The 56,126-nt window shown below is 48.1% G+C and carries 56 protein-coding genes and 3 pseudogenes; 29 read left to right on the top strand and 30 right to left on the bottom strand.

Features of this window, described 5'->3' with window-relative positions; translation table 11 throughout:
- Both Q0274_RS04265 and Q0274_RS04270 read left to right on the top strand, forming a co-directional pair.
- The coding region (locus Q0274_RS04265; protein WP_298027948.1) for a cytochrome ubiquinol oxidase subunit I at positions 1-1,308 on the top strand (1,308 nt) is incomplete at its 5' end.
- Position 1,309: 1 nt separating this feature from the next.
- Positions 1,310-2,416: a cytochrome d ubiquinol oxidase subunit II gene (locus Q0274_RS04270; protein ID WP_298027950.1), complete on the top strand. Its 1,107-nt coding sequence runs from the start codon at positions 1,310-1,312 to the stop codon at positions 2,414-2,416.
- A 344-nt stretch (positions 2,417-2,760) separates the two neighbouring features.
- Here Q0274_RS04270 and Q0274_RS04275 read toward each other — a convergent pair whose 3' ends face one another.
- Both Q0274_RS04275 and Q0274_RS04280 read right to left on the bottom strand, forming a co-directional pair.
- A complete protein-coding gene (locus Q0274_RS04275; protein WP_298027952.1) occupies positions 2,761-3,729 on the bottom strand; it encodes a putative transporter in 969 nt (322 codons plus the stop codon).
- Entirely contained in the window at positions 3,729-6,470 is a 2,742-nt protein-coding gene (locus tag Q0274_RS04280) for a pitrilysin family protein (RefSeq protein ID WP_298027953.1), read from the bottom strand. Before Q0274_RS04280 ends, Q0274_RS04275 begins: the two co-directional genes overlap by 1 nt.
- A 72-nt stretch (positions 6,471-6,542) precedes the next feature.
- Between Q0274_RS04280 and Q0274_RS04285 the strand changes: the two genes are divergently transcribed.
- Positions 6,543-6,857, top strand: a complete 315-nt coding sequence (locus Q0274_RS04285) for a hypothetical protein (protein WP_298027954.1) — start codon at positions 6,543-6,545, stop codon at positions 6,855-6,857.
- Here the strand turns inward: Q0274_RS04285 and Q0274_RS04290 are convergent.
- Positions 6,811-7,407, bottom strand: a complete 597-nt coding sequence (locus Q0274_RS04290; protein ID WP_005871241.1) for a peroxiredoxin — start codon at positions 7,405-7,407, stop codon at positions 6,811-6,813. The two genes, Q0274_RS04285 and Q0274_RS04290, sit on opposite strands and share 47 nt — an antisense overlap.
- A gap of 180 nt (positions 7,408-7,587) precedes the next feature.
- Between Q0274_RS04290 and Q0274_RS04295 the strand changes: the two are divergent.
- The 6 genes and pseudogenes from Q0274_RS04295 (at position 7,588) to Q0274_RS04320 (ending at position 10,925) form a co-directional block, all read left to right on the top strand.
- Positions 7,588-7,872: pseudogene (locus Q0274_RS04295) on the top strand (DUF362 domain-containing protein).
- A gap of 107 nt (positions 7,873-7,979) precedes the next feature.
- Positions 7,980-8,393 carry a nucleoside-diphosphate kinase gene (gene ndk / locus Q0274_RS04300; protein WP_177388469.1) on the top strand — a complete coding sequence of 138 codons (414 nt, stop codon included), beginning with the start codon at positions 7,980-7,982 and terminating at the stop codon, positions 8,391-8,393.
- A 9-nt stretch (positions 8,394-8,402) separates the two neighbouring features.
- Positions 8,403-8,756, top strand: a complete 354-nt coding sequence (locus Q0274_RS04305; protein WP_298027955.1) for a hypothetical protein — start codon at positions 8,403-8,405, stop codon at positions 8,754-8,756.
- An 18-nt stretch (positions 8,757-8,774) separates the two neighbouring features.
- Positions 8,775-8,921, top strand: coding sequence for a 50S ribosomal protein L32 (rpmF, locus tag Q0274_RS04310; protein WP_005871250.1), 147 nt, complete (start codon positions 8,775-8,777; stop codon positions 8,919-8,921).
- Between the two features lie 4 nt (positions 8,922-8,925).
- Positions 8,926-9,918, top strand: coding sequence for a phosphate acyltransferase PlsX (plsX, locus tag Q0274_RS04315; protein WP_298027956.1), 993 nt, complete (start codon positions 8,926-8,928; stop codon positions 9,916-9,918).
- 8 nt (positions 9,919-9,926) lie between these two features.
- The gene (locus Q0274_RS04320) at positions 9,927-10,925 is read left to right on the top strand and encodes a beta-ketoacyl-ACP synthase III (protein ID WP_298027957.1); all 999 of its coding nucleotides are present in this window, start codon (positions 9,927-9,929) and stop codon (positions 10,923-10,925) included.
- Between the two features lie 948 nt (positions 10,926-11,873).
- On the opposite strand, the gene Q0274_RS04325 is transcribed toward Q0274_RS04320, so the two are convergent.
- Complete coding sequence (locus Q0274_RS04325; RefSeq protein ID WP_298027959.1) at positions 11,874-12,797, bottom strand: methylenetetrahydrofolate reductase; 924 nt, start codon at positions 12,795-12,797, stop codon at positions 11,874-11,876.
- Between the two features lie 94 nt (positions 12,798-12,891).
- On the opposite strand from Q0274_RS04325, the gene Q0274_RS04330 reads away from it, so the two are divergent.
- The 7 genes from Q0274_RS04330 to Q0274_RS04360 all read left to right on the top strand — a co-directional run bounded on the left by Q0274_RS04330 (position 12,892) and on the right by Q0274_RS04360 (position 20,025).
- Positions 12,892-15,183, top strand: coding sequence for a DUF87 domain-containing protein (locus Q0274_RS04330; RefSeq protein WP_298027960.1), 2,292 nt, complete (start codon positions 12,892-12,894; stop codon positions 15,181-15,183).
- A 12-nt stretch (positions 15,184-15,195) separates the two neighbouring features.
- A complete protein-coding gene (plsY, locus tag Q0274_RS04335; protein ID WP_298027961.1) occupies positions 15,196-15,939 on the top strand; it encodes a glycerol-3-phosphate 1-O-acyltransferase PlsY in 744 nt (247 codons plus the stop codon).
- Positions 15,936-16,253 carry a dihydroneopterin aldolase gene (locus tag Q0274_RS04340; RefSeq protein WP_005871258.1) on the top strand — a complete coding sequence of 106 codons (318 nt, stop codon included), beginning with the start codon at positions 15,936-15,938 and terminating at the stop codon, positions 16,251-16,253. The genes plsY and Q0274_RS04340 overlap by 4 nt, the downstream gene beginning before the upstream one ends.
- Before the next feature lie 76 nt (positions 16,254-16,329).
- Positions 16,330-17,001, top strand: a complete 672-nt coding sequence (hsrA, locus tag Q0274_RS04345; protein ID WP_005871260.1) for a homeostatic response regulator transcription factor HsrA — start codon at positions 16,330-16,332, stop codon at positions 16,999-17,001.
- A 38-nt stretch (positions 17,002-17,039) separates the two neighbouring features.
- Positions 17,040-18,287 carry a HAMP domain-containing sensor histidine kinase gene (locus tag Q0274_RS04350; RefSeq protein ID WP_298027962.1) on the top strand — a complete coding sequence of 416 codons (1,248 nt, stop codon included), beginning with the start codon at positions 17,040-17,042 and terminating at the stop codon, positions 18,285-18,287.
- Between the two features lie 49 nt (positions 18,288-18,336).
- A complete protein-coding gene (locus Q0274_RS04355; RefSeq protein ID WP_005871264.1) occupies positions 18,337-18,582 on the top strand; it encodes a YfhL family 4Fe-4S dicluster ferredoxin in 246 nt (81 codons plus the stop codon).
- Entirely contained in the window at positions 18,583-20,025 is a 1,443-nt protein-coding gene (locus Q0274_RS04360) for a Ppx/GppA phosphatase family protein (protein ID WP_298027963.1), read from the top strand.
- 97 nt (positions 20,026-20,122) lie between these two features.
- On the opposite strand, the gene Q0274_RS04365 is transcribed toward Q0274_RS04360, so the two are convergent.
- From Q0274_RS04365 to Q0274_RS04380, 4 genes are all read right to left on the bottom strand, one after another.
- On the bottom strand, positions 20,123-21,211 hold the full coding sequence (locus tag Q0274_RS04365; protein ID WP_298027965.1) for a hypothetical protein: 1,089 nt from the start codon (positions 21,209-21,211) through the stop codon (positions 20,123-20,125).
- Positions 21,212-21,285: 74 nt separating this feature from the next.
- On the bottom strand, positions 21,286-21,591 hold the full coding sequence (locus tag Q0274_RS04370; RefSeq protein ID WP_298027966.1) for a metal-sulfur cluster assembly factor: 306 nt from the start codon (positions 21,589-21,591) through the stop codon (positions 21,286-21,288).
- Positions 21,588-22,763 carry a peptidase M50 gene (locus Q0274_RS04375; protein WP_298027967.1) on the bottom strand — a complete coding sequence of 392 codons (1,176 nt, stop codon included), beginning with the start codon at positions 22,761-22,763 and terminating at the stop codon, positions 21,588-21,590. Before Q0274_RS04375 ends, Q0274_RS04370 begins: the two co-directional genes overlap by 4 nt.
- 17 nt (positions 22,764-22,780) lie before the next feature.
- Positions 22,781-23,125, bottom strand: a complete 345-nt coding sequence (locus Q0274_RS04380; protein WP_298027969.1) for a hypothetical protein — start codon at positions 23,123-23,125, stop codon at positions 22,781-22,783.
- Between the two features lie 144 nt (positions 23,126-23,269).
- Between Q0274_RS04380 and polA the strand changes: the two genes are divergently transcribed.
- Entirely contained in the window at positions 23,270-26,086 is a 2,817-nt protein-coding gene (polA, locus tag Q0274_RS04385; RefSeq protein WP_298027970.1) for a DNA polymerase I, read from the top strand.
- A gap of 648 nt (positions 26,087-26,734) precedes the next feature.
- On the opposite strand, the gene Q0274_RS04390 is transcribed toward polA, so the two are convergent.
- From Q0274_RS04390 to Q0274_RS04475, 19 genes and pseudogenes are all read right to left on the bottom strand, one after another.
- On the bottom strand, positions 26,735-27,871 hold the full coding sequence (locus Q0274_RS04390) for a PLP-dependent aspartate aminotransferase family protein (RefSeq protein WP_298027971.1): 1,137 nt from the start codon (positions 27,869-27,871) through the stop codon (positions 26,735-26,737).
- Positions 27,872-28,176: 305 nt separating this feature from the next.
- The gene (locus tag Q0274_RS04395; RefSeq protein WP_298027972.1) at positions 28,177-28,536 is read right to left on the bottom strand and encodes an MmcQ/YjbR family DNA-binding protein; all 360 of its coding nucleotides are present in this window, start codon (positions 28,534-28,536) and stop codon (positions 28,177-28,179) included.
- Positions 28,533-29,141, bottom strand: a complete 609-nt coding sequence (locus tag Q0274_RS04400; protein WP_298027974.1) for a DNA-3-methyladenine glycosylase I — start codon at positions 29,139-29,141, stop codon at positions 28,533-28,535. Before Q0274_RS04400 ends, Q0274_RS04395 begins: the two co-directional genes overlap by 4 nt.
- Positions 29,142-29,189: 48 nt before the next feature.
- Positions 29,190-29,789 (bottom strand): hypothetical protein, encoded by a 600-nt coding sequence (locus Q0274_RS04405; protein WP_298027975.1) that lies wholly within the window; start codon positions 29,787-29,789, stop codon positions 29,190-29,192.
- Between the two features lie 370 nt (positions 29,790-30,159).
- Complete coding sequence (locus Q0274_RS04410) at positions 30,160-31,419, bottom strand: glutamate-5-semialdehyde dehydrogenase (protein WP_298027977.1); 1,260 nt, start codon at positions 31,417-31,419, stop codon at positions 30,160-30,162.
- A 140-nt stretch (positions 31,420-31,559) separates the two neighbouring features.
- The gene (locus Q0274_RS04415) at positions 31,560-31,925 is read right to left on the bottom strand and encodes a hypothetical protein (RefSeq protein ID WP_298027978.1); all 366 of its coding nucleotides are present in this window, start codon (positions 31,923-31,925) and stop codon (positions 31,560-31,562) included.
- Between the two features lie 46 nt (positions 31,926-31,971).
- Positions 31,972-33,093, bottom strand: a complete 1,122-nt coding sequence (gene proB, locus Q0274_RS04420; RefSeq protein ID WP_298027979.1) for a glutamate 5-kinase — start codon at positions 33,091-33,093, stop codon at positions 31,972-31,974.
- Positions 33,094-33,374: 281 nt separating this feature from the next.
- A complete protein-coding gene (locus tag Q0274_RS04425) occupies positions 33,375-34,037 on the bottom strand; it encodes a NapC/NirT family cytochrome c (RefSeq protein WP_298028065.1) in 663 nt (220 codons plus the stop codon).
- Complete coding sequence (locus Q0274_RS04430; RefSeq protein ID WP_002947156.1) at positions 34,034-34,474, bottom strand: cytochrome c3 family protein; 441 nt, start codon at positions 34,472-34,474, stop codon at positions 34,034-34,036. The genes Q0274_RS04425 and Q0274_RS04430 overlap by 4 nt, the downstream gene beginning before the upstream one ends.
- A gap of 227 nt (positions 34,475-34,701) precedes the next feature.
- Positions 34,702-36,252 (bottom strand): flavocytochrome c, encoded by a 1,551-nt coding sequence (locus Q0274_RS04435; protein ID WP_298027980.1) that lies wholly within the window; start codon positions 36,250-36,252, stop codon positions 34,702-34,704.
- 260 nt (positions 36,253-36,512) lie between these two features.
- A complete protein-coding gene (locus Q0274_RS04440; RefSeq protein WP_298028067.1) occupies positions 36,513-37,340 on the bottom strand; it encodes a radical SAM protein in 828 nt (275 codons plus the stop codon).
- Positions 37,340-38,116, bottom strand: a complete 777-nt coding sequence (locus Q0274_RS04445; RefSeq protein WP_122873338.1) for a 4Fe-4S binding protein — start codon at positions 38,114-38,116, stop codon at positions 37,340-37,342. The genes Q0274_RS04440 and Q0274_RS04445 overlap by 1 nt, the downstream gene beginning before the upstream one ends.
- Positions 38,109-38,966, bottom strand: a complete 858-nt coding sequence (locus tag Q0274_RS04450; RefSeq protein WP_298027981.1) for a substrate-binding domain-containing protein — start codon at positions 38,964-38,966, stop codon at positions 38,109-38,111. The genes Q0274_RS04445 and Q0274_RS04450 overlap by 8 nt, the downstream gene beginning before the upstream one ends.
- A 71-nt stretch (positions 38,967-39,037) precedes the next feature.
- Positions 39,038-39,118 carry a 2-hydroxyacyl-CoA dehydratase gene (locus Q0274_RS11100; RefSeq protein ID WP_367271911.1) on the bottom strand — a complete coding sequence of 27 codons (81 nt, stop codon included), beginning with the start codon at positions 39,116-39,118 and terminating at the stop codon, positions 39,038-39,040.
- A gap of 52 nt (positions 39,119-39,170) precedes the next feature.
- Positions 39,171-39,494: pseudogene (locus tag Q0274_RS04455) on the bottom strand (2-hydroxyacyl-CoA dehydratase); the annotation flags it as partial.
- On the bottom strand, positions 39,491-40,042 hold the full coding sequence (locus Q0274_RS04460; RefSeq protein WP_298027984.1) for a BadF/BadG/BcrA/BcrD ATPase family protein: 552 nt from the start codon (positions 40,040-40,042) through the stop codon (positions 39,491-39,493). The pseudogene Q0274_RS04455 and the gene Q0274_RS04460, both read right to left, overlap by 4 nt.
- 17 nt (positions 40,043-40,059) lie before the next feature.
- Positions 40,060-40,254 carry a CoA protein activase gene (locus tag Q0274_RS04465; protein WP_298027985.1) on the bottom strand — a complete coding sequence of 65 codons (195 nt, stop codon included), beginning with the start codon at positions 40,252-40,254 and terminating at the stop codon, positions 40,060-40,062.
- A gap of 154 nt (positions 40,255-40,408) precedes the next feature.
- Positions 40,409-41,341 (bottom strand): DMT family transporter, encoded by a 933-nt coding sequence (locus tag Q0274_RS04470; RefSeq protein ID WP_298027987.1) that lies wholly within the window; start codon positions 41,339-41,341, stop codon positions 40,409-40,411.
- Positions 41,342-41,347: 6 nt separating this feature from the next.
- Positions 41,348-42,253, bottom strand: a complete 906-nt coding sequence (locus Q0274_RS04475) for a DMT family transporter (RefSeq protein WP_298027988.1) — start codon at positions 42,251-42,253, stop codon at positions 41,348-41,350.
- 572 nt (positions 42,254-42,825) lie between these two features.
- Between Q0274_RS04475 and der the strand changes: the two genes are divergently transcribed.
- From der to Q0274_RS04520, 9 genes and pseudogenes are all read left to right on the top strand, one after another.
- Complete coding sequence (der, locus tag Q0274_RS04480) at positions 42,826-44,211, top strand: ribosome biogenesis GTPase Der (protein ID WP_298027991.1); 1,386 nt, start codon at positions 42,826-42,828, stop codon at positions 44,209-44,211.
- Positions 44,198-44,695: pseudogene (locus Q0274_RS04485) on the top strand (shikimate kinase); the annotation flags it as partial. The gene der and the pseudogene Q0274_RS04485, both read left to right, overlap by 14 nt.
- Positions 44,696-45,179: 484 nt before the next feature.
- Complete coding sequence (gene trpS, locus Q0274_RS04490; protein WP_298027992.1) at positions 45,180-46,148, top strand: tryptophan--tRNA ligase; 969 nt, start codon at positions 45,180-45,182, stop codon at positions 46,146-46,148.
- A gap of 10 nt (positions 46,149-46,158) precedes the next feature.
- The gene (locus Q0274_RS04495; protein WP_298027994.1) at positions 46,159-46,659 is read left to right on the top strand and encodes a DUF2628 domain-containing protein; all 501 of its coding nucleotides are present in this window, start codon (positions 46,159-46,161) and stop codon (positions 46,657-46,659) included.
- A 54-nt stretch (positions 46,660-46,713) separates the two neighbouring features.
- Positions 46,714-46,980 carry an ACT domain-containing protein gene (locus Q0274_RS04500; protein WP_005871308.1) on the top strand — a complete coding sequence of 89 codons (267 nt, stop codon included), beginning with the start codon at positions 46,714-46,716 and terminating at the stop codon, positions 46,978-46,980.
- Positions 46,981-46,989: 9 nt separating this feature from the next.
- Complete coding sequence (locus Q0274_RS04505; protein ID WP_298027996.1) at positions 46,990-48,327, top strand: PFL family protein; 1,338 nt, start codon at positions 46,990-46,992, stop codon at positions 48,325-48,327.
- Positions 48,328-48,351: 24 nt separating this feature from the next.
- Complete coding sequence (locus Q0274_RS04510; protein ID WP_298027998.1) at positions 48,352-48,765, top strand: hypothetical protein; 414 nt, start codon at positions 48,352-48,354, stop codon at positions 48,763-48,765.
- Positions 48,766-49,183: 418 nt separating this feature from the next.
- Positions 49,184-49,645, top strand: coding sequence for a hypothetical protein (locus Q0274_RS04515; protein WP_298028000.1), 462 nt, complete (start codon positions 49,184-49,186; stop codon positions 49,643-49,645).
- A 418-nt stretch (positions 49,646-50,063) separates the two neighbouring features.
- The gene (locus Q0274_RS04520) at positions 50,064-50,240 is read left to right on the top strand and encodes a hypothetical protein (RefSeq protein WP_298028002.1); all 177 of its coding nucleotides are present in this window, start codon (positions 50,064-50,066) and stop codon (positions 50,238-50,240) included.
- A 320-nt stretch (positions 50,241-50,560) separates the two neighbouring features.
- On the opposite strand, the gene uvrB is transcribed toward Q0274_RS04520, so the two are convergent.
- Positions 50,561-52,537 carry an excinuclease ABC subunit UvrB gene (uvrB, locus tag Q0274_RS04525; RefSeq protein WP_298028004.1) on the bottom strand — a complete coding sequence of 659 codons (1,977 nt, stop codon included), beginning with the start codon at positions 52,535-52,537 and terminating at the stop codon, positions 50,561-50,563.
- Between the two features lie 69 nt (positions 52,538-52,606).
- On the opposite strand from uvrB, the gene Q0274_RS04530 reads away from it, so the two are divergent.
- Genes Q0274_RS04530 through Q0274_RS04540 form a run of 3 tightly spaced genes read left to right on the top strand, consistent with a single transcriptional unit; the run spans position 52,607 to position 53,564 of the window.
- Positions 52,607-52,867 (top strand): hypothetical protein, encoded by a 261-nt coding sequence (locus Q0274_RS04530; RefSeq protein ID WP_005871316.1) that lies wholly within the window; start codon positions 52,607-52,609, stop codon positions 52,865-52,867.
- The gene (locus Q0274_RS04535; RefSeq protein ID WP_298028006.1) at positions 52,864-53,100 is read left to right on the top strand and encodes a hypothetical protein; all 237 of its coding nucleotides are present in this window, start codon (positions 52,864-52,866) and stop codon (positions 53,098-53,100) included. The genes Q0274_RS04530 and Q0274_RS04535 overlap by 4 nt, the downstream gene beginning before the upstream one ends.
- A complete protein-coding gene (locus Q0274_RS04540; RefSeq protein ID WP_298028007.1) occupies positions 53,097-53,564 on the top strand; it encodes a hypothetical protein in 468 nt (155 codons plus the stop codon). Before Q0274_RS04535 ends, Q0274_RS04540 begins: the two co-directional genes overlap by 4 nt.
- Positions 53,565-54,044: 480 nt before the next feature.
- On the opposite strand, the gene Q0274_RS04545 is transcribed toward Q0274_RS04540, so the two are convergent.
- A complete protein-coding gene (locus tag Q0274_RS04545; protein ID WP_298028008.1) occupies positions 54,045-54,752 on the bottom strand; it encodes an alpha/beta hydrolase in 708 nt (235 codons plus the stop codon).
- A gap of 555 nt (positions 54,753-55,307) precedes the next feature.
- On the bottom strand, positions 55,308-55,844 hold the full coding sequence (locus Q0274_RS04550) for a phosphatidylglycerophosphatase A (protein ID WP_298028010.1): 537 nt from the start codon (positions 55,842-55,844) through the stop codon (positions 55,308-55,310).
- Positions 55,845-56,126 lie beyond the last annotated feature (282 nt).

Consider the following 56,126-nt stretch of genomic DNA (forward strand, 5'->3'; position numbering starts at 1 on the left):
ATCATAATGGAGTTTGAGTTCGGCACCAACTGGGCGAATTACAGCTGGTTCGTGGGCGATATCTTCGGCGCACCGCTTGCGATCGAGGGCTTACTCGCATTTTTCTTAGAGGCTACCTTCTTTGCGGTAATGTTCTTCGGCTGGGACCGCGTAAGCAAGAAATTCCATCTTCTCTCGACCTGGCTCGTGGCGATCGGATCAAATTTAAGCGCGTATTGGATTCTAATTGCGAATGCTTGGATGCAAAACCCTGTTGGTACGAGCTTTAATCCAGATACGATGCGCAACGAGATGAGCAATTTTTTAGATATTGCGCTATCTCACTTCGGAGTGGCTAAATTTTTACATACCGTCGGCGGCGGCTACATTACCGCGGCGCTTTTCGTGCTTGGAATTTCGGCGTTTTATATGTTAAAAAACAAAGACTTCGCGCTTGCTAAAAAAAGCTTCATCGTAGCGGCAAGCTTCGGTATGCTAAGCTCGCTTTTCGTGCTATTTAGCGGCGACGAGAGCGCCTATCAGGTCGCGCAAAAGCAGCCGATGAAGCTTGCGGCGATGGAGGGGCTGTATAAAGGTGAAGTAAACGCGGGCATCGTCGCGGCTGGAGTTTTAAATCCGAGCAAAACCGCGGGAGACGATAAGGAGCCGTTTTTATTTGAGATCAAGGCGCCTTATGCGCTAGGGCTGATGGCTACGAGAGGGCTTGATAATTTCACGCCGGGCATCGATGATTTGGTATTTGGAAACGAAAAATTCGGCATCGAAGGCGCGGATAAAAAGATCGAAAAAGGCAAAATCGCCCTGCAAGCGCTAAAGGATTACAAGCTCGCCAAAGACGCGAATGACACCGCGGCGATGCAGCAGGCGCGCGAAATTTTATTCGGTAACCAAAATATGCAAAATTTAGGCTACGGCTACTTTGACGATGCGAAGCAGATCGTCCCTCCCGTGGCGCTTACATTTTATAGCTTCCACGTGATGGTGGCTTTGGGAAGCTATTTTATCTTGCTATTTTTCGTAACGCTATTTTTGGCGATGCGAAAGAATCTCGCCGAATACAAGAAAATTCTATGGCTTTGCGTATTTAGCATCCCTCTGGGATACGTCGCGTGCGAGGCGGGCTGGATAGTAGCCGAAGTAGGGCGCCAGCCGTGGGCGATACAAGATCTCATGCCGGTGGGCGTAGCGGCTACGAGCCTAGCAGGGACGAACATAATAATCTCGTTTATGCTCTTTGCGGTTTTATTTACGGTTTTATTTATAGCCGAGATAAAGATCATGCTAAAACAGATAAAGATAGGATTTTAAGATGCACGAAATTTTTCAAATTTATTGGTGGTGCGTGGTTTCGCTTCTGGGCGGAATTTTGGTTTTTATGCTCTTCGTGCAGGGCGGTCAGACGCTGCTTTTTACGCTGGCGAAAAATGAGACCGAGAAGGATTTTATAATAAATTCTATCGGCAAGAAATGGGAGCTTACCTTTACTACGCTCGTGATGTTTGGCGGGGCGTGCTTTGCGGCGTTTCCGCTATTTTATGCGACAAGCTTCGGCGGGGCGTATTGGGCGTGGATGGCTCTGCTTTTTTGCTTTATAATCCAAGCCGTCGCCTACGAATACAGAAAAAAGCCCGATAATTTCTTGGGCGCCAAGACCTATGAAGTCTTTCTTTTCATAAACGGCTCGCTAGGCACGATCCTGCTTGGCATCATCGTCTCGACGCTTTTTAGCGGCAGCGAGTTTGCGCTGGGCGATAATAATTTCGTGCAGTGGAAAAACCCCGCTCGCGGACTTGAAGCGCTAGCAAATCCATTTAATTACATCTTGGGAGTTGCGCTATTTTTCTGCGCCAGAACTGGAGCGAGCTTATATTTGATGAATAATATAGCCGAGCCCGAAATGATCGCCAAACTCAAAGCCTCGCTTAAATTTAACGCTAGCGCGTTTTTGGTTTTTTTCATCGCGTTTTTGGCGTGGGTCTTGCTAAAGCAGGGCTATGCAGTCGGCGCCGGCGGCGTCGTAAGCCTTGAGAGCTTTAAGTATCTGCATAACTACCTAAACCTGCCTGCGGCGCTAGTCTTGCTGCTGCTAGGCGTAGTGCTGGTGCTGGTGGGCATCGTCAAAGGCGCGTTTACAAGTAGCGTGCGCGGGATATTTTTCTACGGCATGGGCGTCGTATGTGCGGTAACGAGCGTATTTTTGATCCTAGGGCTAAACAATACGGCGTTTTATCCGTCAAATTTCGACCTGCAAAGCTCGCTTTCGATAAGCAAGGCAAGCTCGAGCCTCTATACGCTTAAGACGATGTTTTACGTGTCGTTTCTAGTGCCTTTCGTGCTGGGTTATATCAGCTACGTTTGGCGCGCGATGGATACTAAAAAGCTCGATAAAGAGGGGCTTTCAAACGAGCATTATTAGGCGCGTCAGCTCCAGCATGGCTTCCGCGCGCCGTGTGGCTGCGAGGCTGTGCTTTTGTGCACGGAACTGCGTGCTTTTGCGCCTAGTTAAATTTCATATCGGCGGCGCTTTTTGCGCGCCGCATTATAAAAATTTTAAGGATTAAAAATGATCAAATCTTTAGTTTTCATCGCGATTTGGATGATCTTGCTCGTAGGAAGCTATAAATTTATAAAGCTAAACATTACTCATCACGAAAAAAGAGAGCAGTAAAAGCGTAGAAATTTTAAAAGCTTGCGGTCCGGGATTTCGCTTTAAATTTAGAAAGCAAAATCTAGAGCCGCAAGATACGGGCGAAATTTTATCTAGCCCTTGTAGTCGATATTTTTTTCAAACTCTTTAAGTCGCATATGGATTGAGCGCAGCTCCGTTATCGTCGTCCAGTTATTGATAAAAACGCTAAAGCTGCTACGTACTTGGTTAAAAGCATTACCCACTTGAATCATCACTCCAAGCGTAATCGCCTTAGTAAAAAGCCCCGGTCCCATTATGAGATAAGGCACGATAACTAGGATTTGCGAGAAAGAATTTAGCCATAAATCAAAGTAGCAGTAGTGCAAAAATAGCCTGTAATAGTTGTGCTTTAGTTTGCCAAACAGAGTCTTTGTGGTCTCTTCGCTCGCATATTCCGCCTTATTCTCCTCGGCATAAACCAGCTCTTTGCGAAACGCAGCTTCCGCCTTTTGATTGTTGTATTCAAGCCTAGGCAGAAACCAACCTACTAGCCAAGAAATTATCAGTCCGCCGATGCTTACTGCAAGTGCGATCCATACGAGAGAGCCGGGAATTTTTTTGAGCGCCTCAAAAGGTACTTTCTCGCTAAGGCTCCACAAAACGGGAATAAATGCAAAAAGAGTCATCGCCGCCGAAAGTACGCGCGTGCCGATATCTTCGATGATTTTTGAGAAGCGGTAGATGTCTTCTTGGATACGCTGCGAGCTTCCTTCGATATCTTTACTTACCTTTTTCCAGTATGAAAAATAGGAAAAGGTCATCGCCTCTCGCCATTTAAACGCCCAAATTCGCGCCACGTATCGCTCCGAAATAGCAGCTACTACGGCAGGCATCGCTATCCATAAAAAGACCCTCATCTGCGCGTAAAAATCGTTTAACGTATGACGATCTACGTTTTGACATAAATCATAAAATACGCGATACCATTCGTTGAAACGCACGCTCAGCGTAGTTTGGTACCAATTGATAGCGATCAAAAATACTAGCCCTGTATATGCTAAAAGTGCCCATTTTTTGCTTTTAAAAAATGAAACGAACATTAGCGTTTCTCGGAGCTTTTTGGATTTAAAATCGCCGTAAATAGCCTGCCGCTTAGCATTTGCGCCGCTTCTTGCACGTCCGCGCTTTTGACAGCATTTATGCTTGCTGCGTAGCTTTTTTCGTCATAGAGCGGATAGCCGTAAAGCTCGTGCGCAGTGATATTAGCAAGCCAAAAATCATTCGTCTGCGCAGCCCTTTTGGTCGATAAAATTTGAGCTTTTTTAAAATTTGAAAGCTCGCTATCTTTTGCGCCCGAGCTTTCGATCTGCTTTAAAATTTCACTCACGCTTGCTGCAACCGCACGGGCATCTTTCGGCTCGGTAGAAAACGATACATTCAAGCTCGCTGCGATTTGTGGCTCACGCACATAGGCGCTATGCACCATCGCCGAGTAAATTTGTCCGCGCGCCTCGCGGATCTGCTCGACGATACGATTGCTTAGCACACTTTTTAACGCTTGAAATTTATAAGTGTCTGCAAAGTCGAAATTTTGCAGCTCATAGTTTGAAAAAATCATCCGAACTTCGCTTTTATCACTATCGCCGTAGTCTTGCACAATCTCGCCGCTAGAAGTATTTAGCATCAAAGTTTTAGGTGTAGCGCTGCTTGTGCCTGGCTTTAGATTGCCGATATATTTGGCTAGAATTTGTTTTGCGCGCGCAGGCTCGAAATCGCCGCTAAGCACAAAGATAAAATTTCCAGCACCTGCAAAAATTTCATCCGCATCGTGCTGTAAATCGGCAAGATTTGCGCTCTTTACGTCATCTGCGCTAAGCGGCTGCTTGCGAGCCGTATCTCCCGAATATAGAGATTTTAAAATTTGCTCGCCGAATTTAAATTCCGCCGTCTCGTCTCGTAGCGCGATCGCCGAAAGCGCGTTGGTTTTGTATTTCGTAAGCGAGCTTGCATGAATTAGCGGCTCGCTAAATCTTGCGTAAAGCTCGCGTGTCATCGCCTCCAGATCCGCTCCTGCGCCTCTAAAACCGCAGTCTGCGTCATCCATCCTAAATCTTAGCTTATAATCAAATTTTGAGGTCAAGCGTCCCGCCTCGTATTCGTTTAGCTCGCCTATGGTGCCTGAGTTTAGCAGCGCAGTTAGAATTTCGCCACGAGCTTTGCCGAAATGCGCATAGCCACCTTTTTTAACGGCTACGAGGGCGATTTTATTTTTCTCGCTTTTAAGGGGCTTTAAAATTACCTTCGCGCCGTTTTTAAACACCAAAATTTCAGTGCCGCTAGCGCCTTTTTGTGCTTTAAATTCTGTCTCTTTTAAATTTGCTCCCGCAAGCTGCTTGGAAGCAAGTTTCGAAGCAGCGAAATTAAACGGCACCGCTTTTTCGTAGAGCAGCTCCGCGTCTTTTTGGATAATGCCCAAATCCTTTGCCGAGATAATCTCCGTAAATCTCGCTCCATCCGTTATCTGAGAGAAAAATTTATTAACATCCGCTAGCGTTATTTCTTCTAACGCCTTGAGGCTTAGATCGTGCTCGTCTTGCTTGCTAAGCTTTACATTGCCGTTTTGTACGAAATCAAGTAGTGCCCCTATTTGCGCACTTTGTGTATCATTTTTAAGCAGATCGGCTTGCACTTGATGTTTAAATTCCGCCTTAACGCTATCAAAATCATCATTGTTAAATCCGTGTTCGCGCACCCCTTTGATCGCGCTAAAAAGACTGCTTAGCGTGGCGTTGGCGTCGAAATTAAAAATATTTGCGCTTATGCTGTATAGTCTGCGGTTTTTAAACAGATCGTCCGAGCCGAAATAGGCTTTAAGCGGAATTTTGGCATTCACATTCATCGCGTCGTATCCAAGCTCCATCAGCCTCGATACGTAGGCTTGTAGCCATTCATTCTTAAGCACACCGTAGCTTCTTAGCGGCTCATATTTTCCTGCGTAAAGCACACTAGCGACATTGGTGCCGAGCTCAGGCTCTACGGTACTTGCTAGCCCTCCTTCAAATGGGCGCAGACTAAGATCACGCGGGATTTTTTCGCCGTGCGCAGAAAGAGAGCTAAAATTTTGCTTGATTAGGTTTTTAATCTGCTCAATGTTTACGTCGCCCACAACTATGATGCTAATGGCGCTAGGAAGGTAGTTGCGCGCGTAGAATTTTTTTAGTTGTTCGCCAGTGGCGCCTTTGATGATTTCATTTTGTCCGATCGGAAAGCGTCTGGAAAATATGGAATTAGGGTATAAATATGTGGCGCGCTTTTCGTAAAAGCGCCTTTCAAAGCCTTTTTTTGCTTCCTCTAAGATGACGCCTTTTTCTTTTTGCGTTTCGTTCTCGTCAAATTTTACGCCGCCTGCATAATCTCGCAGTACCAAAAATACATCCTTTAGCGTCTCATCGCTTACTTGGGCTTGGATGTTGTATGTGGTGTTTTCAAAGCCAGTTTGTGCATTGAGATCGGCGCCGAATTTCACCCCTAGACGCTGCAAGGTATGGACTAGCTCGTTTTTATCGAAGTGTTCGCTACCATTGAACGCCATATGCTCGACGAAATGCGCAAGACCCTGCTCGTCGTCATTTTCATCGACACTGCCCGCAGCTACGTTGAGGTAAAAAAGCGCACTATTTTTCGGCACGTCATTTTTGAGGATATAAAATTTCACGCCATTTGCCAGCTCGCCGTGCACGACGCCAGGATCGAGCTTAAGCGGCGCATCTGGGTTAACGTCTGCGGAGTAAAGGCTCAAAGAGCAAAGTAGGGCGGCGATAAAAAATATAAGTTTTTTCATAATTGTCCTTGGATTTAAAAACTTGCGATTGTAACAAAAGCTAGTTTAAAGTATGATTTTACAAGCTTTGCTATGGGTGAAATTTTGCCAAGGATTTGGGATTTTACTTGCGGTTTTAAAATTTTACTTGTAGAATTTCAAGAAACGGAATTTTTGGAATTTTTGGAATTTTTGGAATTTTTGGAATTTTTGGAATTTTTGGAATTCCGCCGCCGCGACTCAAAATTTTGGCAGCGGAATTTAGAAAGCTTTGAGAGCTTTAATAGCCCGCGCAAGGCTAAATTTAAACTTTATGCGGTTAGCATTAGAATTCATACGCTCGCGCGAAGAATTTTACAACTTATAGTTTGCTCGCATTTTTGCCTAGATAATCCGCGACGCCTTTAGGGTCTGCTTTCATCCCTGCGTCGCCTTTGTGCCAGCCTGCAGGGCAGACCTCGCCGTGCTCGTTCGTAAATAGCATCGTATCGACCATTCTTAGCATCTCGTCGATATTTCGGCCTAGCGGTAGGTCGTTGATGACGGCGTGGCGAACGGTGCCGTCTTTATCGAGCAAGAAACTACCGCGAAGCGCTACGGCGTTGCCGAACAGCACGTCGAAACTGCGCGCGATGTCCTTCGTGATGTCTGAGACGAGTGGGAACTGCACTTTGCCGATACCACCTGCGTTTACCGGAGTGTTTTTCCACGCAAGGTGGGTAAACTCGCTATCGCAGCTAACGCCGATAACTTCGATACCTTTGGATTTGAAATCTTGATATCTGTGATCGAATGCGATGATCTCGCTCGGGCAGACGAAGGTAAAATCTTTTGGATAAAAGAATACGACCGCGCCTTTTTCGCCGATATTTTTATAGAGGTTAAAATCCTCAACTATTTCGTTGTTGCCTAAAACCGCAGTTGCCGTAAAATCAACGGCTTTGTTGGTTACTATCATTTGTTTCTCCTTGTTAATAAAATTTATGATGGCGATTATACATTTTAAAACTTTATATTTGCTGAAATTTGATGAAAATTTTTATATAATAAAATTTATTTGCTTGATAATATTAAATTTTATCATTTTTTAAATTTAGTATGTTATCATCACGCTTCATTTTTTGATAAAGGAGAAACAATGGCTGTAAAAATCACCGATATTTGCATCAGCTGCGGCTCATGCATCGACGAATGCCCGGTAAATGCGATCGTGGACGATAGCGATAACCCAAGCGGCTAGGATAGCTACTACGTATATGCCGATAAATGCGTCGAGTGCGTCGGCTACAACGACGAGCCGGCTTGCGCTAGCGCCTGCCCGACCGACGGCTGTATCGTCTGGAGTGACATCGTAGCGGGTCAACCTAGCAGGGATAGTATAGGTGCGGATCTGCGCAGCGGAGATACCCCGGTATTTGCTTAGCAGATAAAATTCCGCGATCAAATGCGCGGAATTTTAATTCATTCAATCCTTAAATAAATTTTAACCTATTTTTCGATACAATCCGCCTTTCACTTTAAGGAGATTATATGCAGCAAACGCTTTCTATTATTAAGCCTGATGCCGTTAAAAAAGGCGTTATCGGCAAAATTATCGATCGTTTCGAAAGCCACGGACTAAGAATCGCAGCGGCTAAAAAATTATGCCTAAGCGCCGAAGATGCAGGTAAATTTTATGAAATTCACAAGGATCGCCCTTTTTATAAAGATCTGATTGAGTTTATGACTAGCGGTCCGGTGGTCGTAATGGTGCTAGAAGGCGATGATGCCGTAGCTAAAAATCGTGCGTTAATGGGCGCTACCGATCCGAAAAAAGCCGATAAAGGCACGATCAGAGCGGACTTTGCAGACAGCATAGACGCTAACGCCGTTCACGGCAGCGACAGCCTAGAAAACGCAAAAACCGAGATCGCATTTTTCTTTGCAAAAAGAGAAATTTGCTAAGAGTGCCGCGTGAAGATCGCTTTTGCTAAAATTTCCGCATCGCCCGTGCCGTTTGAAATTTCTAGGGATGGACTTAAGCTTAGCGGAAATTTAAAACGAAAGGACTCTAAGTTTGTAGAGTGCAAGGGCGAAATTAAAGGCAAAATTCCATACATTTGCGACCGCTGCGGCAAAGAATTTGATCTTGACGTAAACGAGAGCGTAAATTTGCTTTTAAGCGAAGGCGTTTTTAACGACGAAAGGCACGAAAGCTTGGATGTTATGGAGTTTTTCGGCGCCGAAGTTGATCTGGATGAAATTTTAAGAAGCGAAACGGAAGCTTTCAAAAGCGACTATTTTTATTGCGAAGAATGCAAGAACTAAATTTATAAAGGAGAAAAAATGGCAGTTCCAAAGCGAAGAGTTAGTAAAACTCGTGCGGCGAAAAGACGCACTCACTACAAAGTGACCCTTCCGATCCCCGTCAAAGATAAAGACGGAAGCTGGAAAATTCCGCATAGAATAAACAAAACTACGGGCGAATATTAATCCGATGATTTCCGTTGCTATAGACGCGATGGGCGGTGATTTCGGCTGCGAGCCGATAATAAACGGAGTCGTAGATGCGCTGCGAGAGTGCAAATTTAATGCATTTTTGGTAGGCGACGAAGCGCAAATCAAGCCTTTTATTCCACAAGATCAAGGCTTTGAGAAATATATTACTTACGTAGCTGCAAGCGAAGTTTTCGAGATGAAAGAGGGCGCAACCGATGCTCTCAAACGCAAAGAGAGCAGTATCTTTAAAGCGGTCGATCTAGTAAAAGACGGCACATGCAAAGCTGTGGTATCCGCAGGACACAGCGGCGCTACGATGAGTCTTGCTACGCTTCGCATAGGAAGGCTCAAAGGTATCTTGCGCCCGGCGATTGCTACGCTGATGCCAAATTCCATAGGCGGTCGCACGCTTGTGCTGGATGTGGGCGCTTATGTGGATTGCAAGCCTGAGAATTTGTTTCAATTCGCGATTATGGGCGAAGCATACGCCAAGGAGATTATGGGTTTAAACGCACCACGCATCGGCTTATTATCCAACGGCGAGGAGGATAGTAAAGGCAACGAGGTAACAAAAGAAACCTTTCATATGCTTAAGAAAATGCAAAATTTTATCGGAAATGTCGAAGGCAATCAAATTTTTGATGGCTCGGTAGACGTGGTCGTGTGCGACGGATTTATCGGCAACATTATGCTAAAATCCAGCGAAGGCGTCGCGAGCGCTATCGGCAAACTTATTAAAAACGAAACTAAAAAATCTCCGATTGCTATCGCAGGATCTATCTTGATGAAGCGCGTCTTTAAAATTATCAAAAAAAGCACGGATTATGACGAATATGGCGGTGCGCCGCTTTTAGGCGTCAAAGAATGCGTCATCATAAGCCATGGCAAAAGCACTCCGAAAGCCGTTAAAAACGCGATCTTTCAAGCGCTTAAATTTGCAGATTCTAAAATCAACTCCGCGATAGAAAGCGAAATTTCTTCAAACGAATAGGAAAACGAATGCAAAAAGCCTCGATGATCTCAATCGCAGCATACGCGCCGAGCGAAATTTTAACCAATTTCGATCTTGAAAAGATGGTTGAAACGAGCAATGAATGGATCGTCAAGCGAACAGGCATTCATGAGCGCCGTATCGCGAAGGGCGAGAGTACTAGTGATCTAGGCGCGAAAGCGGCGTTAAAGGCGATCGAGCGTAGCGGCTTACAAAAAAATGAGATCGATGCGATAATTTGCGCCACGATCTCGCCTGATTATTTCTGTATGCCCTCGACCGCGTGCGTCATCGCGGATAAATTGGGTTTGAGCTTTGGCATCACGGCATTTGATATAAATGCCGCCTGTACGGGTTTCATCTATCTTTTGGAGCTCGCAAAATCCCTCATCGAAAGCGGTGCCAAAAAACACGTGTTGATAATCGGCACGGAAAAGCTAAGCTCGATAGTCGATTGGAGCGACCGCGCTACGTGCATACTCTTCGGCGACGGCGCAGGCGCTGCGGTTATCGCGGCGCGTGACGATAACGAAATCATCGACATTCATACCGCTAGCGACGGCAGCAAGGGCGATCTTCTCATCACCGCAGCCCCGGGCAGCGTCAATCCACTCAGCCAAAAAATCATTGACGAAAAGCTAGGCTTCATGCAGATGGCCGGGCGCGAGGTCTTTAAAATAGCGGTACCGACGCTTAGTAACGATGTCGTGGAGATTTTGGCGAAAAATAAAATTTCGCCCGATCAGGTCGATCTTTTCATCCCGCATCAGGCAAATTTACGCATTATCGAGGCGGTCAAGGCGAGACTGGAATTTAGCGACGAACAGTGCGTGCTTACGATCGGTAAATACGGTAACACGAGCTCGGCGTCGATCCCGATGGCGATAAATGATGCTTACGAGAGCGGCAGGCTCAAAAACGGCTCACTTATGCTTTTGGATGCGTTCGGCGGCGGCTTTACGTGGGGCAGCGCACTTTTGAAATTCGGCGGCAAGAGCATAAACTAGCATTTTTTAAATTTCATTAATCTTTGAATTTCGCTATATTTAAGAGTTAAAATTCCAAGCTTATTTATAAAACTAATTTCAAATTTATATTTATTCTGAGTCGGGTTTCAAAATTTTAAAATGAAGCGTTTGCAATAAAAAGCATATTATAATATTGCGTAGTTTGAGTATTGGTTTTCTGTGCGAGATTATAAAACGACATTAGTTTGAGCGCCTATCGCTTTTGACGATGGGCTTTTCAAATACAAAAGAAATCAAATATGCGATAGCTTAAATGGGCGTTAATTTCAGCCGATTCTGCATTAACGGCTTTTATAGCTGCAAAGCTCGGTAAGTATTTTACGGCGGCGTATGTGGGATCTTTTGAGCGACCTACACATAGGCTGTAGAATAAAATTTAAATACCAAAACGCCCACAACAGCAAGTATCAAATTGCCTTAGATTTGAAATTTAGCATAAACGCCGGTAAATTTAATTAAATACCGCGAACGAGGCGATAAAGGATCGCTATGCCATGAGTGAATAAGCGTCGTATCTCTAATATCTATAGGGCGTTAAAAATCTCCAGCTATCTCCCGTTATACAAATATATATTATCTCTATATAGATAGCGGCGAGCCGGAGGGCGCAGCCACGCTATAGCTACAGACTGAAGCGGTCAATGCGTTTAGTTTTAGTACGAAAGCTACAGCGGTTTATAGGTTTTGATGGTAGGTCAAGCTCAATGCCATTGTAAGCATTGAAAAATTTTAGCACGAAATATCATCTCACAGTTACGGACGACAGGTATTAAAGCATATTATTAAGGCAATTTTTTATAAATTTTAAGTTCAAATTCCATTCGGATAAAATTTCGATTATTTTTTAGAAAGTGATCTGAAATTATCTAAAATTCCTCCGCTAGCTTGGACTATCTAGAATTTTGCTCGTGCGCCAGGTTTAAAATTTTAAATAACGTAAAATCCCAAATTCTCGTGCTTAAGGATAATTTTTCTGATCTCTTTTAGTAAGCTGAGCGAGGCTTCGATTTCGACGCGGCGGGTGCTTACGCTCTCGACATTTGCGCCTACGCCTACGCCTTTTGCGAGGGCGTATTTGTAGATGAAATCAAACATCTCCGCACACAGCACTGTTGAACTTTGCAAAATATCGACGCTGCTTTGCAGCCGTTGCTGCAAAAAATCTGGCACCGAGATACCAAGCCACTTCATAAACTCAAGCGTCTTTAGGCTGCCGCACGGCGTGAAAGTAAAGATTATAGGCACTTTTTTGCACTCCAAAGCGGCGTAATCATCGATAAAATCTTTGGCATTTTGCACATTATAAACCGCCTGAGTGATAAAAAATTCGCACCCGTCCGCAGTCTTCTCCGCGATTTTTAGGTGCTCGTCGCGGCTCTTTTCATGGCGTTCAGGAATGCAGATGCCGCCTAGGCAAAGATGCGGCGCCACGAGTCGCTTGAGTTCATAGGCGTGGCTTAGATGCAGTTTGCATTCTTCGTTTTTAGAGCTCGCCCCCACGAAAACACCCAGCCCGCTTGCGGCATGTCTTAGAATTTCGCAAAATTCCGCCTCGTCGTATTTGCCTACCGCGCGGTAGATGATCGCTTCTTTATCGGTGTGTAGATACTGCGTGTAATAGCGCGCAGGATCGATCGTATGCACAAAAGGAAAGGTCCGCTCATCTTTCGTGCGCGCGCTTTCGTCTTGTAGATCGTAGATGACGATGCCGTCGCATTCGCATTCGCTTAGGCGTTGCGACCACGCCGTACCCAGGCGCTCGAGCTCGTCTTGAGAGGACGTGATTTTAGGCGGAACGATGCCGTAGAGCAAAATTCCGCTTTTTCCATTTCTAATTTTTTCTTTTAACACTTGCCATTCCTTGATTTTTCGCGCATTTTAGCAAATTTAAATTTAAAAATTTAAATGATATAATGCCGCGCAAATTGCAAATTTAAGGAACGCAATGAAAACGCTTCAAGAAAATTTAAAGCTTTTTTATCTGGGGCTTGAAAACGGCGAGCCGTTTTTGTATAAAAACAAGGACCTAACGACGCACGCGCTTATCATAGGAATGACTGGCAGCGGTAAAACGGGACTTGGCATCACGCTGCTAGAGGAAGCCGCGATCGATAATATCCCATCTATCATCATCGATCCGAAAGGCGATCTAACGAATTTAGCTCTTACTTTTCCGCAGATGAGGGCTGAGGATTTTGAGCCTTATATCGATGAGGCTGAGGCGCAAAACAAAGGTCTTAGCGTGCGCGAGTACGCCGAGCAGACGGCAACTGCTTGGCGCGAGGGGATCGAGGGCTCATATCAAGACCTGGCGCGGGTGGAGCTTTTGAAAAACAGCGCTGATTTTAGAATTTATACGCCCAAATCAAGCGCAGGCCTTGGAATCAGCCTGCTAAGCGACTTTGAAGCGCCGAAGGGCTTAAACGAAGAGGATCTGAACAACTACGTAGGCGGCATCGCCACTAGCGTGCTAAGTCTTGCAGGGATTAGCAGCGATAATCTTAGCTCGCCGGAATTTTTGCTGATCAGCCAAATTTTAACCTATCATTTCAGCAGGGGCGAGGGGGTGAGCGTGGTGGATCTCATCGCGCAGATCGGCAATCCGCCTTTCGATAAAATCGGCGTTTTCGACGTTAATACCTTTTTTCCGAGCGATAAGCGAATGGCGCTTGCGATGAAGATTAACGCGCTTATCGCAAGCCCGAGTTTTAAGCTTTGGTGCGAGGGCGAGCGGCTAAATATCGCCAAGATGCTATTTGATGAAAACGGCAGGGCGAGAGCGAATATATTTTCCATCGCGCATCTAAACGACGATGAGAGGATGTTTTTCGTCACGCTGCTTTTGGGCGAGATGATCAAATGGATGCGCACCACCAGCGGCACGAGTTCCTTGCGCGCCGTGCTTTATATGGACGAAATTTACGGCTTCTTCCCGCCAAACGGCAATCCGCCGAGCAAAACCCCGATGCTTACGCTGCTAAAGCAGGCTCGCGCTTTCGGACTTGGCTGCGTATTATCGACGCAAAACCCGGTCGATCTCGATTATAAAGGGCTTAGTAATATTGGTACGTGGTTTATCGGACGCTTGCAGACCGCGCAGGATAAAGAGCGCGTCATCAGCGGCCTAAGCGGCATCGGCTCAAATCCGATCGATAAAAGCGTACTTATGGAGAAAATTTCAAACCTCAAAAAGCGAAATTTTTTGGTAAAAAACATCAACGAGGACGTGCTGCGGGTAATCGAGACGCGCTTTGCGCTAAGCTATCTAAAAGGCCCTTTAAGCAACGAGCAAATTTCAAATTTAATGAAAGACAAAAAGGCTGAAATTTCGTCCGTGTCGGGCGCCGCGCAAGGCGTCAAATCGGCTGGTGCCGCCAAACCCGTAGTTTCCGGTGAAATTTCGCAGCTTTACAGCTACGGCGCGAGCCTTGAGCTAAGCCCGTATCTGTACGCAAGCGCAAAGATGCGATTTTGCGACAAAGGAGTCGATTTTACGCAGCAGCGTACTTTTTTGCTTTCGCTTTCGGACGTAAGCGAAATAGATTGGAGCGAGGCCAGCACGCGAGAGGTTGCAAATTTAAGCGGACAGGAGCAAGCGGGCTCGCTCTACGGCGCGCTTCCTAGCTTCATTGCGGGAGCAAAAAATTTAAACGCTCAGCTTAAAAGCTTTAAGGAGTGGATCTACCGCAACGAAAAGTTAGAACTTTTTAGTGCGCTTGATCTGCTCTCAAAACCGGGCGAGAGCAGGGAGGAATTTTTTGTGCGCCTAAGCGATAAGGCGAATGAAATTCTAGAAGCGAAAACCGACGAGATCGCGGCTAAATTTGAAAAGGAAAAGGCGCGCCTTGAGGATAAAATTTCGCGCGCTAGCGAAAAATACGAGAAGGAAAAGGGCGACGTGCTAAGTCGCGGCGTGGATGCGGCGCTAAACATAGGTGGAGCGATCTTAGGCGCGTTTTTAGGCCGCTCGCGCAGCGCTAGCAATATCTCTAAAGCGATCAGCGGCGCCAAGAGCGCGCATAAAATTTTAAACGAGCGCAGCGAAGCCAAAAATGCCGAAAATAGCCTAAGCGCACTGCAAGAGGAGCTGGAGGTGCTTACGCAGAAATTTGAGGCTGAAGTGGACGCGCTAAAACAGAGCCTGGATCTGAAAAACATTAAACTCGAAACGAAAGAAATTTCGCCGAAGAAAACCGACATCTACGACGAGAAAATTTCGCTACTTTGGAAGAGTTAAAGGGAGAATTTTATGGATAAACTTAGTGAAATTTTAAATATCGTATACGCCGCTCTCTGCGATCCTAGCTCGAAATATTTTCTAGGAGATGAGCATGGAATTCTAGGAAGCGGAATTCTTGGAATTTTATATAGGACATTTAAGGCGCCGAATTTTTGGTGCTACTTTGCTGCGTATCTGATCGCTGCGATCCCCTTTGGGCTTTTGATCGGCAGATACCTAGGCGGCGTGGATATCAAAAGAGAGGGCAGCGGCTCCATAGGCGCTACCAACGTCCTTCGCGTATTAAAAACTCGTGATCCGCAAAAAGCAAAAAAGCTCGCGATCCTCACGGTTGCCTGCGACGCGCTAAAGGGCGTCCTGCCGATACTGATCGCGCGGGCTTTAGGCTTTGATGAAAACGTGCTATGGAGCATGGCGGTCTTTGCAGTGCTTGGGCATTGCTTCAGCCCGTATCTAAAATTTAACGGCGGCAAGGGCATTGCGACGGGAGCCGGCGTGCTTGCTTGCTTTATTCCTATCGAGATTGTTATTGCGCTTGCCGTTTGGTTTGTAGTCGGCAAGACGGTTAAAATTTCATCCGTAGCATCGCTTGCAGCGGCGCTTGCGTTAGTCATCGCTAGCTACGTGATCCATCCGCAGATGCCCGCGATCAACACTCATGCGCCGATCTTTCTGATAGTTTTCATCGTATTTTACAAGCACGCTCCGAATATCGCCAGGCTGCTTAAGGGCGAGGAAAAGCGCGTAGTATGATTAAAATTTTAATTGAAAAGCTGGAATTTGGCGCGATAATCGGGACGCTGGATTTTGAGCGCAAGCGCGAGCAGCGCGTGTGGGTGTGGGCGAAGCTCGGAGCGGAGGAATTTATTGACTACGCGCGGGTTTGCGAATATATCAAAGCAGAATTCCGCGAGAAAAAATTTCGCCTCGTGGAGGACGCGCTAAGATACTTCGCGCAGGAGTTTCACTCAAAATTTCGATCGATGGATTATTTTTATATGAAAATTTTAAAGCCCGAAATTTTACAAGATGCGAGCGTCGGCGCGGAAATAGAGATAAAATTTTAAAATTTCTTTAAAAAATCTTGAAATTTTGCTTAAAATATGTTAAAATCGCCGCAAAATTTTAAGGCAAGGAAATTAAATGAGAATTTTAATAGTCGAGGACGAGGTGACTTTAAACAAGACGATAGCGGAGGGCTTGATGGAGTTCGGCTATCAGACGGATACTTCCGAGAGTTTTAAGGACGCAGAGTATTATATCGGCATTAGAAATTATGATTTGGTGCTAACCGATTGGATGCTAGCTGACGGCAACGGCATCGATCTCATCGCATTAGTTAAGCAAAAATCCGCGCGCACCTCGGTCGTCGTGCTATCTGCAAAAGACGATAAAGAAAGCGAGATCAAAGCACTTCGCGCGGGCGCGGACGATTTTATCAAAAAACCTTTCGACTTTGATGTTTTAGTAGCGCGCCTTGAGGCTAGACTTCGCTTCGGTGGCTCAAATATCATCAAAATCGATGATCTTATCATCGATCCGGACGAGGAAAAGATCACATATCTAGGTCAAGAGATCGAGCTTAAGGGTAAGCCGTTTGAGGTGCTAACTCACCTAGCGCGCCACAGCGATCAGATCGTAAGCAAAGAGCAGCTATTAGATGCCATCTGGGAGGAGCCTGAGCTCGTTACGCCAAACGTCATCGAAGTCGCGATCAATCAAATTCGACAGAAAATGGATAAGCCTCTAAATATCTCTACGATCGAGACCGTTCGCAGACGCGGATATAGATTTTGCTTTCCACAAAAAGCCTAAGAGTCCGCTTTGTAATACAATTAGCATCCGCTTCGTTGATGCTAATTGTCATTTTTTCGGTAATGCTCTATAATTATATGAGAATTACCATCTTCGAAACTCCAGTTCAAAATTTAATCCAAAGAGCACAAAAAATCGTAGAAGCCTCCGTGCCGCCTGAGAAAATTTCATCTTTTTTACAAGACGCATCCGGTGAATACGAAAGCAAAATCATCGAAAACGAAAGTATCAATAAGCCTAAATTTATTGAAAGCTCCGAGGATGGCAAGAGCTATTTACAGCTGCACTACCCTTATGGTAAGGATAAAATTTTAAGCATCAAAGCAGACGTGAGCGTCTATGCAAACATCGTAAATCAAATACTCATCGACATCATTTTGGTAAATTTGACTATGATATTTTTAGTGGTATTTTACGCGATGTTTCTCTCGCGCATGCTGCTGATGCCGATTAAGCTGATCAGCCAAAGGCTCGCTTCTGTGGATGAAAAATTTCTAAAGCCTATCGACGCGGCGGAAATTCCAAGTGAATTTAGCCCGCTTTCAAACAGCATAAACCGCCTGCTTGAGCGTATCGAGACTTTCATTTTGTATCAAAAGGAGCTTTTTATCGGCATCGCGCACGAGCTTAAGACCCCGCTTGCGGTTATGAAAACTAAAAACGAAGTGACGCTGATTAAACCGCGCGAGAGCGAGAAATATATCGAGGCGCTTAAAAACAATAACGACTCGATCGATAATATGAATAAAATGATCAGCTCCATCCTGGAGATTGGACGGCAGGAGGGGGCGCAGTTTGAGGCGCCCGAGCAGACCGATATGATCGCGTATCTACGGGAGCTATGCGTGGGCTTTAAAATTTTAGCGCGTACGGCGGGCAAGGACTTGACGATGGATCTTAAGCCTGAACAGCTTGAAATTTCGGTGCAGAAAAGTCTCTTTATGCACGTGATTCAAAATTTTATCCAAAACGCCATAAAATTTTCTCCGGACGGCGAAAAAGTACTGATCGAGAGCGAAATTTCGGACGGAAATTTCATAGTGTGGGTCGCAAACAAAGGCGAGCCGCTTAACGAAGAGATCGATTATTTCGCCCCTTTTAAGCGCTACGGCGGCAAACCGGGAGCCGGGCTCGGGCTATTTTTAGCCAAAAATGCTGCTCAAGCGATGGGTGCGCAAGTAGATCTTAAAAACGACAAAGGGCGCTCGCTAATCGTCGCGATTTTCAAACTTCCGCTAAAAAATTTAAGAAATAGCCCGAAATTCAGCTATTTTAAAACAAAATGAAGCTTTTTATGGTATAAACGCCATAAATTTTTTCGTAAGGTAAAATTATATGTCATTGTTGATTACAAAAGAATGCATCAGTTGCGACGCGTGCCGCGAGGAATGCCCTAATGAAGCGATTTTTGAGGATGAGCCGATATACATCATAGATGCCGATCGATGCTGTGAGTGCGTAGATGATTACTCTGAGCCCGCTTGCATCGTGGTTTGTCCCGTCGAGTGTATCATCACCGATCCCGATAATATCGAGACGGCGGACGAGCTGAAATACAAACACGTCCATATGGAAATTTAAATGCCCAAGCGCGTCGCAGTCATAGATCTGGGCTCAAATTCCGCCAGAGCCGTGATTTTCGAGCGCACGAGTAGACTCGGATTTTTCATTTTGGCCGAGCATAAGATCAAGATCCGCCTAGGCGAGGGCGCTTACGAAAACGGCGGAATTTTAACCACCGAAGCGATGCAAAAATGCCTGCTGGCGTTTAAAAAATTTAAAACCCTAGTATGCAATTACAAGGCCAAGCGCGTGCTTTGCATCGGTACATCCGCGCTTCGCGATGCACCGAACGGAGCCGAATTTATAAATCTCGTCCGCAAGCAAACTGGCATTGCGATCCGCAAAATCGACGGGCAGACGGAAGCCTATCTGGGCGCTTATGCGGCGCAGAATTTACTTAGCGACTTTTCCGAGGGCATAACGCTGGATATCGGCGGCGGCTCGACCGAGCTTGCTTACATAAAAAACGGCAGGATAGAAAATAAAATTTCTCTAAATTTAGGCACGGTGCGGCTAAAGGAGCTGTTTTTCGACCGCGGCGACACGAAGGGGCTCGAGAAATACATAAACAGCGCGATCTCGCAGCTCGGCGCCGAGTTTCGCACGCAAAATTTAATCGTAATGGGCGGCTCCGCGCGAGCGCTTTCCGGCGCCGTGATGAGCCTGCAAAACCACCCACTAAAAATCGTGCATAATTTCAGTTACGATTACGAAAAATACGCGCCGTTTTTTGCCAAGCTGATGAGCGCAAAGACGCTTGATTTGGCGAAATTCCCGATCAAAAAAGACCGCTACGACACGATAAGAGAGGGCGCCATTATCTTTGATAAGATCGTAAGGCGCCTGGGGGCGAAAAAGATCATCACAAGCGGCGTAGGGGTGCGAGAGGGGGCGTTTTTAAGCTCAATTCTGCGCGGCGCAAACCTACCTAGAGGCTTTAATCCGAGCCTAAGAAGCCTCAAAGATCGCTTCGCTTCCGAGCCGAGCGAGGCCCCGAAGTTCGCAAAGGCGCTGTTTTGCACGCTATCGCCGCTGCACGGCTTGAATGAAAAATATATTAAAATTCTTCAGACCGCGGCATCGCTTTGCGAGATCGGGCGGGCGATTGGCTTTTACGCTAAGCACGAAACCAGCGCGGATATGGTGCTCGGTGGGCTGAACTACCGCACGACGCACAAAGAAAAGGCGCTCATAGCTGCGATCATCTCGATGCACGGAAAGCGCGAGCTGGGCGCTACGTTCGCGCCTTTGAGCGCGATTTTGCCTGATTCCGCCAAGCTTGCCTGGCTGAGCTATATTTTGGAGCTTGCGCGCCTCTTAAGCGAAAACGCGCTAAAAAATTTAGAATTTTGCTTTGAAAATTCCACTCTTAAGATCTCCGGCGCGGATAATTTGATAATGCTTAAAGGAAGCCTTAAAAAGCTCTCAAAGCCCGCAATTTTTGCGATAAAATTCCTTTAAATAGCTACCCCTGCTTGTCGCGTAAGTTTAAGGCGGGCGGAGTTCGTTTAATTTTATGAGCTTGAAGCGGGCGATAAATCCCTATCAATAGCGCTTTTTAAATTTTAATTCCATTCTCGGCTAAAGAATAGACGCTAAAAAATCCGTAGTCGGTGCGAACGCAAAGGCGCTCGCCCGAGATTTCAATAGCAGCAGTTTTGACACAGTGCTCGCACTCAAACTCGCCTAAGAGGCGAAAATCCTCCAAGCTGAATGCTTTAAATCCACCATAAAAATACGTAAGAAAAATTTGATCGTTTGCGGCAAACCTCATCACGCTTCTTGGCAAGCTTTTTGGTGCGCTTAGACGCTTTTTGCTTGCTACGTCCCAAAAATACAGCTCATCAAAGCCGTTATTTACGACCAAAATCGTGTCATTTTTGATAAGCCCCACGTTTAGGGAGTGGATATAGCCCACGTCGCATTCGATACGGCAAAGCTCGGCGAAGTCTTTTAGGCGGTAGAGCCTAGCGATATTTTTGCCGCCTTCATCCCCACAGGCTACGCAAATTTTATTGCCGAAGCCTATTGCTTTTGCCGAAAAATCCGTTTTAAAATTTAGCTTCTTGTCGCTTCCGAAAGCTAAAATTCCATCCGTGCCGCAGGCTAGAATTTCGCCGTTGCCGCTTAGAGCAGAGCTAAAGCCTCCTCCTGTGATACCCCAGGCTTCAAAAAGCCTGCTGAATTTCTCTCCATCAAAAAGAAAGAATTCGTGGTCCAAATCAAGCACCAAAGCTTTTTCGGTGGCGGTCATTTTCCATGCTAAAATTTTTGGTAGCTTAATTTGCGCAAGAGTTCTTAGCTCGCCGTCCAACACGATTAAATAATCGCAGCCGTGCTCGTCAAAATTACATTTATAGACGTAAAATTTATCCTCAAACTCGGCAAATCCAAGCGCCCCGCTGTATCCGCCGCCGATATAGGCATGCGCTATTGCCTCGCCGAATTTTGCTTCTTTGTTTTCGTAGATGAAGCCCTTTTTTAGGGCATCAACTTGCTTTTTTACGAAAGCTTTTTGCAGAGCATCGTGGTTTGCGAATTCTTTAGAGCTCAGCCTTTCTTTGCCGTTTTGTAACGTCTTTGAAATCAAACTAAGCCCTTGCGTTTGAAGTAGAATTTCTTTCTTGCCGTCGGTAAATTTTTTCATAGCAGCCCTAGGTATAAATTTTAAGTCTAATTTTAGAATTTCAAAGCTTAAACTGCGGGGTGCGGCAAAGCTGTTTAAAATCTACCGAGCGCTTCTTTGACGTGATCTTCCGCCATATCGATATTCCACATCGGCTCAAAGACGAGATCGATCTCTACTTCGCCGACACCCTCTACGCTCTCGGCACCTGCGCGCACCCATTCTACCATCATCTCATGCAGCGGGCACGACTGAGTCGATAGCGTCATCGTGACTTTGGCGTTGTTCGCCTCATCTACCGCTACGTCGTAGATGAGCCCTAGCGACACGACGTCAAAGCCCACCTCAGGGTCCACCACGGCGCGAAGCGCCTCGTAAATTTGCTCCTTCGTTACTTTCATTTTTCCTCTCCGAATTTTATGTAGTTAAAGATATTTACGATGTTGATTAGCACCAAAATTATGCTTACCGCTTGCAAGATCACCGCAGGCGTTAGCGCTCCAAGGCCCGCGCACGCAAGCGCTAAGACGTTTGGCACGCAGGCTGCGTAGGCGATCTTTTTGATTATCATATCCTCTAGCATAGGGATTTTGCGCTTGCCGACGAAGGGCGAGACGTAGTGGTACCAGATGAGAAAGGGTGCGATTTTATAAAGGTGCGCGACGATGAAGGCGAACAAAAAGCCGTATAGCAGCCAAAACGCCGCCGCATCCGCGCGACTTGCGAGCCAAAATGCCGCGCTAAATCCCAAAGCCGCCAGCGAGATGTAGACGTTTAAATTCCAATAATCTATCGCTTTTCGCGCTCGCCTGGCTAGGATATAGATCGCCTGAGCCGCAAAGCTCGCAAGCGCGGCAAATGCGATGAAAATTCCAAAGTCTTTTAGTAAAAACAGCCCCGCGAGCAGATACAGCGCCAGCGAAGCTTTTGCTAGTGCGAAGCTTAGATTGTGCGCCAGGCTAAACATCGGCAGCAGCACGCACGCAGCGCCTACGATGACGAAAAACACGAAGCCCAGCACGAAGTATATGTGATAGGATAAAATTTCTGAAAAATACACTCCGAAAATCTCCACGCCGCTAAGCGCTAGCACGAGCGCGAAGCCAAGGCTGATCCCTACGGCTAAAAACGCAGCCGAGATCGCAAGCGCTACGGCGGGGAAGCTCCATTTGGGCGTGCCGATGAAGCTTAGCGCGTAGCAGATCGTAAAATAAAATAGACTAAGCAGCAAAACGCCGCCGCCTGCGTGCATCAAAGGGATGCTTGAAAGAAGCAATCCCGCGCTTAGCAGAGCCACGCCCGCGCCGTAGGCGAGGAGATTTAAAAACGCAAATTTAACGGTGAAAAATTCCTTTTGGATGATGACGGAGGTGAGCTGATAGAGCGCTCCGATGATTATGCTGATTACAAATCCCAGCAAAAATACGTGAAAAAAGCTTGCCGTCTGTGGCGCCTGGATCGCGCCGAAATCGGCCTTTAAAAAGCTCGCTGCGCTTAGCAGCAAAAAGATAAAGCCGCAGATGAAATAGCCGCCTACGATGCGAAACGGCGGCGAAAAGGTCGTGATATTCATCTAAATTTTAAAGCCCTTTAGCCGTGGCACTTCGCGTCGGTGTCAAAGCCCTCATTGACCGCGCCTGGTTTTAGGCTGATGGTGAGTTTGACCGCGTCGCCGTCCAGATCCTCGCGGGCAATGTCAAATTTAGACTCGATCTTCGGGATCAGCCCCATCGGAAATTTATGATTGAGCATGACGACCTTTTTGGTTTCGTCTTTTACGAAATTTAGCGCTACCAGCGCATTTACCATCGGCTCGGGCGGGATGCATTTGCGCGAATCAAAGCCGATGTATTCTACGCCGCCTTGTGATTTTTTATAAAATTTCACCGTAGCGCCCGCTGCGTCAAACTCCTGCCAGTCTGTGAAAAAATCCATACCTGATCCTTTTTTAAAATTTCGCGCGATTATATAGCAAATTTTAAAATTTTGAAATGAGGTAGGTCAAGTCCTATTTAGAATTTGTAAATTTAGCCGAATTTTAATACACTACGCGTTAAAATTTTAAATCCGAGGACCATTATGCAGACCATCACGATCATCGATACGTTCGGCTTTTTTTTCAGGCTCTACTACGCTATGAGCGGGCTTAAGACCAAAGACGGCAAACCCAGCGGCATGGTGAGCGGATTTGCGAGCTTCATCGCAAATCTTTCGAAGGAATTTAAGAGCGATTATATAATTTTCGCTCTGGATAGCAAGGGCAAGACCTTTCGCTCAGATATCGATCCGAATTACAAAACCAACCGCCAAGCCCCGCCGCCCGCGCTTTTGCAGCAGCTACCGGTCTGCATCGAGATGATCGAAAAGATGGGGCTTTACTCGCTCGGACGCGAGGGCTACGAGGCGGACGATCTCATCGCAAGCGTCGTTAAAAAGTACGGCGCCACGCATAAAATCAATATCGTTACCTCCGACAAGGACCTGTATCAGCTCATCGGCGAAAACGTTAAAATTTACAGCCACGGCAAAAAGATGCTTTACGGAAGGGAGGAGTGCTTGCAGCGCTACGGCGTCTATCCCGAACAGATCGTGGATTTTTTGGCGATCTGCGGCGACAGCGCCGATAATATCCCGGGCGTGCGCGGCATCGGCGATAAGGGAGCGAAGAAGCTTTTAGACGAATGGGGCTCGCTTGATGAGATCTATTCAAATTTAGACCGCCTGCCGCAAAACAAACAGCGCGAGTATCTGATAGAAGGTAAGCAGAGCGCCTACATAAGCAAGCGCCTGGCCACGCTTTACGACGAGCTGGAAATCCCGCCTTTAGAGGACGCGAAATTCCCGCAGCAAAATCCGCTTTTTAAAATCCGCGAAATTTTAAAAGATTACGCGCTAAATAGGCTTCTTTCGGCGTTAAGCCTGCAGGAGCAGAACGGACTTAATCTTTGGAACGAGGGCAAAAGCGCGGGCGCAAAAAGCTCCGTTTTAAGTACGGGCGGAAAGGGTGCGGGCGCAGAGCCGTCTCGCGGCGGCTCTATCTTGGACGCTACGGTAGGGGGGCTAGACGGGCAAAATTCTATCCCGGGTGGCTCGGCTTGCGGCGGGCAAAGCTGCGAGAGCGCTTTTAAAACGCCATTTGAGCCTGTTTGTATCACCGATGCCGCGGAGCTTGCAAGGCTGTGCGAAGGCGTCAGCGCCGAGACCTTGGTGAGCTTCGATACGGAAACCACTAGCATCGACAGCAAAAGCGCCAAGATCGTGGGCTTTTCGTTTGCATTTAACGAGGAGCGCGCCTATTACGTCCCGCTCGCGCACAGCTATTTGGGCGCTCCGGCTCAAATTTCTTCGGACGCGGCAAAGGTAGCGATCGGCTCGCTGTTTCGCGGATATGTCGTGGGGCAAAATTTAAAATACGATTTTGAGATCGTGAAAAATAATTTTAGTATTGAGCCGCCTGCGCGCTTTGCCGATACGATGGTGCTAGCGTGGCTGCTCGATCCCGCAAACGCCGTGGGGATGGACTCTATCTCGCCGCGGTATCTGGGGTATGAGACTGTGCATTTCGGCGACGTCGTCAAAAAGGGCGAGACCTTCGCCTCCGTGGAGCTGGACGCCGCTACGATCTATGCGAGCGAGGATGCGTGGGTGACGCTGAGGCTGTATTTTAAGCTCAAACAGCTACTCGAACCCGCGCTTTTTAAGCTCGCGCAGGAGCTTGAGTTTCCATTCGTGCGGGTGCTTTGGCAGATGCAAAGATGCGGCATCAAGATCGACGTAGAGATGATAAAGCGCCTAATCGCGCGCAACGAAAAGTCCCTGCGAGCGCTCACGGATGAAATTTATGAGCTTTGCGGCGAGCAGTTTAACATCAACTCTCCCGCTCAGCTCGGCGCCGTGCTTTTCGAGCGGCTTGGGCTTCCTGCCGCAAAGCGCACCAAGACGGGCTATAGCACCGACGAAAGCGTGCTGAAGGATCTTACGGTGCTGCACCCCGCGGTGGGTAAAATTTTAGACTACCGCGAGCTGTTCAAGCTGCAAAGCACCTACTGCGAGCCGCTGCTGCAGCTTGCGGTAGCCGATGCGCAAAACCGCGTCAGATCGAATTTCTTGCAGACCGGCACGGCTACCGGGCGGCTAGCGAGCAAAAATCCGAACCTTCAAAATATTCCCGCGCGCGGCACCTTTGCGAAGGACGTGCGAGACTGCTTTCTAGCAGACGAAGGCTACTCGCTGATCTCGCTTGATTACTCGCAGATCGAGCTGCGCCTGCTAGCGCACTTTTCGCGCGATCCTGCGCTTTTGGCGGCGTTTAGGGCGGATGAGGACATTCACGCGCGCACGGCGATCAGCATTTTCGGCGACGCGCAGCCCGCGCACCGCACGATCGCAAAGAGCATAAATTTCGGCCTCATCTACGGCATGGGCGCGGGTAAGCTAAGCGATAGCCTAGGTATCGCGCGCGCCGAGGCGAAAGGCTATATCGAGCGCTATTTCGCGGCGTTTTCCACGATTAAAGAGTTTTTGCAAAGCATAAAATCGGACGCGAAAGAAGGCGGCTACGTAAGCACGCTTTTTGGGCGCAGGCGTTACTTCGACTTCGCAAACGCGCGCAACAACATGGTCTATGCGAGCTACGAGCGCGAGGCGGTGAATACGAAATTTCAAGGCTCCGCCGCCGACATCATCAAAAAGGCGATGGTTGAGATTTCGCCACTGCTAAATGATGAGGCGCGGCTGATATTGCAGATCCACGATGAGCTGATCTTCGAGGTGCGGGATGATTTGGCGCAGAGCTTCGGCGAGCGTGCGCAGGAGATAATGCAAAGTGCGGCGAGCCTGAACGTGCCCTTAAAGACGAGCCTAAACATCGCCAAGCGCTGGGGCGAGCTGAAGTAACTCCGCTAAATTTAAAGCGTGGCTAAAATTTTAAGCGGAATTTAAACGGCGCGTAGAATTTTAAATTTTTGAGCAGGGCAGAGCCTAAATTTGCCCGTTTGATAAATTTAATTGTGTCAAATTTAGACCGAGCAGCTACGAGCGGTTGGCGTGGTGCGGCACAGATCGCCCGCCTTTAAAATTTTGATTAAATTTAAGCTCTCCACTTGGCAATATCAAACGGCGGTTAGATAGATTTATCCGAATTAAATTTAAACGATGTGTTTTAGCAAGAGGTCTGGATAAATCTTGCCGTGCGTATAAATTAAAATTTCATTTCAACGCCGTAGTGGCGGAATTTTTAAATTTAAATTTTACGCAAAGCCGCGCGCTTCGTAAAATTTAACGAGTGAAAATTCATACAAAATTTATCCCGCGAGAAAATGGGCATAGGTTTTGCGAAAAGCGATTTTTGCAAGATGAAATGATCGGCGGCGAGTCCTTTTTAAACCCGCCATGCGCGCCGGTTCGTAAAGATCGCACCCTTATAGCCTCACGAGCGAAGCTATAAGGATTTTGGACGAAATTTTGACATGAATTCTGCGCGCCCGCGCAAATTTTTACAAGCCTGCACAGAAATTTCGCGAGCTTACGTAAATTTCGCGCCGCCTATTTTTTAGATCTTTCTAGCGCGGCGGCAAGGTCCGCTATGAGATCGTCCGTGTTTTCGATGCCTATAGCTAGGCGCAGCAAATTTTGACTGATGCCGATGCGCTCTTGCAGCTCGCGCGGATAGCTCTCGTGCGTCATCGACGCAGGATGGCAGATCAGGCTCTCTACGCCGCCCAGACTAACCGCCAGATCGAATAGCTCAAGGCTGCGCGCAAAGGTTTTATAGTCGTATTGCGGCTTAAGCACCAGCGAGATGACCGCTCCGATGCCGCTAGCTTGGCGATTTTGTATCTCTTTTTCGTTAGCCGAATGCGAGCCTGCGAAATTTACCGCTTCTACCGCAGGATTGCTGCGTAAAAATTCTATTATCTTTAACGTATTTTCGCTCTGGCGGTCGAAGCGCACGCTTAGCGTTTTAAGTCCGCGTATTAGCGAATACGCGTCGGTAGGCGAGAGCGTAGCGCCCAGAGTGTTTTTCATAAACTGAATTCTTGCGGCAAGCTTATCGTCGTTCGTAGTAACGATGCCGGCGATCAGATCGGCATGTCCGCCTATGTATTTGGTCGCGCTATAAACCACGACGTCTGCGCCGTGCTCTAGCGGGCGCTGATAATACGGGGTTAAAAAGGTATTATCCATCACCACAAGCGCGCCGTTTTTATGCGCGAGCTCGCTGATGCGCTCAATATCGGTTACGCGCAAAAGCGGATTTGATGGCGTTTCGATGAAGACCATTTTTACGTCGCTTGGAATTTCGGTGATCAAATTTAGATCATCCACCAAGTCGTAATTTATCCCTTGATTTTTAAAAATCCCGCTTACGTAGCGATAGGTGCCGCCGTAAACGTTGTTATTTAACAGCACGCGATCGCCGCTTTTAAGCAGCGCAAATGCAGCGCTCGTAGCCGCCATACCCGAGGCTAGCGCGAAGGCGTATTTGCTGCCTTCAAATTTTGCAAAAAGCTCTTCAAAGGCGTTGCGCGTAGGATTTGCACCGCGCGAATAAGCGTATTTGCCGAAATCATCCAGGCTTTCTTGCACGAAGGTGCTGGCTAGATATATCGGCGGAATCACCGCGTTGTGGGGGTTGGACTTGGCCTCTATGCCCTTTACGATTAGGGTATCTATTTTCATCTTTTCTCCTTAAAAATCGGTAGTATATCCAAAATTTTAAAAATTTATCACGTTTATCAATTTGCTTATTGTCGATTTGCTCGTTAAAATTTGCCGGATACGGTGATCTTATGAGACGAAAAATTCTATCCGCCCTTGCGGCTTTTATTGTTTTTGAGCGTCTATCGGATTTTAAAATTTACGTAGGCTGTGTTTTGCAAAACCCAATGCGGTAAAATTTACCTTGTGCGCCTAGAGCTTTAAATTTAGCTATTTAGCGGCGCTTTATTTTCAAGAGTAATCACGTGAGCGAAGCTGCGCAGCTTCTATAAAGTCAGCTCAAAGCTGAGATCGACGAGGTCAAAGACCTGCTCGGGCGCGATTTTAGAGCTTAAATTTACGCTGATCCAGTGCTTTTTATTCATATGATAGGCGGGCAAAATTTGATCTTCGTCGCGCAGGATCGCTGCGAGATCAGGCTTGCATTTTAGATTTAGTATTTCTAGCGCCTGAGCGCTTTTAAGCCCCAGCTTGCTGCCGTCCACGCGCATAAAAACGGCGAACCATTTTTGGTTTTTTGCGTGGCGGAACACGGCAAATTCGGGGTGTTTGTCAAACACCCGCTCGCCCTGCGCGCCGAATTTCTCCTTTATGTAGCTAAAAACTCGCTTCTGCGCGAGCATCATCTGCCTCCTTTGCAAAAGCAGGCGTCCAGATGATCGTCCACTACGCCCGCGCTTTGCAAAAACGCATAGACGCTCGTGGGTCCCAGAAATTTAAACCCGCGCTTTTTCATCTCTTTTGCGATAAACTCTGCAAGCGGCGTGGTGGCGGGGATCTGCTTTATGTTCTCATAGTGATTTACGATGGGCTTGCCGTCAAATTTGGGATCAAATTTAGGCAAAAGATAGCCCCAAAGATAGTCGTAAAAGCTGCCAAACTCGCCCACGACGGCGAGGAATGCGCGGGCGTTTGCGGCGAGAGAGTTTAGCTTCAGGCGGTTTCTGATGAGTGCTGGATTTTGCATAAATTTCGCCGTCTGCTCCTCGCCGTAGAGCGAAATTTTATGCGCGTCAAATCCGTCAAACGCCGCTCGCATCGCCTCGCGCTTAAGCAGCACCGCATGCCACGAGATGCCCGCTTGAAAGCCCTCCAGCACGATAAGCTCGAAAAATTTCGTATCATCCTTTACGAGCTTGCCCCACTCCTCGTCGTGATATACGCGCTCTAGCTCGCTTTTCTCCGCCCAGTCGCAGCGTATTTTTTGCGCGCTCGCCGTAGAATTTTTCAAATTTCACCCCTTGTGCTAAATTTTAAAAATTGTAGCAGATATGTAAATTTACAGTTCCTCTATTTTATCTATGCTATGCCACGCGACGATCAGAAGCGCTCCGGTTATCACACTGAATGCGGTATCGACATAGTAGATCGCGTCGTGTTTTGTAACCCCCAATGCCACTATTGCTATGCTAGAAATTACAGAGGCGACGAAACACAGAGCGTAAATTTTAAAAAGCGGTTTTTGCGTGATTTTAGCAAGCTTAAAATTTAAAATCATCCAGCAGACCATACAAAAGACCAACGAAACGAATAAGCCGATAACAAACAAAATAAACATGTATTGTTCCGCTTCGTAAACTGTAGCTAGCACGAAAAATATCGCAACCGCAATGCTGCTCGTCCAATAAAGCGTAAAAAACAGGATGAGACGTGCTTTGCACAGGGGCTGGAGCTTTTTAAGCGCTCTGTAAAAATACATAAGCGTAATTACGACTAGCGCCGTCGTCGGGCCGCTGCTTTTATTTTGTAACTGCGGAAAAAAGTCCGAGGCATAAGGTAGTAGCATCGTAAAGAGCATAAATGCCGCCGCACTCATTCCTTCGGCTTTCGCCTTTTCGATGATCTGCTTTCTGCCCTCATCGGTTATATTTTCTTGCATTTTTGAGCCTTGAAAAAAAGTTTTTATTTCCAGAGCGATTATATAAAAACGTAGTTAAATTTTGATTGAAAACGTGGCGGAATCGAGCTTTAAACGGCGGCGTATTTATGATTGCGGGCTGCGAAATTTAAAAACAGAACATCGCGAATTAAAATTTTAAAATTAAGTCTAAATTTAACCCGCAATGCAAATTTAAGGCAAATTATCGCGAGATTTAGGCGAGGCGAAAATTAGCCAAGCAAGGGCGCGTATAAATAATACATCCGAGCTTCGGCGATATTTCTCTTCTGCTTGCAGTTGTGAGCGCAAGAGAAGCAAAATTTCTCTCAAAAGCGCTCGCAAGATAAGCCTTTTAGAAAAAGACGAGCCGCTAACGAATTTGCCCGTTTCCGCGGACGACGTATTTGTAGGTCGTGAGCTCCCTTACCCCCATCGGCCCTCTGGCGTGAAGCTTTTGCGTGCTGATGCCGATCTCGCCGCCGAACCCAAACTCGCTACCGTCGCTAAAACGAGTCGAGGCGTTCGCGTAGACGACCGCGCTACCGATTTCGTTTAAAAACCGCTCGACGTTTGCATAATCCTCGCTTAAAATCGCGTCCGAATGCCCGCTGGAATGCGCGTTTATAAAGCTGATCGCCTCGCTTACGTCCCGCACGGCGCGTACGGCTAGCACGAGATCCAAAAACTCGGCGCCAAAGTCGCTCTCGCCTGCAAGTTTGACGTTTTTAGTGCCTCGCAGCTCCGACTCGCACGCGCCCAGAAGCTCCGAGCTCACGCGAAACTCGACCTCCGGCATCTCGCGCACAAGCCCCGGTAAAATTTCGCCTACCACGCGCTCATGCAAAAGCACGCACTCTACGGCGTTGCAGACGCTTGGGCGCTGGGTTTTGGCGTTTTTGATTATCTTTGCAGCCTCGCTTAAATTTGCGCTCTCATCGACGAAGATGTGGCACACCCCCGCGCCCGTCATGATGATCGGCACAGTCGCGTTTTGCGCAATAAAATCTTTTAAATTTTTGCCGCCTCGCGGTATCAAAACGTCAATATATTCGCTCATTTTCGCCATTTGCGCCACAACTTCGCGCTCAGGGCTTTCTACTAGCTGCACCGCGCCCGTCGGTAAGCCAAATTTCGCCCCCGCTTCGTTAAATAAATTTACTAAAAAGATGTTTGAATTTAGCGCGCTAGCGCTGCCTCGCAGGATCGCCGCATTGCCGCTCTTTAGCGCCAAAGCCGCCGCATCGATGCTGACGTTTGGGCGGCTCTCGTAGATGATGCCGAGCACCCCCAGCGGCACGCGCACGCGGCTGATTTGCATGCCGTTTGGATGGCTCCAGCCGCCTAGATTTTCGCCTACGACCTCGGCAAAGCCCGCTACCTCGCGCACGCCCCGCGCCATAGCTTCGATGCGGGCGTCGGTTAGCCTTAGGCGGTCTAGCAGTGCCAAGCTAAGGCCCGATCTCTCGCCGCTTGCAAGATCTTTGGCGTTTGCCGTTTTTATAGCCTCTTTTTGCGCTAGCAGCTCGTTTGCTACGGCGTTTAAAATTTCAAATTTAGACTTGCTATCAAGCCTCAAAAGCTCGCCGCAAGCGTCTTTTGCGCGCTTACAAATCTCTAAAATTTCGTTCATTTTTGCTCCTTACTCTATAAATCAAATCGCATGCTGCGTATAAAAATGCCGCGAGCGTCGCTTGTATCGCGTCCAAAATTCCTGCGCGTCTTATTTTTATCCGCGCGCGACGGCTTAAATTTAGCGCGCTTTGGGCCATTTTATTTCGGATTTTCTTGCGTCAAAATTTCGCTTACTCGCCCGGCATTATGCCCAACCTTCTCGTTCCAATTCGCGCAGGGCGCTTTTACGTAATCCGCCGGCTCATATCCGCGCAGCCCAAGAACGTCTAGCTCGCCGTTTTTATCGGCGTCCGGTTCGTCAAATTTTGCCGTCCAAGCCGCGCCTTGCGCTGAAAATTTAAGTTTGATATTCTTTGGGGCTACCGCTTTCTCCCGCTCAGCGCGGTTTAGCGTGCCGCCTTGATCCTCGTCGTTAGCCGCTATAAAAATTCTAGCGGGATTTGCCTCTTTGTACGCCCACGCCGCGCCTGCCAAAAGTAGCGCAAAAAATATAATCTTTTTCATCTACGCCCTCCGTTTAAAATTTAAACGCGCGAACACGGCTAAAATTTCATTGCAGCGCGATATTATCCGCGTGGATCGCGTCATCGTCGCTTTTGTAGCCTAAAGCCTGCTCTATCTCATCGCTTTTTGCGCCCGCTATGCGCGCAAGCTTGCAGCTTGAATAGTTGCTAATGCCGTGCGCCAGCAGCTTGCCGTCAGTCGCGCAGACGTTTACGATCTCGCCGCGCTCAAACTCGCCGCGCACCTCGGTAATCCCGACCGCAAGCAGGCTTTTGCCCGATTTTATCGCCTCTGCCGCACCCGCGTCGATAATCACCGCACCTTTGCTAATCGCGCCGTATGCGAGCCAGTATTTACGCGAGCTAAGCCGCGCTGCGCCCGCGCTAAAGAGGGTGCCTACCTCGTCGCCCGCCGCTATTTTAAGCAAAATTCCGTCCGTACGCCCGTTTGCGATGATCAGGCTAGTGCCGATCTGATTTGCCATTTGCGCCGCCGCGATCTTGGTCGCCATGCCGCCCGTGCCGAATTTACTGCCCTCGCCGCCTGCCATTTTGACGACGTGTTCGTCGATTTTTTCAATAAAGCTTAAAAGTTTTGCGTCCGCGTGCTCGCTCGGATTTTTGTCGTACAGCCCGTCGATATCGCTTAAAATCACGAGCAGATCAGCATCGATTAGCCCCGCTACTAGCGCGCTTAGCGTGTCGTTATCGCCCACTTTCAGTTCATCTGCTACGACGGGATCGTTTTCGTTTATGATCGGCACGATGCCGCGCGAGAGTAGCTCCGCGCAGACGTTTCGCACGCTAAGATAGCGCACCCTGTCGCTAAAATCGCCTCGGCTTAACAGCAGCTGCGCGATAATGCGGTCATGCGCCCAAAACAGCCGCTCGTAAAGATGCATCAGCGCGACCTGTCCGACCGCCGCTAAAGCTTGCTTGCGGCTTAAAATTTTGGGTCTTTGCGCGATGCCTAGCAGCCCCATGCCCGCGCCCACGGCACCCGAGCTTACCAAAGCCACGCAAAAGCCCGCATCTTTTAGCTTGCAAATTTGCGCGACTAGACTTTTGATGAGCCGCTCATTTAGCGAACCGTCCGCATTGGTAAGCGTTGAGGTACCGATTTTTACGACGATACGTTTTGCGCCGCCCAGAAGCTCTTTTCTACCCATTTTCCGCTCCGAAATTTTTGAAAATTATATCGAAAACGGCTTATTTTAAATTTTATGTTTTGAGCTGAGTAGATGCGAGCTTTTGGTTTAAATTTATTCTCGAGTAATTCTAATAAAGCGTAGAGATAGTCTGTTTACGAAGATCGTAACGGGAGATAAACTCCCGTTATCGCGCGAAATTTACTGACTTAAAATTTACCGGATCCTTGCTAAAGCGCGGCGTTGAGGTTTAGTTGCATCTCGACGTCGTCGCTAACGAGCAAAATTTTCTTCATTTTAGCCTACTTTTTGGTGACGTTATCCTCTTTGTTCTCTACCTTCGGCCCCACATAATCCTCCCCGAAATAAGCCTTCTTTATCTCTTCTTTTTTGATTGCGGCTTTCTTTTCGTAGATTTTGTATTCAGGCTTCCAGTAGTTTAGCATGTTGTTTAGTCCGCTGTGGCCTACCTCGGCGTGACAGCTAGCGCAGGTTAGTTGCTTGTCGGTATTTAGCAAGCTTTGATAGTGAGCGTGCATCTTTTGAGCCTTGACTGAGGTTAGCTTATTATCTACCAAATTCGTATGGCAGCTAACGCAACCGTTATCAAATACGAAGTGCTCTCTTTTCTCTCTATTTTTATGCCAGTCTATAGCCTCCGGATCTTTGAAGAAATGAATATATCCCTCCATCAATCCGTTTTTGGCTTTAACTAGGACGTATTTGGCTAGGTTGTCGTGAGGTATGTGGCAGTCTACGCATTTAGCCCTTACTCCGCTTTTGCCTTTACCGCTATGAACGTCGTTGCTATAAGCTATAACCATAGGATCCATCTCGTGGCATACTACGCAAAACTTCTCTCCGCTAGTTTCTTCTAGGGCGTAATGCACGGGAAGTACCACTAAAAATCCTATAATGCCGCTTGCTAATATAATAAGCGCTAGTACTTTCTTTGAAATTTTCATGGCGTTACCCCCATCCATTGCGGAACTTCGTGTTCGTGGCACTCCGTGCACATATTGGTTGATTTTTTATGCTCGTTGTGGCACTCGTCGCAGTATAGCGTAGGGCCGTCGTGAACCGAGTTGTGGGGATTTGCTTTTAGCAGATCCATGTATTCTAGTCTTTTAGCTATCTTTTTCTTGTCGCCGTGACAGGACAAACAGCCTTTATCGCCTATGGATTTAAATTTACTAGCGTCGTTTCCTTGTCCTTCGTGACAATCAAGACAGGTGAAGCTTAGCTTTTCGTGATGAGGTTTTAAAGGGTGTTTGGCTCGCAGCTCGTCGGTGACGTTAAGATCGACTAAAGACGTTATCTTTGCGCTTGGGGCGCCTGCGCTAAATGCAAAAGAGCATAGTAGCATAGATGCGCACAAGGCGAGAAACGCTTTATGTTTCATGCGAATTCCTTTCGGATGCCTAGTTTGCAAATTTAACTGCAAATTCGGCTTCAAATTTAAAAGTACCGCAGACCAAATTTGACCTGCGATACGAAATAAGATTTGCAAGTATTTCGAGGCGATTTTTTTTGGGTTGCGCGGCTAAAATTTTGCGCAGGCTAGACAAAATAGTCTGCCAAGCAAAATTTTAGCAAGCTCCGCAAAAAGCGTCCGAAAGACGCCGCAAATTAGCCTATATTCTCTCCGGCTATCATACCAAACGTTAAGCAGTCGGCAATCGCTACGCTACCTAAGCGGCTAGCTCCGTGTACGCCACCTGTGATCTCGCCTGCTGCAAATAATCTTGGAATAGGCATCTCGGTTTGTAAAGAGATGACCTGAGCTTTGGTATTGATATCGATACCGCCCATGGTATGGTGAAGTTTTGGCGTACCGCGCATAGCGTAGAAAGGAGGTTTAGAGATATCTACGCCGTTTGTAGTGGTTTTATCCATAGGTTTGCCGAAGTCTTCGTCTTTGCCTGATTTAACGAAGCTATTATATCTCTCGACGGTCTTTTTTAGCTCTGCAGCAGGGATTTTATAAGCTGCAGCTAGTTCGTCTAGAGTTTCAAATTTCTTTAGTACGCCAGATTCCAGCGGTTTAGTGTAGTGTTCAGGTATGACCATGTTTTTTACGCCCTCGCTATCGCAGAAGTTGATAGGATAGATATCGGCTTTTGCGTCGATTACTTTAAACATAGCTTGAGAGCGGGTGCGGCGGTCTGCTAGCTCGTTCATATAGCGTTTGCCGGTTCTTGGATCGACTGAGATACCGTAGCGGAAGCTTCCGTTTACGTTAAACATAGAGCCTACGCCAAAGCCTTTTTCGTCAGGGCATGCCCATGGACCAAACTGTATCCAGCTTAGCTGCACTGGAGTTGCACCGATCCTAAATGCCTCTTTCATAGCGCCTGCGGTTGCGCCCGGGTGGTTGGTGCTATCCGTAGTAGGCAAGATAGACGGATCTTGAACCTGTCTAAAGAATACGTCGCGGCAAAATCCGCCCGCTGCTAGTACTACGCCTTTTTTGGCTTTTATAGTCTTTTTAGTTCCGGTAGTGTTTTCGGCATCGTCTTTTTGGCTCTTTGAGTCGAATTTATAATCCTCTCTGATGATCACGCCGTCTACGCCGCCGTCTTCGCCAAGGACGAATTCGTCAAATTTAGCTCTTTGTCTTAGCTCGCAGTCTTGTAGGTTTTTAAAGTATTCTACCATCGGCTGAACGATACCCGAACCCGAGCCGTTAGCGGTCTGAAGCGATCTAGGTACGCTGTGTCCGCCTGCGTGAGTAACTTTATCTATGTATTTAGCGCCGCATTTTAGGGTGAGCTTATACGCGTCTTGCGCGCGAGTAGCGATGGTGTCGATGAGATCTACGTGGTTTAGGCCGCGGCCGGCTTTTAGGCAGTCTTTGATAAATAGCTCGTTGCTATCTTTGATGCCTTCGGCTTTTTGTTTGTCGCTGTTTGGAACTGCGAAAATTCCGCCGTTAATTACGGAGTTGCCGCCAACGCGTCCCATCTTTTCTAGGATTAGGACTTTGTTGCCCTTTTCGGCTGCGGTGATACCTGCTGCAAGTCCTGCAAAACCGGAACCGACGATAACTACATCCCACTCTTCGTCGAATTTGACGTCTTTAGAGCTTACCGCAGCGTTTGCGTTTACGGAGCCGAGCGCTAAAGCACCCGCGCCAACTAGGCTCATTTTGAGTAGATCACGTCTTGAAACGTTTTCCATGATGTCTCCTTTATTTTACCGTTATACGGTTTTTCTGATGCCTAATTTTGGGAAAATTATACCCAAAGTTAAATAAAAGCAAAATAATATTATTTAAAAATTGTTTTTAAATTTTTAAAAGCCGCCGCCGCTAAAAAACCGCTTATCGGCCACTTGCTAGTTCTAAATTTAGACAAATTTTAAATTTAAATCTCTACATAAAATTTTGTGCGCTATGAGAGTGTATTATAGGCCGGATAAAAGACCCGCAAAGCAGGTCTTCATTTCTCGCAAAGCTTGCCGCATGCGTCGGCGCGGCATCTGCTGCAGTGAGTCATTTGGTGAATGGAACCGCCGATGAGCTTTCGCATGCTGCGAATTTCTTCGTTTGAGGGCGATTTGATATTTGCAAAAGGGGTGCCATGCACGGGGATCATCGCCATGCAGTTCATGATATCGGCCTGCCACTCTTTGGCCTTTTTCGCGATTTGCGGGACGTGATCCATATTTACGCCAGGTATTACGACCGTATTGATCTTAACGATCATACGGGCTTCTTTTAGCTTGCGGATCCCTTCCTCTTGGCGCGCCTGAAGAATTCTAGCGCCCTCTTCGCCGCGGTAAATTCTATTTCCGTGGCGTACCCATGCATAAATTTTGCCGCCCACTTCGGGCGTTACGGCATTGACCGTTACCGTTACGTGGCTCACGCCGATGCGCACGATATCATCCACGTGCTCGAGCAAAGATAGGCCATTTGTGGATAAGCAAAGTAGGGCGTGAGGGAAGCGGGCTTTGCATTTTTCAAAGGTAGCTAGGGTCTTGTCGGCATCGCACATAGGATCTCCGGGCCCTGCGATACCGATGACTGAGATATCCTGTCTAAATTTAAATAGATTTTCCACGTATAGCGCGGCCTCGTCCGGGCTCTGCACCCTCTCTGTTACGCCGGGGCGATTTTCGTTGGCGCAGTCGTAGATGCGGTTGCAAAAATTGCATTGGATATTACAATGCGGAGCTACGGGAAGGTGCACGCGCCCGTAGGCGGCGGACGCTTTTTTGCTAAAGCAGGGGTGGTTGTCGAAGGAGGGTTTGGCGAAAAAATTCATCAATCTTTTTTCCTTCCGAATTTGATGGCGTCCGCGTGGCAAACGTCCATACAATCGCCGCAGTTCGTGCAGTTCATCTCGTCCGGTCTCGTGCCCATTTCGCATTTGCGCAAACAGGCGTTGCAGTTGTCGCAGGCGTCTGTTTTATAAACGCGAAATATTGAAATTTTACGCAGCAGCTCCATTATACCGCCGCTAGGACAGGCGAAGCGGCACCATAAATTTGCGACGATCAAGGATGCGGCGATGAGAGCCACGACGACGGCAGTGCGAACCGCCCAGTACCAGTCGGAAAATTTAAAAGACATGATAACAGCGTTGAGATACTCGTCGCTGGTGCGGATAGGGATCATAACGCGAGGGTTGCCGTAGATAAAATAGACGCCCGCACTAAGCAAAACGGCTAGAACCATGCCTATTTGCGCATATCGTAGCTTCCTGTTATTTTTTAGCTTAAGCTTAAAAGCGGCAAATTTGCCCAGCATTTGATTTACGAATCCGCCAGGGCAAAGCCAGCCGCAAAACGCGCGCCCGAGGAAAATAACCAGCACGGGGATAAATAGCCAAAAGCCGAAAAACACGGTCGCGATCCGCCCCCAGCACGTAACGATCGGACAGGATTGGCAGTTTACGAAAGGCACGATAAATGGGCATCTAAAAATCCCGTAATACGCCCATTGCCCGATCGCGCCTATAAAAATTAGCTGCACCAAGCGACGAATTTTAGTTAGCCTAGAGACTTTTTTCATCTTTGCCATATTTACGATACTAAACATCTTTTACACCAAACCTTTCTATGAGTTCAAGCCCGCGCGCCGAATGGATGGAGGTAAAGCCGTGCCGCTCGAAAATTTCCTGCCCGTCCGAGCAAACGAAGTCCGCAAAGTCATCGGCAAGCTTTTCGTCTTTTACGTATTTCATGATATTTAGCGTAAAGGTAAGCGGTCCCGGCGGGATGAGTTTCTCGTCGATAGGCATGTATTCGATTTTGTCTTTAAACCTATCGTGCGTCGTTAGGCGCTTTTCGATGATAGACGCATCGCCCTTGCCGTCTACCAGATCGCACATCATAGTAATTACGCACGCTCCGTTGGCAACCATATTTTTCATGACCGGCTCAGTAAGGCCGGAATTTTTCAAAATTCCCTTTACCGGTCCGCTACCCGGAGGCGAAGCCCTTAACGGAAGCATCACCCGCACGCCGGGTTCCGCTAGATCCTTTAGATCGCGAATGCCCGCGGGATTTCCCTTCGGCACTACTAAAACGTAGTCGGTAAAACATAGCGGTCTAAAGCGAAGGCTAAGGCCTGCTTTGCGCAGTTTTTGGCTTAGCTCCAAAACGCGGGCGCCGAAAACCTCCGTCTTGCCCTGCAAGGCTAGCAGCGACTTCCCGAGCGCCCCCGCAAAGGCTCCGGTGTACTGGATATTATGTCCCGTTTTGGACTCGTACGCTGCGTTTATCTGCGCAAAAGCCTCGGATAGTCCTCCGCACGACCAAACCTGCAACGAATCGGGCTTAAACGGCGTATAGCCTGCGAGCATCGCTTCAGGTCCGGCGATGGCTGCCGCTGCCAAAGCTCCTTTTAAAAAGCCGCGACGAGATTCGTCTATCTCTTTAAATTTCATGCAATCTCTCCTTTCTTTGGTTTGTTTTTAAATTTAGAAAATTCTTCATTTTAAAATTTCGAGCTACCCGCTTAAAGCAGTTCTATAAACGCCTCTAGGCGCGTTCGAATTTGCCCGACGTCTTGCTTGGAATAGTCGGTCTCCAAGCTCATATAGTTTGCTCCGGCTTCGCGGCTCGCCTCCTTTATCCTTATGCTTTGCGAGCAGCTCGTACATCTTTTTCTTGCCGTCGCAGGTCGTTTCGCCTATGACGAGATCGCTGGCGTTCATATAGGGGCATTTTTTGGTAACTGCGTAGCCGTAACTTGCCTTGATTAGCGGGCAAAGATTGCGCAGAAGCTCGGCATGAGCGGCGTCTATCGGACTCTCGTCATAGGCGCAAAGCCCAACCGGCACGGCGCTCGCTGCGTAGATGAGCTCCTTGGGGGAGTAGGCGCAAAACATCCCCACTACGCGTTTGCCTTGCTCTTTTAGATCGTGAAGAGCCATTGCGTTGCGCTTTTTAAGCGCGTCAAAATCCATCTTCATCTCGTCTCCTTTAAAATTTCGTTTGCTTTGCGTGCGCCGATAAGCGAAGCGCCCATCGCGCCGCAGTAGATTGCGTTTTCGTGAGTAAAAATTTCAGCCCCCAGATGCTCGCCTAGAAGCTGCTTAAAGAGTGGCACGTTGCTAAGTCCGCCGCTTAAAAAGTAAATTTTATTTTCCAGCCGTTTGATGAGTGAGGCGAGCTTGTGCGCGGAGGAGTCGAGGGTATCGTAGGCGATCTCTCTCATCTCAGCTCCGTTTGCGCTTAGCGAGGACGCTCTCGGCAAATACCGTGCATAGGGGCTTAGTTTGATCGCGGGATTTTTGCGGGCGGTTTTGTAAATTTCGCTTAGCTCTAGCCCCAGGCGACCAGCGCTGATCTCTAAAAATTTGCCCGTGCCCGCCGAGCACTTGTCGTTCATGATAAAATCCGCGGGCTTGCCGTTTAGGGTCTTGATCGCCTTCGTATCCTGCCCGCCCACGCCCTCTACGGTGCAATCTGGCTCAAACAAAAAGTTCGCTCCAAGGCCGTGGCATAAAATTTCGCTCATGCTAAGCTGCGCGTACTCTACGCTAACGCGCCCGTAGTCGTCACAAAGCCCTCGCCGTAGCCTTTTTGCTCTAAATTTTGCTTGACCTGCCTCGCGACTTTAACCGCGCTAAAGCCGCTAGGTAGCAAAAACAGCTCGCAAAATTTGCCGCGTTCGTCCATAACGGCAACCTTTGACGACGCCCCGCCGATGTTGGTACCGATAAAATGCATAAAATTTAAATCCGTCGAAAAATATTTCTACGCCGTAGAACTTTATCGCAATCTTAGCTTTTTAAGACTTTTATATCGCTGAAATTTAGCGTTCGCGGGCGGCGCGGATTAAATTTAGCCTCGCGCCGCGTTTGAATCGGTTTGAAATTTAAATTTAGCGCTCGCGGGCGATTAAAATTCCGCTTAAAATCACCACCGCGATACCCGCTAGCACGATCGGGCCCGGCAGCCGATCGCCTAGCATAATTCCGAGCGCCATGCTAAAGAGGATGTCGCTGTAGCTGATCGCAGCGACGATGCCCGCTTTGCGCGAAGCGGCGTAGGCGCGCGTCATGTAAATTTGAAAGTAGATCCCGCTGACGCCCAGAAGCGCCACGAGCACCCAGCCAAGCAAGCTCGGCAGATTAAAGTAAGCAAGTCTCGCTAAATCCGCCCCGCTGAAAAGCCCTAAAATTTTGACCTCGCTATCACCGAGCACCCAGCCCGCAGCCATCATCATCGCGCTTAAAAAGGTAGCGGACGAGACGAAAACCAACACGATGAGATTGGTGGCGTAGTATTTGCGAAGCTCGCGCACGCTCGTGTACGCAAGCCCCGCGCACATGCCGCCGAAGATTCCCACCGCGTCGGTTACGCTGATGCCGATGTGCGGGCGCACGACGAGTAAAATTCCGCCAAAGCCCAGCAGTATCGCAAACCATGCCTTGGAACTTAGCTTTTCGCCCAAGAAAAACGCCGAAAATAGCGCGGTGAAAATGGGCGCCGTCTTTTGGAAGGTAAAAGCGGTGCCAAGATCGATGTGAGCGATATTGTAGAAGGTCGCTAAGATACCGCAGCTGCCGATAAAACCGCGAAATGCGAGTAGCCACGGCTTGCCGCCCGGACCCAGATTTTTTACCCGCCTTAGCGAAAACAGCACGATCGCGATGCCTACGACGTTGCGGAAAAACACGATCTCGGCGCTACTCATCCGCTCCGCCATGACCTTGGCTAGCGCGCCGTTTAGCGCAAAATAAAAGCTCGCTACGAGCATATAATAAACGCCCAGATGTTTCAGCCAAAACGCGGAGTAAAATTTCTGCTTCACGCCGTCCTACTTTCGGTTCGCCACGAGCCTGCCCGCGACGATGATGAGCGCCATGCCCGAAAGCGCCATTAAACCGGGCAGGGCGTCGCCTAGCAGCAGCCCAAATAGCGTCGAAAAGATGATGTCTGCGTAGCTGATCGTAGCTACTATGCCCGCTTTGCGCGTCGCGGCGTAGGCCTTGGTGACGTAGGTTTGATAAAACAGCCCCAGCAGCCCTAAAAGCACGGCAAAGAGCCAACCCTGCGCGTTTGGAATTTTAAATTTGCAAAGCATAAAACTCAGCGCGGGCGCGTCTATAAATTCTGCCGCGATCATAAGCGCTGCGGGCATTAGCGTGCCGGCAAGAAGCGCAGAGAGGATGATCGTATCGGAGCTATAGTATTTGCGCAGCCCGCGCACGGATGTAAGCGCCATTGCGGCTAATAATCCGCTTAAAATTCCAAAAATATCGCTCGGCTGCAAGCCAAACTGCGGCTGAATTACTAAAACGATGCCCACAAAGCCTAGGCAGACCGAGAACCAGCCCATCGCGCCGAATTTTTCGCCGAGGGTAAAATACGCGATGATCGCCGTCCAAATGGGCGCCGTTTTTTGAAAGGTAAATGCCTCGCCGAGGCTGATGTTTGCGATGTTATAAAAAAACACCATTAGCCCCAAAATCCCGATAATGCCACGAAACGCAAGCGTAAAAGGATGACCGCCTTTGTTTGCGAAGCGCGCCGTACGGGGACGCACCTTGATTTTATAAAGCAGGATCAGAAGCCCTGGTAGATTGCGAAAGAGCACAACCTCAAGCGATGAAATTTGCGCGCCCAAAAGCTTGGCGAAAACGCCCGTAAGAGAGTTGTAAAAGCACGCCATCAGCATATAATAAACGCTTAGATGGTGTAGCAAGAAGTTGTTGTATTTCATCGCGCCTCTTTAAATTTGCGGAATTATACACGCATAATGATTAAATTTTAATATCCCGCTCTTTTAATATTTCGCCGCACCGCTTATTTTTGAGCGCCTGGTGCGACGGCTCGGTTTTGTACTTCGGCGCTTGCATTTGCGTTTCTCGCTTGCAGGCGATAGTTCGGTGCTTGGATATCGGGCGCTGCTTTTGTGATTTTTACCGACCCTCTGCTCTGCGCACCGCCGCTTGCATGTGCAAAGCAGTAAAATTTGCGCAGCCGCGGGTTTACACGCCTTCGCGCGTTTTCGAGCGTTTTTGTGTTTCGACCGCTAGTTTTTCGCGCTCAGACTTCGGTTTTAAAATTTTATAAATTTTACGCATCGCCCCCGCTCCGCATCGTCTGCGGCCACGGATCGTGCGCCTTGGCGCCTTTTATTCAAGCGCGTTTTGCTAGTGTCGCGATAAAATTTCGCTAAATTTAGCGCCTAAATTTTATAAAATTTTGCCGCTCCCTTTCGCGAGCGAGCGCGTAGAATTTGGCTTTAATCTATTTTTGGTTATAATCGCGCCAAAAACTACAAGGACGAACGTGAAAAGTTTGATCATCATCGGGCGCCCCAACGTCGGCAAGTCGAGCCTTTTTAACCGCTTAGCGGGCGCTCGCATCGCCATCACGAGCGACGTTGCGGGTACGACGCGCGATACCAATAGAGCCGAAGCCGAAATTTTCGATCGCCGCGTGCGCGTAATCGATTCGGGCGGTCTGGACGACACCTCCGAGCTGTTTGCGCGCGTGCAAGCTAAGACGCTAAGCGAGGCCAAGAGCGCGGATTTGATAATCTTTATGGCGGACGGTAAGCTGCTTCCGAGCGATGATGAGCGGCGGATATTTTTCTCGCTGCAAAGGCTCGGCAAGCCCATAGCCCTGGCAGTCAATAAGATCGACGGCAAGCGCGACGAGGAGCGCAGCTGGGAGTTTAACGAATTCGGCGTTAAATTTTTCCCGATCTCCGTCTCGCACAACAGCGGCATCGACGAGCTCAAAGAGTGGATATACGGCTTCTTGGACCCTGCACCTACGCAGCAGGATGAGGATGAAATTTTTGATGATTTTATAGAGGGCTTTAACGACGAGGGCGAGCCGAAAGAGGGGCGCGACGAGGATTTTTACGCTAGTAAAACCATCGGCGTGGGTATCATCGGGCGAGTAAACGTTGGTAAATCAAGCCTTCTAAACGCACTTGTTGGCTCGCAGCGCTCGGTCGTGAGCGATTATGCGGGCACGACGATCGATCCGGTAAACGAAAGCACGGAATTTCAGGGACGCACGCTCGAGTTTATCGACACGGCGGGTATTCGCCGTCGCGGCAAGATCGAGGGCATCGAGCGCTTCGCGCTAAATCGCACCGAAAAAATTTTGCAAAACTCCGACATCGCGCTTTTGGTGCTTGACGCAAGTGAGCCGCTAAACGAGCTGGATGAGCGCATCGCGGGGCTTGCGGCTAAATTTGAACTCGGACTCATCATAATTTTAAACAAATGGGATCTTTGCGAGCGCGATTACGACGAGTTTTGCCGCGATCTACGAGGTAGGTTTAAATTTCTTTCCTACGCGCCGATCATCAGTGTCAGCGCGACGGATAAGAAGCGGATCCATAAAATTTACCCGCTCATTTTGGAGGTTTATTCAAATTTCACGCGCAAGCTCGGCACTGCAAGGATCAATGAAGCGGTAGAAGCCGCGATAAAGGCGCATCCGATACCTCGCGAGCGGGGCAAATCGGTTAAAATTTACTACGCCGCGCAGATCGGCTTTGCGCCGCCGAAGATCGCTCTTGTGATGAACCGTCCGCAAGCGCTGCATTTTAGCTACAAGCGCTATTTGATGAACAGATTGCGCGCGAGCTTTGCCCTTTCGGGAAGTCCGCTAGTGCTGCTACCGCGCAAAAAAGGGGAGAGCGATGAAGAGCGGTAACATCGTGCTCATAGGCTTTATGGGGGTCGGCAAGGGTACAGTAGCGCGGGCGCTGGCTGTGCAAAGCGGGATGTTTGCGCTTGATTGCGACGATATGATCGAAAGCTACGCCAATAAAAAGATCGGGCAAATTTTTAAAGAGCAGGGCGAGCAGAGCTTTAGAAAGATGGAAGAGGGTCTTGCAAAATTTTTAGAAAAGTCCGTCCGCTACGCCGTGATCTCCACGGGCGGCGGTTTTTACGCCGTGAAAAATTTAAATAAAATCGGCACCGTCGTGTATCTGAAATCAAGCTTTGAAGGGATAATCGAGCGCTTAAAAAACAGCGAGAACGCGGAGAAAAAATTTGCCAAGCGCCCGCTGCTAGCCGATCTGCAAAAGGCCGCGGCGCTGCACGCCCAAAGGGACGGGGCGTATGAAAAAAAGGCCGACATAGTAATCGACGTGGAAAATAAAAGCGTAAAAAAGATCGTAAAAGAAATTCTATCCGCCTGCGACGGGCTAAATTTAAAGGGGAAAAAGATGTCTAAACAAAAGTGCCTGGGCGGCGGCAAAAATTCCAAGCCGCACGGTAAAGAGGGCAAAAGCGATAAGCTTGAAAAGAAAGAGGCGCTAAAGCAAAAGCTGCGCGAGCTCATAGAGGGCTTAGAGCGCGAGCAAATTCCAAAGCGCGTAATCGCGTGGCACTTCGATCTTTACGAGCCTTACGCGCTACAGCTGGCGGGATCGAGCAGCTACGACGCGGATGACGACGACTGGGCGTGCGAGGACGAGGATGAGTTTTATCCGCAAAGCTCGCGCTTGCAGCTTGAATTTTTAAGCGAGCTTTCGTGGCGGCAGGTTTTAAAAATGCTCGTACAGGCTTTGCGCGAGCTGCGAGAGCAGATGCCAGATGCAAAAATTTTTAAGTGCAAGCACGTTGCCGCGGGCTTCGTAGATGGCGATTTGATTTTGATTTAAAGGAGCAACGATGAGAATTTTAACGGGTCTTCAGCCCAGCGGCAAGCTGCATTTGGGCAACTACTTCGCGAGCATCAAGCAGATGGTGGATGCGCAAAACGCGGGCGAGCAGATGTTTATGTTTATCGCAAACTATCATGCGCTCACGTCCGTAAGCGACGGTGCAAAGCTAAAAAACTCCACCTACGAGGCCGCCGCGGCGTTTTTGTCGCTGGGGATCGATCCGAAAAAGACGGTGTTTTGGGTGCAAAGCGACGTAAAAGAGGTGCTGGAGCTTTACTGGATTTTAAGCGGATATACGCCGATGGGGCTGCTCGAGCGAGCGCATGCGTACAAAGATAAGATCGCCAAGGGTTTTGAGAGCAAGCACGATCTGTTTAGCTACCCCGTGCTGATGGCGGCGGACATCCTGCTATACAGCGCGGAGGTCGTGCCCGTGGGCAAGGATCAGATCCAGCATGTCGAGATCGCCCGCGACATCGCGCTTAAATTTAACAACGCCCACGGCGAAATTTTAACTATTCCGCAAGCGCGCGTAAATGATGAAGTGGCGATCGTACCGGGTACAGACGGCGCGAAGATGAGCAAGAGTTACGGCAATACGATCGATATTTTTGCAGATGCCGCGACGCTAAAGAAGCAAATTTCAAGTATAGTAACGACCTCCGAGCCGCTAGAAGCGCCTAAGCAGTGGTGCGGATGCAATGTCTATAATATCGCGAAGCTGTTTTTAAGCGAGGCGGAGCAGGCGGAGCTGCAGGCTCGCTACGAGCGCGGAGGCGAGGGGCATGGGCATTTTAAGGCGTATCTAAACGAGCTCGTGCAGGGCTACTTCAAAGACGCGCGAGATAAATTCGAATACTATCAAAGCCACCGCGAAATTTTAGACGAGATGCTAAGACAGGGCGCGCAAAGAGCGGCTGCGACGGCTGCTTCATTGATGCAAAAGGTTCGCGCCGCCGTGGGGATTTATCGCTAAGGAGGGTGAGATGACGGATTACGCTAGAGAAATTTTATCTGATGGTAAGCTGCTTCGACAGAAGTTGGAAATTTTCTTGCAAACTCCTAGCAAGGTTGAAATTTACGCACGCGCCTGCGAGAAATTTTTCGCCGCCGGCAAGCAGCGCGAGCTAAATTACGTAAGCACGTGGAGTTGGTGGGCCTTTTTCGGCACGCTGTTTTTCTTTCTGTACCGCAAGGAGTACAAAATTGCCGCAGCCCTATTTGCCTTTGTGGTAATTTCTTGCTTTATTCCGTTTTTGGATGAATATGATAGAAGTATAGGAATGGCGGTTAGCGTCAGTAGTGGAACTATGGCGAAATATTTCGTTTGCTATAGATTTGTTGCGCTATTGGATAAACAGGACGACGAAGCCTTAAGAAAGGGCGGCGGCGTGAATAGATGGGCGATATGGCTCGCGGTAATATTTTACGCTTTGGTCGCAATCGTGTTTGCGCTGATAATTTCAAACGGCGGCAAAATTCAGTAGTTTTAACGGCTTCCGCACTCAAAATAGCTAAATAAATTTTAAAAAGGAGTAAGAGTGAAAGCGATCGTAACGGTGATAGGTAAGGACAAGGTTGGCATTGTGGCGGGCGTTTCGGCCAAGCTAGCGCAACTTGGGCTAAACATAGACGACATCAGCCAGACGGTTTTGGACGAGTTTTTCACGATGATGGCGGTGGTTTCCAGCGAGGAAAAGCAGGACTTCACGGCTCTACGCGAGGAGCTAAACGAGCTTGGCGAAAAGCTAAAAGTTAAAATCAACATCCAAAGCTCGGCGATATTTGACGCCATGCACAACATCTAAGGCGCGCAAATGGACATCAAAAACGTAACCGAAACGATCGCGATGATCGAGGAGCAAAATTTCGACATCCGCACGATCACGATGGGCATCAGCCTGCTTGACTGCATCGATCCCGATATGGGCAAGGCGGCAGAAAAAATTTACGACAAGATAACGGGCAAGGCGCGCGATCTGGTAAAGGTCGGCAATGAAATTTCAGCAGAGCTCGGCATCCCGATCGTAAATAAACGCGTCTGCGTAACGCCTATCGCCATCATCGGCGCGGCGACGAACGCTACTGACTATGTCCCGCTAGCAAAAGCGATGGACGAGGCGGCGCAAAAGGTCGGTATCGACTTTATCGGCGGCTTTTCGGCGCTAGTGCAAAAGGGCTACGCAAAGGGCGATAAAATTTTAATCGACTCCATCCCCGCCGCGCTCGCCGCGACGCAAAAGGTCTGCTCGTCGGTAAATATCGGCTCGACAAAAACTGGCATAAATATGAGCGCGGTCGCCGATATGGGGCGCGTGATAAAAGAAACCGCGCGGCTTTCTGATCTGGGTGCTGCAAAGCTAGTCGTGTTTGCCAACGCCGTCGAGGATAATCCCTTTATGGCGGGCGCATTTCACGGCGTGGGCGAGGCCGAAGTCGTCATAAACGTGGGTGTATCAGGCCCCGGCGTCGTTAAGCGCGCACTTGAGAAGGTACGCGGAGCGAGCTTTGACGTGGTAGCAGAGACCGTAAAAAAGACGGCATTTAAGATCACGCGCATCGGGCAGCTCGTCGGTCAAATGGCGTCCGAGCGCCTGGGCGTGAAATTCGGTATCGTCGATCTTTCGCTAGCTCCGACTCCGGCGGTGGGCGATTCGGTCGCGCGCGTGCTTGAGGAGATGGGCTTAGAGCGCGTTGGCACGCACGGCACGACGGCTGCGCTAGCGCTGCTAAACGACGCGGTCAAAAAGGGCGGAGTGATGGCGTGCAACCAAGTAGGCGGGCTTAGCGGCGCGTTTATCCCTGTCTCCGAAGACGAGGGGATGATCGCCGCGGTGCGCGCAGGCTCGCTAAGCTTAGAAAAGCTCGAAGCGATGACCGCGATTTGCTCGGTGGGGCTTGATATGATCGCGATCCCGCAAGATACGCCCGAGCAGACGATCGCCGCGATCATAGCCGACGAGGCCGCGATCGGCGTGATAAATCAAAAAACGACCGCCGTGCGCATAATCCCAAAAGGCAAAGAGGGCGACACGCTGGAGTTTGGCGGGTTACTCGGCAGCGCTCCCGTGATGAGCGTAAACAAAAACTCGTCCGCCGATTTCATCGCCCGCGGCGGCCAGATACCGGCACCTATTCATAGTTTTAAAAACTAAATTTAACCCGCTTAAGGAGGAAAGATGAGGGCGTTTGCGTTATTTGCGGCAGTTTTGCTTTTTAGCGGCTGCTCCATAATCTCGGCATTTTATAGCAAGGAGAAAAAATTCGAGCTGGCGGGCTTGGGGCAAGACGGGGTCTATAGGACCTCGGACGGCAGCACAGACACGCTAATAAAAATAATGTCCGCCCGCACAAAAGAGGGCGAGCCGTATCGGATAATCCACACGCTGGAAATTTCTAAAAATTCTACCCAGACGGATTTTGATAGCAACGATAAAGAGGTATTTAAAATAGACTGCTCAAAGAATTATTGCGAGCCCAAATACGACGAGGAGCCGAAAAGAATTGCCATTTCTTGGCCTGCGCCGAATGGGGGCGGCGTTTTTGATGGCGTCATATATCTAAAAAATTTACGGCTCGTAAAGGCGTATTAAATTTGCAGATTTAAAAGCGGACAAATTTATAAAATTTAACGAGTAAAATTCTAAGTCGCCGCGATGGAATTTTTCGGGCTTTAAATTCTGTGCTACGGGCGTGGAATTTTGAGTTAGAATTTCGGCTTGAAATTTTACGGCGCAATCCCCGCGGCGCGCTAAAATTTTAAAATTTCGTCGTAAGGCGAGGCGTTAAAATTTCATCGCCGTGCAAGACGGACGGCAGCGGGTCTTTTGAAATTTTAAAGCGGCTTGCATTGAAATTTTAAAATTTAAAAGCAACCTGTTTCGTTATCATTACTCGTCCGCTTAAGAAGCGAGCGGGATTCTATTTCGGCGGGGATTAAATACAGAGCGCAAAAACAGGTGCAGCATCGAAATTTTAAAAGACGACGCGAAAATATGAGGCGGAAATAAAATGCAAAAAATGGCTTGGAAATTTGGCGAGCTTGAAAAGGTCGCGACGGACGAGGGCTTTATTTGGTACGCGGAACTGGCGTTAAAAAGCGAAAGCTTCGGTGAGGTGCCGTTTTGCCTCGTGTCTGCAGATACGGCGGATGTGGACGATGAGACGATTTTGCTTGCTCGGCGGATCGCCCGAAATATCGATCGGTACGTAAAAGACGCCCTTGCCTTCCTGCGAGACGAGCTTAGACGCGAGTATCGTTTGGGCGAGGATGAGCTTAGGCTGCTTGAAGTGCCCGTTTGCGATCTGCCGTTTGAGCTGCCGCAATGCACGTTTTACGCGCGCGATACGCAGTGGCTGATGAGATTTGTCGAGGGCGCGCTTGATATTTGCGATCCTTTCGGCATCGGGGTGATTTTCGAGGGCGAAAGACCGCTGCGCGTGGAAAATTTAGAGCTCAGCAGAGAGTATTAACTGCGGATAAAATTTTAAATTTAGAGACGACTTTAAAATTTACGCAGCGCGCAGATCGGCACACTATGGCGCATTCCCGCAGGTAAATTTAATCGCGGCTTCTTGTCGTTTTGAAATTTTGTGGCGCACTGCAGCGGCGAAGATACGCTTCAATAAACGCCGTCTAAATTTCATTTCCCGCGCCGTGTCGCGCAAATCCCTCGTTCGTGCCCTTAAAAGCGAGCGTTTATGACGGCGGCGCGAATGTAGGTGCGGGTAGGCTTGGAATTCTACGTAAAATTTTGAAAGTATCTGCGCACAACGGCGCGTAAAAAGCGCGCTAATTCGGCGTCTGGGCGCATATCCGCTCATAGTCGCTATGGATTGAGCGAGCGAAGCGACAGAATTTAAACGCAGGGCGCGCGGGAAAAAGTCGAAGATGGGTGCGGAGAGATGCAAAAAAAGCGTTATGGCGCGCGGCGGTATAGAGTGGGGTAGTGCGGGCTGCCGCAAATCGGGCTCGCAAGTTGCGGATCGAAAACGGGTTGAAATCAAAAGCTCGGTGCGCAAATTTGCGAATAAGGAAGTCGGCGAGAGCAAAAAGTTCGGTGCGTAGATTTACGGATTGGGCGTCCGGCGCAGCAGGGGAGGGTGGAGTGTAAATTTGGCTAGAAAATCGATCTGTAAATTTCGCATGCAAACCATCTTAAATTTAACGAGCAAATTTTAAAACCTGCCTCGCGGAATTTCACGCCAAAATTTACGCTCTACTTCGCGACATTTAACGCGCAGATCGCGCAAATTTCACATTTTGCTTTACGGTATTCGGTGCGCAAATTTCGCTCTGTATTACGCGCGCAAATTTTACGCGCCGATCGACGAAATTTCACGCTCAAATTTCACGACAAAATTTCACGACGTTTCGGGCCTTGTAACTTACAGCTTCCTAAGTTTTGCGATCTCATCGCGTAGCGCCGCGGCCTTTTCAAACTCCAAAGCGGCTGCGGCGTCGAGCATCTGCTTGCGGAGCTCCTTTACGATCTTGGCGCGCTCGGCGGCAGGCATCTTCTCTAAATTGGCACCCTTTCTTAAAATTTCGGTTCCGTCCTCGATCTTTAGGCTCTCCTCGATATTGCGGCTCGCAGAATGCGGGGTTATGCCGTGGGCGCGGTTGTATTCATCTTGAAATTTACGGCGCTTTTGGGTGATGTCGATCGCCTCTTGCATCGAAGCGGTGATCTTTTTGCAAAACATCACGACCTGCCCGTTCACGTTTCGCGCGGCTCGCCCCATCGTCTGAATGAGGCTGGTGCGAGAGCGCAAAAAGCCCTCCTTATCGGCATCCATGATCGCGATAAGGCTTACTTCGGGCAGATCGAGCCCCTCGCGGAGCAGATTTATACCGATTAGCATATCGTATTCGCCACTGCGAAGGCCGCGGATGAGCTCGTTGCGCTCGATCGCATCGATGTCCGAGTGCATATATTTGACCTTAAGCCCTAACTCCAGATAGTATTTGCTCAGCTCCTCCGCCATCTTTTTGGTTAGCACGGTTACTAAGATCCGCTCGCCGCGCGCGATGACCTCCTTTGCCATATCGTGTAAAATTTCGACCTGGTTGTCGCTGTCTTTTAAGATAATCTGCGGATCAAGCAGTCCCGTCGGGCGCAGTATCTGCTCATATACGGCGCCGCGGCTAAGATCCAGTTCGTAATCATTTGGCGTTGCGGAGACGAATAGAAATTTAGCCTTTTTATTGATAAACTCATCAAACATCAGCGGGCGGTTATCAAGTGCTGATGGCAGGCGGAAGCCGTACTGCACGAGCGTTTCTTTACGGCTGTGATCTCCTGCAAACATCCCGCGAAACTGCGGCAGGCTCACGTGGCTTTCATCGACGATGACGAGGTAGTCCTTGCCCTTGCTCTCGTAGTAATCAAAGAGCGAATATGGCGTCTCGCCCGGTTTTTGACCGGTCAGATAGCGCGCGTAGTTTTCGATCCCCTTGCACATCCCCGTAGCACCCAGCATCTCAAGGTCAAATTCCACTCGCCCTTTCAGCCGCTGCGCCTCGACGAGCTTGCCCGCGTCCTCGAAAAATTTCAGCCTCTGCTCAAGCTCCTCCTCGATCCCTTTGATCGTCGATTTTAGGCGCTGCTCGCCCACGATGAACTGGCTCGTCGGGTAGAGAATAAATTTTTTGACGCTCTGCGTCTTTTTGTTTTCCAGCACGTCTAGATGATACATCGCCTCTATCTCGTCGCCGAAAAACTCGACCCTAAACGCCTCATCGTTAAAATATGCAGGGTAAATATCGATCACGTCGCCGTTTACGCGAAAATTCCCGCGATCAAAAAAATCGTCGTTGCGTTTGTAGCCCATATCGACAAGCTTGCGAAGTAAAAATTTAGTGCTAAATTTTGATCCGATCTCAAAAAACAGCACCATGCCTTTGTATTCGGCGGGATCGCCCAGACCGTAGTTTGCCGAAACCGACGCCACGGTGATGACGTCATCGAAGCTTAACAGGCTCGCCGTGGCGCTTAGCCGCAAGCGCTCGAGCTCAGCATTTACGTCGCTGTCCTTTTCAATGAAAAGATCCTGCCTAGGGATATAGGCCTCGGGCTGATAATAATCGTAGTAGCTGATGAAGTACTCGACGTGGTTTTGCGGGAAAAAGCCCTTGAACTCGCTATAAAGCTGCGCTGCGAGGGATTTATTATGCGTCATTACGAGTGCGGGAATTCCAAGGCGCTTGATGATATTTGCCATGCTGAAAGTCTTACCCGAGCCGGTAACGCCGAGAAGGGTTTGGTATTTATTGCCGCTTTGAAAGCCTGTGACGATGCCTTCGATCGCTTTTTCTTGATCCTCGCTCGGGGAGAATTTGCTCTCGATTTTAAAATTTTGCAAAATTTTTCCTTTTTTAAAGCCAAAATTGGGTAATATTTTCATTTAAATTATATCAGAAAAGGCGAAATAATGGAATCAATCTTTGACGAAGAGAAAAAGGTCGAGGGCTTAAGCAATAAAGTAGCAGAGCTGATTAGACGATACACCGAGGCTAGAGACGAAAACGAAAAGCTACGTACCGAGCTAGCGACGGTCAAGGCGCAAAACGAGGCTTTGGGAATGCAGCTTGGCACGCTTGAAAACGATCTGGCATATCGCAAGATGAGCGATGAGGATTTAAGCAAGCAGATCGACGATATTTTGGCAGGCGACAATTTAGGCGAGAAATGAAAGAAATTTCAGTTCAGCTGACGAGTAAGTCTTTGACGAAAAAATACGCGATAAGCCTGGATGATGACTTTGCGAAGGTCTTCGGTAGGGACTGGCGGATTTTAACTCGCGGCAGCGATCATCTGGATGCGGGCGAACTACTTGAAGCCTATATCCGAAAAAGCTATGAAAATTTTATGCTTAATAAAAAAATAGATGCCTTGGTAAAGGACATCGACGAAGGAGTAAAATGATGAAAATGAAAAAAGGTGCAGCAGTGGGCGGCGGCGTAAGCGGGATAATATTTTTAGCTATCATAATCTTCGTGATAGTAAAAATAATATATCCTAAATTAAGCGGCGCTAAGGATGAGGTTTTAGTAAAAGCTTATGCAGTCGAGCTTGAAGGTGTATTTAAAGATATACAACGCGACTACTTAAATCAAGGGGGCTTTCGTGAGCTAAAGAGCATGACGGGCTCCAGACAGTTTAGTGATAGCGATCTGGCACGTAGCTTAGCAGTCAATCAAAGCTTTACCTATGGCGTAGGACCGAAACTCAAAAACGATATGATCTTTTGCGCGACGATCACCTTGCGTCAAGATAGTGATGGGTATTTCTTCACGACTGAGAACATTAACCGCAACAGGGAGCGCTGCGAAGCATTTCATAAAGATACGACTTATATGAAGCTAAACGGCTTTAGGATAGGCAAATAATTTTTAAAATTTAATCGCGCGACTGCTATGGATTCGTAAAGCGTATGTGTAGCATAAGCGCGATAGTACTAGTGAAGTGTGATAACCGTGCGTGTTGGCTCGCACCTCGTGCCAAAAACATGCTAAGATCTCAAGAATTCCATCTTTATAGGTTTTTTTCTAAAATTTATGCTTTTAAATCGATATTTTTGCATTTGTATTGACAGCCTATCGGCTAAATTTTAATCATATTTTAGTTTGCAATTCATATCGGTCATGATTTATGCCATTGCGGTTAAATTTATGAGATGGGTGCTTTGAAGCTATACCCCTCGCACGACGGCGATGTGAGCTGAGATTTACGAAAAGCGCCTTATAAAACAAGCGTATTAAAGCAAAATATCAAGGTCATCTTAAATTCATGAAATTTGCACCCTGAAGACGCGCAGAATTTTATCGGCGCGGGTTTGGACATGAGTTTTAAAAATCTCTCATAGAATTTTATTGCCGATTCACAACCGCCGATTTGATCCAACTACGCAAATAATCTAACTGCTGCGGCGTATGGAACCAATGCTCGCCGTTTTTCATAACGCTTAAGTCGCAGTCGAACTTCTGCGCAAGATTTTTAGCGATGTAAAGAGGCATCATATCGTCGTTTTCTGCATATAGAATTCTACTGGGCGTTTCCCACTTAGTGATCGGATTATTCAAAACAAAACTCCAATATTCCCAAAAAAGCGGTTGCCAGACAGGGGTCAAAATCATCCGCTCTTGCTTCAATCGCTCCTCGCTAACGCCAGCCCTACGCATAATATTTGAAATAACGTATTTCATATCAAGTATCGGCGAGACGAAGAGGCAGTCGCTAAGCTTTTCGTCGCGAAAGCTTTGCAGGCCGAACCATGCCCCTAGGCTAACGGCAAACAGCGCGATCTCGTCCCAGCGCTTCTTTGCATACGATAAGATTTCGCGAAATTCCAAAATAGCGTGTCGCGGATCGCAAGAAGCGGGCTCGCGCCGCCTCTGTCCGTGCCCGGACAGATCAAAGCTAATAACCTGCCAGCCTTGCTCGCAAACGACGGAAGCCAAAAGCTCCGCATCCTCCTTGCTTCCGCCCTGCCCGTGAGCGTAGATATAGGCCTTTTCCGAGCGGTTCCCCCAAACGGCGGCGGGAATGCCGCGTATCTCAATCGCGCTCTTTTGCATTTTTCGTTCCTTTAATTTTTTGCGTCGATACCCGCATTTGTAGCAATGTTACAAGCAAAACCATAAATATTGCTGGAATTTAATAGCACGCCCCGCTAGACTACCTGCGATTAGCGATAAATTTTAAAATTTATCGCGCGAGCTGCACCTGCCGCTTTGTTTTAAAAATCGTAGAAATTTTGCGCTGTCAGGCTGCAAAAATTCTTGCTACGAAATTCTGTATCGCAATTGCACGCGCCCTAAAATTTGCGTCTTAAAATTTTTATGTTGTAGAATTCTGCAGGCTGCGAAATTTAAAATTTAAGCTCATGCAAATTTTATCGCGACTCGTGCAAAATTTTAAAATTTTACGTCCGATTTATTTCAGACTACGCGAGCTGCGAATAAACACCGCTTAAATTTTAAATTTCAAGCGGGCTCACGCCTTAGAAGTTAAAATTCGCGCTAATTCATAAGCCACGCTCAAGATACGGTTTTTAAAATTTCGGTGCTTGTTAGTGCTCGTGTAATGCCCTCAATCGCGCTGTGTTTGCTGCGATCGCGCCTCAAAAAAGCCTAAAAAATCAATCCCGCAGCGCCGAGCTTGATCCCTAAAGATATAACTATCAAAACCCCGAGTCCCGCGAAAAAGCCCGCCAGCACGTCATCCAGCATCACGCCGAGCCCGCCCTTCACGTCGCGATCAACGCGCCCGATGATCGAGGGTTTGCGGATGTCAAACACCCTAAAAAACAGCAGCGCTAAAATCATCGCAAGGCCCGAGATTCTGCTGCTCTCAAAGCCCGCGATCAGCTCCGGCAGCGGCAGCGAAAAGATCTCGCCCACGGGCGCTACGATGCACATCGCGATCCACACCCCTACGACCTCGTCGATGACGATCTCGCTGTTATCGTGCGAGCAGGTCCGCTTCTCGTAATCGCCTACGATCTTAAGCGAGACGAAAAAGACGAGGCCGGCGCACAAAAACAGCGTCACCTCTCCCGCCAGCATCAAGATTGCAAGCCCCGCTATCCAGCCTGCGATGCTGCCCCAAGTGCCCGGCGCGGGCTTTAGTAACCCCGCGCCGAAAAATGTAACGAAAATTTTATCCATAATTGTCCTTTTAAATTTTGCTTTTTAAAATTTTACCGCTTATTTTAATTAGGGTATCTGCTCGCGTGCGAAAATTTTAAATTTCATTCGTGCATGTAGAATTAATTTGTCCGCCTACACGAAATTAATTCTACTTGCTCGCTAATGTAGGAATTTTAAATTTCTACTCATTTGCGTAAAAATTTTAAAATTTTGCTCGCCTGCGCGGAGTTTTCAAACCCGTCCGCAAACGCACGGCATTTTGCGCGAGCGAGCAATCGTTGCGCTGCATCCGAGTTTTGC

Source organism: uncultured Campylobacter sp. (assembly GCF_937973075.1).
Lineage (GTDB): Bacteria > Campylobacterota > Campylobacteria > Campylobacterales > Campylobacteraceae > Campylobacter_B.

What these genes read in the sequence shown, in the direction of transcription:
- Q0274_RS04270 (WP_298027950.1), top strand. Translation starts at nt 1,310, where the DNA reads ATGCACGAAATTTTTCAAATTTATTGGTGGTGCGTGGTTTCGCTTCTG.
- Q0274_RS04275 (WP_298027952.1), bottom strand. Translation starts at nt 3,729, where the DNA reads ATGTTCGTTTCATTTTTTAAAAGCAAAAAATGGGCACTTTTAGCATAT.
- Q0274_RS04280 (WP_298027953.1), bottom strand. Translation starts at nt 6,470, where the DNA reads ATGAAAAAACTTATATTTTTTATCGCCGCCCTACTTTGCTCTTTGAGC.
- Q0274_RS04285 (WP_298027954.1), top strand. Translation starts at nt 6,543, where the DNA reads ATGGGTGAAATTTTGCCAAGGATTTGGGATTTTACTTGCGGTTTTAAA.
- Q0274_RS04290 (WP_005871241.1), bottom strand. Translation starts at nt 7,407, where the DNA reads ATGATAGTAACCAACAAAGCCGTTGATTTTACGGCAACTGCGGTTTTA.
- ndk (WP_177388469.1), top strand. Translation starts at nt 7,980, where the DNA reads ATGCAGCAAACGCTTTCTATTATTAAGCCTGATGCCGTTAAAAAAGGC.
- rpmF (WP_005871250.1), top strand. Translation starts at nt 8,775, where the DNA reads ATGGCAGTTCCAAAGCGAAGAGTTAGTAAAACTCGTGCGGCGAAAAGA.
- plsX (WP_298027956.1), top strand. Translation starts at nt 8,926, where the DNA reads ATGATTTCCGTTGCTATAGACGCGATGGGCGGTGATTTCGGCTGCGAG.
- Q0274_RS04320 (WP_298027957.1), top strand. Translation starts at nt 9,927, where the DNA reads ATGCAAAAAGCCTCGATGATCTCAATCGCAGCATACGCGCCGAGCGAA.
- Q0274_RS04330 (WP_298027960.1), top strand. Translation starts at nt 12,892, where the DNA reads ATGAAAACGCTTCAAGAAAATTTAAAGCTTTTTTATCTGGGGCTTGAA.
- plsY (WP_298027961.1), top strand. Translation starts at nt 15,196, where the DNA reads ATGGATAAACTTAGTGAAATTTTAAATATCGTATACGCCGCTCTCTGC.
- Q0274_RS04340 (WP_005871258.1), top strand. Translation starts at nt 15,936, where the DNA reads ATGATTAAAATTTTAATTGAAAAGCTGGAATTTGGCGCGATAATCGGG.
- hsrA (WP_005871260.1), top strand. Translation starts at nt 16,330, where the DNA reads ATGAGAATTTTAATAGTCGAGGACGAGGTGACTTTAAACAAGACGATA.
- Q0274_RS04350 (WP_298027962.1), top strand. Translation starts at nt 17,040, where the DNA reads ATGCTAATTGTCATTTTTTCGGTAATGCTCTATAATTATATGAGAATT.
- Q0274_RS04355 (WP_005871264.1), top strand. Translation starts at nt 18,337, where the DNA reads ATGTCATTGTTGATTACAAAAGAATGCATCAGTTGCGACGCGTGCCGC.
- Q0274_RS04360 (WP_298027963.1), top strand. Translation starts at nt 18,583, where the DNA reads ATGCCCAAGCGCGTCGCAGTCATAGATCTGGGCTCAAATTCCGCCAGA.
- Q0274_RS04365 (WP_298027965.1), bottom strand. Translation starts at nt 21,211, where the DNA reads ATGAAAAAATTTACCGACGGCAAGAAAGAAATTCTACTTCAAACGCAA.
- Q0274_RS04370 (WP_298027966.1), bottom strand. Translation starts at nt 21,591, where the DNA reads ATGAAAGTAACGAAGGAGCAAATTTACGAGGCGCTTCGCGCCGTGGTG.
- Q0274_RS04375 (WP_298027967.1), bottom strand. Translation starts at nt 22,763, where the DNA reads ATGAATATCACGACCTTTTCGCCGCCGTTTCGCATCGTAGGCGGCTAT.
- Q0274_RS04380 (WP_298027969.1), bottom strand. Translation starts at nt 23,125, where the DNA reads ATGGATTTTTTCACAGACTGGCAGGAGTTTGACGCAGCGGGCGCTACG.
- polA (WP_298027970.1), top strand. Translation starts at nt 23,270, where the DNA reads ATGCAGACCATCACGATCATCGATACGTTCGGCTTTTTTTTCAGGCTC.
- Q0274_RS04390 (WP_298027971.1), bottom strand. Translation starts at nt 27,871, where the DNA reads ATGAAAATAGATACCCTAATCGTAAAGGGCATAGAGGCCAAGTCCAAC.
- Q0274_RS04395 (WP_298027972.1), bottom strand. Translation starts at nt 28,536, where the DNA reads ATGATGCTCGCGCAGAAGCGAGTTTTTAGCTACATAAAGGAGAAATTC.
- Q0274_RS04405 (WP_298027975.1), bottom strand. Translation starts at nt 29,789, where the DNA reads ATGCAAGAAAATATAACCGATGAGGGCAGAAAGCAGATCATCGAAAAG.
- Q0274_RS04410 (WP_298027977.1), bottom strand. Translation starts at nt 31,419, where the DNA reads ATGAACGAAATTTTAGAGATTTGTAAGCGCGCAAAAGACGCTTGCGGC.
- Q0274_RS04415 (WP_298027978.1), bottom strand. Translation starts at nt 31,925, where the DNA reads ATGAAAAAGATTATATTTTTTGCGCTACTTTTGGCAGGCGCGGCGTGG.
- proB (WP_298027979.1), bottom strand. Translation starts at nt 33,093, where the DNA reads ATGGGTAGAAAAGAGCTTCTGGGCGGCGCAAAACGTATCGTCGTAAAA.
- Q0274_RS04425 (WP_298028065.1), bottom strand. Translation starts at nt 34,037, where the DNA reads ATGAAAATTTCAAAGAAAGTACTAGCGCTTATTATATTAGCAAGCGGC.
- Q0274_RS04430 (WP_002947156.1), bottom strand. Translation starts at nt 34,474, where the DNA reads ATGAAACATAAAGCGTTTCTCGCCTTGTGCGCATCTATGCTACTATGC.
- Q0274_RS04435 (WP_298027980.1), bottom strand. Translation starts at nt 36,252, where the DNA reads ATGGAAAACGTTTCAAGACGTGATCTACTCAAAATGAGCCTAGTTGGC.
- Q0274_RS04440 (WP_298028067.1), bottom strand. Translation starts at nt 37,340, where the DNA reads ATGAATTTTTTCGCCAAACCCTCCTTCGACAACCACCCCTGCTTTAGC.
- Q0274_RS04445 (WP_122873338.1), bottom strand. Translation starts at nt 38,116, where the DNA reads ATGTTTAGTATCGTAAATATGGCAAAGATGAAAAAAGTCTCTAGGCTA.
- Q0274_RS04450 (WP_298027981.1), bottom strand. Translation starts at nt 38,966, where the DNA reads ATGAAATTTAAAGAGATAGACGAATCTCGTCGCGGCTTTTTAAAAGGA.
- Q0274_RS11100 (WP_367271911.1), bottom strand. Translation starts at nt 39,118, where the DNA reads ATGAGCTTGGAGACCGACTATTCCAAGCAAGACGTCGGGCAAATTCGA.
- Q0274_RS04460 (WP_298027984.1), bottom strand. Translation starts at nt 40,042, where the DNA reads ATGAGCGAAATTTTATGCCACGGCCTTGGAGCGAACTTTTTGTTTGAG.
- Q0274_RS04465 (WP_298027985.1), bottom strand. Translation starts at nt 40,254, where the DNA reads ATGCATTTTATCGGTACCAACATCGGCGGGGCGTCGTCAAAGGTTGCC.
- Q0274_RS04475 (WP_298027988.1), bottom strand. Translation starts at nt 42,253, where the DNA reads ATGAAATACAACAACTTCTTGCTACACCATCTAAGCGTTTATTATATG.
- trpS (WP_298027992.1), top strand. Translation starts at nt 45,180, where the DNA reads ATGAGAATTTTAACGGGTCTTCAGCCCAGCGGCAAGCTGCATTTGGGC.
- Q0274_RS04495 (WP_298027994.1), top strand. Translation starts at nt 46,159, where the DNA reads ATGACGGATTACGCTAGAGAAATTTTATCTGATGGTAAGCTGCTTCGA.
- Q0274_RS04505 (WP_298027996.1), top strand. Translation starts at nt 46,990, where the DNA reads ATGGACATCAAAAACGTAACCGAAACGATCGCGATGATCGAGGAGCAA.
- Q0274_RS04510 (WP_298027998.1), top strand. Translation starts at nt 48,352, where the DNA reads ATGAGGGCGTTTGCGTTATTTGCGGCAGTTTTGCTTTTTAGCGGCTGC.
- Q0274_RS04515 (WP_298028000.1), top strand. Translation starts at nt 49,184, where the DNA reads ATGCAAAAAATGGCTTGGAAATTTGGCGAGCTTGAAAAGGTCGCGACG.
- Q0274_RS04520 (WP_298028002.1), top strand. Translation starts at nt 50,064, where the DNA reads ATGGGTGCGGAGAGATGCAAAAAAAGCGTTATGGCGCGCGGCGGTATA.
- Q0274_RS04530 (WP_005871316.1), top strand. Translation starts at nt 52,607, where the DNA reads ATGGAATCAATCTTTGACGAAGAGAAAAAGGTCGAGGGCTTAAGCAAT.
- Q0274_RS04535 (WP_298028006.1), top strand. Translation starts at nt 52,864, where the DNA reads ATGAAAGAAATTTCAGTTCAGCTGACGAGTAAGTCTTTGACGAAAAAA.
- Q0274_RS04540 (WP_298028007.1), top strand. Translation starts at nt 53,097, where the DNA reads ATGATGAAAATGAAAAAAGGTGCAGCAGTGGGCGGCGGCGTAAGCGGG.
- Q0274_RS04545 (WP_298028008.1), bottom strand. Translation starts at nt 54,752, where the DNA reads ATGCAAAAGAGCGCGATTGAGATACGCGGCATTCCCGCCGCCGTTTGG.
- Q0274_RS04550 (WP_298028010.1), bottom strand. Translation starts at nt 55,844, where the DNA reads ATGGATAAAATTTTCGTTACATTTTTCGGCGCGGGGTTACTAAAGCCC.